The organism is Paenibacillus barcinonensis (assembly GCF_003217495.1).
GTDB lineage: Bacteria > Bacillota > Bacilli > Paenibacillales > Paenibacillaceae > Paenibacillus > Paenibacillus barcinonensis.
Genome location: NZ_QJSW01000018.1, coordinates 1 through 57,671, shown reverse-complemented (window position 1 = coordinate 57,671; position 57,671 = coordinate 1). Strand labels below are relative to the sequence as shown.

General features: G+C 48.4%; 48 protein-coding genes and 1 pseudogene (1 of these 49 running past the window's edge). 10 read left to right on the top strand and 39 right to left on the bottom strand.

All coding sequences use genetic code 11. The features are described from left to right. From DFQ00_RS21730 to DFQ00_RS21665, 14 genes are all read right to left on the bottom strand, one after another. Window positions 1-618, bottom strand: partial view of a Stp1/IreP family PP2C-type Ser/Thr phosphatase gene (locus DFQ00_RS21730; RefSeq protein WP_110898583.1) — the 5' portion only. 159 nt of this gene lie to the left of the window's left edge; the window shows 618 of its 777 coding nt (coding positions 1-618); its start codon is at window positions 616-618; the stop codon falls past the left edge of the window. A 7-nt stretch (window positions 619-625) separates the two neighbouring features. Next, window positions 626-1,666, bottom strand: coding sequence for a dual-specificity RNA methyltransferase RlmN (gene rlmN, locus DFQ00_RS21725; RefSeq protein WP_110898582.1), 1,041 nt, complete (start codon window positions 1,664-1,666; stop codon window positions 626-628). A 278-nt stretch (window positions 1,667-1,944) separates the two neighbouring features. Then, window positions 1,945-3,306, bottom strand: a complete 1,362-nt coding sequence (gene rsmB / locus DFQ00_RS21720; RefSeq protein ID WP_110898620.1) for a 16S rRNA (cytosine(967)-C(5))-methyltransferase RsmB — start codon at window positions 3,304-3,306, stop codon at window positions 1,945-1,947. Window positions 3,307-3,437: 131 nt separating this feature from the next. Then, window positions 3,438-4,397 (bottom strand): methionyl-tRNA formyltransferase, encoded by a 960-nt coding sequence (gene fmt, locus DFQ00_RS21715; RefSeq protein ID WP_110898581.1) that lies wholly within the window; start codon window positions 4,395-4,397, stop codon window positions 3,438-3,440. 12 nt (window positions 4,398-4,409) lie between these two features. Continuing rightward, window positions 4,410-4,898 (bottom strand): peptide deformylase, encoded by a 489-nt coding sequence (def, locus tag DFQ00_RS21710; protein ID WP_110898580.1) that lies wholly within the window; start codon window positions 4,896-4,898, stop codon window positions 4,410-4,412. 155 nt (window positions 4,899-5,053) lie between these two features. Next, on the bottom strand, window positions 5,054-7,603 hold the full coding sequence (priA, locus tag DFQ00_RS21705) for a primosomal protein N' (RefSeq protein ID WP_110898579.1): 2,550 nt from the start codon (window positions 7,601-7,603) through the stop codon (window positions 5,054-5,056). A gap of 3 nt (window positions 7,604-7,606) precedes the next feature. Beyond that, the gene (gene coaBC / locus DFQ00_RS21700) at window positions 7,607-8,878 is read right to left on the bottom strand and encodes a bifunctional phosphopantothenoylcysteine decarboxylase/phosphopantothenate--cysteine ligase CoaBC (RefSeq protein ID WP_110898578.1); all 1,272 of its coding nucleotides are present in this window, start codon (window positions 8,876-8,878) and stop codon (window positions 7,607-7,609) included. Between the two features lie 156 nt (window positions 8,879-9,034). Continuing rightward, window positions 9,035-9,247 (bottom strand): DNA-directed RNA polymerase subunit omega, encoded by a 213-nt coding sequence (gene rpoZ / locus DFQ00_RS21695; RefSeq protein WP_110898577.1) that lies wholly within the window; start codon window positions 9,245-9,247, stop codon window positions 9,035-9,037. A gap of 160 nt (window positions 9,248-9,407) precedes the next feature. Further along, on the bottom strand, window positions 9,408-9,980 hold the full coding sequence (gmk, locus tag DFQ00_RS21690) for a guanylate kinase (RefSeq protein WP_110898576.1): 573 nt from the start codon (window positions 9,978-9,980) through the stop codon (window positions 9,408-9,410). Window positions 9,981-9,993: 13 nt separating this feature from the next. Continuing rightward, window positions 9,994-10,254, bottom strand: coding sequence for an extracellular matrix/biofilm regulator RemA (remA, locus tag DFQ00_RS21685; RefSeq protein WP_006209218.1), 261 nt, complete (start codon window positions 10,252-10,254; stop codon window positions 9,994-9,996). 51 nt (window positions 10,255-10,305) lie between these two features. After that, the gene (locus DFQ00_RS21680) at window positions 10,306-11,205 is read right to left on the bottom strand and encodes a YicC/YloC family endoribonuclease (protein ID WP_110898575.1); all 900 of its coding nucleotides are present in this window, start codon (window positions 11,203-11,205) and stop codon (window positions 10,306-10,308) included. 19 nt (window positions 11,206-11,224) lie between these two features. Further along, window positions 11,225-13,114 carry a bifunctional homocysteine S-methyltransferase/methylenetetrahydrofolate reductase gene (locus DFQ00_RS21675; protein ID WP_110898574.1) on the bottom strand — a complete coding sequence of 630 codons (1,890 nt, stop codon included), beginning with the start codon at window positions 13,112-13,114 and terminating at the stop codon, window positions 11,225-11,227. Between the two features lie 225 nt (window positions 13,115-13,339). Then, window positions 13,340-14,173, bottom strand: coding sequence for a diaminopimelate epimerase (gene dapF, locus DFQ00_RS21670; protein WP_110898619.1), 834 nt, complete (start codon window positions 14,171-14,173; stop codon window positions 13,340-13,342). Window positions 14,174-14,381: 208 nt separating this feature from the next. Continuing rightward, window positions 14,382-17,240 (bottom strand): cation-translocating P-type ATPase, encoded by a 2,859-nt coding sequence (locus tag DFQ00_RS21665; RefSeq protein WP_110898573.1) that lies wholly within the window; start codon window positions 17,238-17,240, stop codon window positions 14,382-14,384. Between the two features lie 353 nt (window positions 17,241-17,593). Between DFQ00_RS21665 and DFQ00_RS21660 the strand changes: the two genes are divergently transcribed. Then, window positions 17,594-19,378 carry an Rqc2 family fibronectin-binding protein gene (locus tag DFQ00_RS21660; RefSeq protein ID WP_110898572.1) on the top strand — a complete coding sequence of 595 codons (1,785 nt, stop codon included), beginning with the start codon at window positions 17,594-17,596 and terminating at the stop codon, window positions 19,376-19,378. Window positions 19,379-19,640: 262 nt separating this feature from the next. Here DFQ00_RS21660 and DFQ00_RS21655 read toward each other — a convergent pair whose 3' ends face one another. From DFQ00_RS21655 to DFQ00_RS21620, 8 genes are all read right to left on the bottom strand, one after another. Further along, window positions 19,641-20,510 (bottom strand): PHP domain-containing protein, encoded by an 870-nt coding sequence (locus DFQ00_RS21655; RefSeq protein WP_110898571.1) that lies wholly within the window; start codon window positions 20,508-20,510, stop codon window positions 19,641-19,643. Between the two features lie 99 nt (window positions 20,511-20,609). Beyond that, on the bottom strand, window positions 20,610-21,521 hold the full coding sequence (locus DFQ00_RS21650) for a selenium metabolism-associated LysR family transcriptional regulator (protein ID WP_110898570.1): 912 nt from the start codon (window positions 21,519-21,521) through the stop codon (window positions 20,610-20,612). 142 nt (window positions 21,522-21,663) lie between these two features. Continuing rightward, window positions 21,664-22,101 (bottom strand): hypothetical protein, encoded by a 438-nt coding sequence (locus tag DFQ00_RS21645; protein WP_110898569.1) that lies wholly within the window; start codon window positions 22,099-22,101, stop codon window positions 21,664-21,666. A gap of 164 nt (window positions 22,102-22,265) precedes the next feature. Continuing rightward, on the bottom strand, window positions 22,266-22,529 hold the full coding sequence (locus DFQ00_RS21640) for a YlbG family protein (protein ID WP_056696929.1): 264 nt from the start codon (window positions 22,527-22,529) through the stop codon (window positions 22,266-22,268). Window positions 22,530-22,614: 85 nt separating this feature from the next. Next, window positions 22,615-23,052, bottom strand: coding sequence for a YlbF/YmcA family competence regulator (locus tag DFQ00_RS21635; protein ID WP_110898568.1), 438 nt, complete (start codon window positions 23,050-23,052; stop codon window positions 22,615-22,617). 158 nt (window positions 23,053-23,210) lie between these two features. After that, the gene (locus DFQ00_RS21630; protein ID WP_110898567.1) at window positions 23,211-25,091 is read right to left on the bottom strand and encodes a hypothetical protein; all 1,881 of its coding nucleotides are present in this window, start codon (window positions 25,089-25,091) and stop codon (window positions 23,211-23,213) included. A 26-nt stretch (window positions 25,092-25,117) separates the two neighbouring features. Continuing rightward, window positions 25,118-26,836 (bottom strand): DNA repair helicase XPB, encoded by a 1,719-nt coding sequence (locus tag DFQ00_RS21625; RefSeq protein ID WP_110898566.1) that lies wholly within the window; start codon window positions 26,834-26,836, stop codon window positions 25,118-25,120. Window positions 26,837-26,945: 109 nt separating this feature from the next. Continuing rightward, window positions 26,946-28,118: a M20 metallopeptidase family protein gene (locus tag DFQ00_RS21620; RefSeq protein ID WP_110898565.1), complete on the bottom strand. Its 1,173-nt coding sequence runs from the start codon at window positions 28,116-28,118 to the stop codon at window positions 26,946-26,948. 209 nt (window positions 28,119-28,327) lie between these two features. Between DFQ00_RS21620 and DFQ00_RS21615 the strand changes: the two genes are divergently transcribed. Both DFQ00_RS21615 and ftsW read left to right on the top strand, forming a co-directional pair. Next, entirely contained in the window at window positions 28,328-28,675 is a 348-nt protein-coding gene (locus DFQ00_RS21615; protein ID WP_090923657.1) for a YugN family protein, read from the top strand. A gap of 12 nt (window positions 28,676-28,687) precedes the next feature. Beyond that, window positions 28,688-29,974: a putative lipid II flippase FtsW gene (gene ftsW, locus DFQ00_RS21610; RefSeq protein WP_110898564.1), complete on the top strand. Its 1,287-nt coding sequence runs from the start codon at window positions 28,688-28,690 to the stop codon at window positions 29,972-29,974. Between the two features lie 63 nt (window positions 29,975-30,037). Here the strand turns inward: ftsW and DFQ00_RS21605 are convergent, their stop codons facing one another. Next, complete coding sequence (locus DFQ00_RS21605; RefSeq protein WP_110898563.1) at window positions 30,038-30,400, bottom strand: Asp23/Gls24 family envelope stress response protein; 363 nt, start codon at window positions 30,398-30,400, stop codon at window positions 30,038-30,040. Between the two features lie 185 nt (window positions 30,401-30,585). Here DFQ00_RS21605 and cax point away from each other — a divergent pair, with 185 nt between their 5' ends. Then, entirely contained in the window at window positions 30,586-31,656 is a 1,071-nt protein-coding gene (gene cax / locus DFQ00_RS21600) for a calcium/proton exchanger (protein ID WP_110898562.1), read from the top strand. Between the two features lie 144 nt (window positions 31,657-31,800). Here the strand turns inward: cax and DFQ00_RS21595 are convergent, their stop codons facing one another. From DFQ00_RS21595 to DFQ00_RS21575, 5 genes are all read right to left on the bottom strand, one after another. Continuing rightward, the gene (locus DFQ00_RS21595) at window positions 31,801-32,094 is read right to left on the bottom strand and encodes an Fpa/YlaN family protein (protein ID WP_110898561.1); all 294 of its coding nucleotides are present in this window, start codon (window positions 32,092-32,094) and stop codon (window positions 31,801-31,803) included. A 228-nt stretch (window positions 32,095-32,322) separates the two neighbouring features. Continuing rightward, on the bottom strand, window positions 32,323-32,568 hold the full coding sequence (locus DFQ00_RS21590) for an HPr family phosphocarrier protein (protein ID WP_110898560.1): 246 nt from the start codon (window positions 32,566-32,568) through the stop codon (window positions 32,323-32,325). A gap of 96 nt (window positions 32,569-32,664) precedes the next feature. Next, window positions 32,665-33,780, bottom strand: coding sequence for an aminopeptidase (locus tag DFQ00_RS21585; RefSeq protein WP_110898559.1), 1,116 nt, complete (start codon window positions 33,778-33,780; stop codon window positions 32,665-32,667). 108 nt (window positions 33,781-33,888) lie between these two features. Continuing rightward, window positions 33,889-34,746, bottom strand: coding sequence for a hypothetical protein (locus DFQ00_RS21580; protein ID WP_110898558.1), 858 nt, complete (start codon window positions 34,744-34,746; stop codon window positions 33,889-33,891). Between the two features lie 161 nt (window positions 34,747-34,907). Further along, entirely contained in the window at window positions 34,908-36,899 is a 1,992-nt protein-coding gene (locus tag DFQ00_RS21575) for a sensor domain-containing diguanylate cyclase (RefSeq protein WP_110898557.1), read from the bottom strand. 463 nt (window positions 36,900-37,362) lie between these two features. On the opposite strand from DFQ00_RS21575, the gene rpsD reads away from it, so the two are divergent. The 3 genes from rpsD (at window position 37,363) to DFQ00_RS21560 (ending at window position 43,611) form a co-directional block, all read left to right on the top strand. Further along, on the top strand, window positions 37,363-37,962 hold the full coding sequence (gene rpsD / locus DFQ00_RS21570) for a 30S ribosomal protein S4 (protein ID WP_110898556.1): 600 nt from the start codon (window positions 37,363-37,365) through the stop codon (window positions 37,960-37,962). A 190-nt stretch (window positions 37,963-38,152) separates the two neighbouring features. Continuing rightward, window positions 38,153-40,258: a methyl-accepting chemotaxis protein gene (locus DFQ00_RS21565; RefSeq protein ID WP_167433795.1), complete on the top strand. Its 2,106-nt coding sequence runs from the start codon at window positions 38,153-38,155 to the stop codon at window positions 40,256-40,258. Between the two features lie 251 nt (window positions 40,259-40,509). Beyond that, window positions 40,510-43,611 (top strand): transglycosylase domain-containing protein, encoded by a 3,102-nt coding sequence (locus DFQ00_RS21560; protein WP_110898554.1) that lies wholly within the window; start codon window positions 40,510-40,512, stop codon window positions 43,609-43,611. Window positions 43,612-43,863: 252 nt separating this feature from the next. Here the strand turns inward: DFQ00_RS21560 and acsA are convergent, their stop codons facing one another. Further along, a complete protein-coding gene (gene acsA, locus DFQ00_RS21555) occupies window positions 43,864-45,588 on the bottom strand; it encodes an acetate--CoA ligase (RefSeq protein ID WP_110898553.1) in 1,725 nt (574 codons plus the stop codon). A gap of 271 nt (window positions 45,589-45,859) precedes the next feature. On the opposite strand from acsA, the gene DFQ00_RS21550 reads away from it, so the two are divergent. Continuing rightward, complete coding sequence (locus DFQ00_RS21550; protein WP_110898552.1) at window positions 45,860-46,492, top strand: GNAT family N-acetyltransferase; 633 nt, start codon at window positions 45,860-45,862, stop codon at window positions 46,490-46,492. A gap of 134 nt (window positions 46,493-46,626) precedes the next feature. Here the strand turns inward: DFQ00_RS21550 and DFQ00_RS21545 are convergent, their stop codons facing one another. The 4 genes from DFQ00_RS21545 to DFQ00_RS21530 all read right to left on the bottom strand — a co-directional run bounded on the left by DFQ00_RS21545 (window position 46,627) and on the right by DFQ00_RS21530 (window position 49,472). Then, the gene (locus tag DFQ00_RS21545) at window positions 46,627-47,322 is read right to left on the bottom strand and encodes a 5'-methylthioadenosine/adenosylhomocysteine nucleosidase (protein ID WP_110898551.1); all 696 of its coding nucleotides are present in this window, start codon (window positions 47,320-47,322) and stop codon (window positions 46,627-46,629) included. A 166-nt stretch (window positions 47,323-47,488) separates the two neighbouring features. Beyond that, window positions 47,489-48,496, bottom strand: a complete 1,008-nt coding sequence (gene ccpA, locus DFQ00_RS21540; RefSeq protein ID WP_110898550.1) for a catabolite control protein A — start codon at window positions 48,494-48,496, stop codon at window positions 47,489-47,491. 92 nt (window positions 48,497-48,588) lie between these two features. After that, window positions 48,589-48,936: a bacillithiol system redox-active protein YtxJ gene (gene ytxJ, locus DFQ00_RS21535; RefSeq protein WP_110898549.1), complete on the bottom strand. Its 348-nt coding sequence runs from the start codon at window positions 48,934-48,936 to the stop codon at window positions 48,589-48,591. A gap of 122 nt (window positions 48,937-49,058) precedes the next feature. Beyond that, window positions 49,059-49,472 (bottom strand): hypothetical protein, encoded by a 414-nt coding sequence (locus DFQ00_RS21530; RefSeq protein WP_110898548.1) that lies wholly within the window; start codon window positions 49,470-49,472, stop codon window positions 49,059-49,061. A 299-nt stretch (window positions 49,473-49,771) separates the two neighbouring features. On the opposite strand from DFQ00_RS21530, the gene DFQ00_RS21525 reads away from it, so the two are divergent. Further along, window positions 49,772-50,311 carry a type 1 glutamine amidotransferase domain-containing protein gene (locus tag DFQ00_RS21525; RefSeq protein ID WP_110898547.1) on the top strand — a complete coding sequence of 180 codons (540 nt, stop codon included), beginning with the start codon at window positions 49,772-49,774 and terminating at the stop codon, window positions 50,309-50,311. A gap of 199 nt (window positions 50,312-50,510) precedes the next feature. On the opposite strand, the gene ptsP is transcribed toward DFQ00_RS21525, so the two are convergent. The 4 genes from ptsP to aroA form a co-directional block, all read right to left on the bottom strand. Continuing rightward, a complete protein-coding gene (ptsP, locus tag DFQ00_RS21520) occupies window positions 50,511-52,271 on the bottom strand; it encodes a phosphoenolpyruvate--protein phosphotransferase (protein WP_110898546.1) in 1,761 nt (586 codons plus the stop codon). Beyond that, entirely contained in the window at window positions 52,268-54,148 is a 1,881-nt protein-coding gene (locus DFQ00_RS21515; RefSeq protein WP_110898545.1) for a glucose PTS transporter subunit IIA, read from the bottom strand. The genes ptsP and DFQ00_RS21515 overlap by 4 nt, the downstream gene beginning before the upstream one ends. Before the next feature lie 229 nt (window positions 54,149-54,377). Continuing rightward, window positions 54,378-54,812 (bottom strand): CoA-binding protein, encoded by a 435-nt coding sequence (locus tag DFQ00_RS21510; RefSeq protein ID WP_110898544.1) that lies wholly within the window; start codon window positions 54,810-54,812, stop codon window positions 54,378-54,380. A gap of 36 nt (window positions 54,813-54,848) precedes the next feature. Further along, window positions 54,849-56,144 carry a 3-phosphoshikimate 1-carboxyvinyltransferase gene (gene aroA, locus DFQ00_RS21505; protein ID WP_110898543.1) on the bottom strand — a complete coding sequence of 432 codons (1,296 nt, stop codon included), beginning with the start codon at window positions 56,142-56,144 and terminating at the stop codon, window positions 54,849-54,851. A 157-nt stretch (window positions 56,145-56,301) separates the two neighbouring features. On the opposite strand from aroA, the gene DFQ00_RS21500 reads away from it, so the two are divergent. Further along, window positions 56,302-56,607, top strand: a complete 306-nt coding sequence (locus DFQ00_RS21500; RefSeq protein WP_110898542.1) for a rhodanese-like domain-containing protein — start codon at window positions 56,302-56,304, stop codon at window positions 56,605-56,607. Window positions 56,608-56,666: 59 nt separating this feature from the next. On the opposite strand, the gene DFQ00_RS21495 is transcribed toward DFQ00_RS21500, so the two are convergent. Next, window positions 56,667-57,176, bottom strand: coding sequence for a shikimate kinase (locus DFQ00_RS21495; protein ID WP_244213954.1), 510 nt, complete (start codon window positions 57,174-57,176; stop codon window positions 56,667-56,669). A gap of 264 nt (window positions 57,177-57,440) precedes the next feature. Beyond that, window positions 57,441-57,671: pseudogene (locus tag DFQ00_RS21490) on the bottom strand (NADP-dependent phosphogluconate dehydrogenase); the annotation flags it as partial.

Below are 57,671 nucleotides of genomic sequence, written 5' to 3'. Positions count from 1 at the left end.
AATCTGCTCATTGCTGACCAGGTTACTGAGTCCATCGCTGCAGAGAAGCAACACTTCGCCTTCTTCCAAGCGAACAGTATCCATATCTACCTTCACCTCGGCATCTGTGCCAAGGGCTCGAGTAAGCACATTGCGCCGCGGATGATGAGTCACATCTTCTTTGCTGATCTGACCGTTTTTGTACAATTCATTTACCAATGTGTGATCTTCGGTCAGCTGTAATACTTCCTTGCCTGCAATTTTATAAGCGCGGCTGTCCCCGATATGTCCTATCACACCTTCTGCATCATTTAATAGGGCAGCGACCACTGTCGTTCCCATATTATGATACTTATCGTCCGTAGACGCTGTGCGGAATATGACTTCATTCGCATGAAGAATCGCATCGCTAAGTGCAGCTGACAGGGAAGCATGGGACAGACCTGGCTCCAGTGTCGCCAAATCCTCTACCAGCGTCTCCACTGCTAGACGACTCGCCGTATCTCCAGCAAGATGTCCACCCATGCCGTCCGCAACGATTCCCAGAATATATCCTGTATCGAGATTACGAATCCAGGCTGAATCTTCATTCACCGAACGTACTCGTCCGATATGGCTCACATGAACTGTTTTGATCAAAACGCTCTCACCTCAACTCCATATGCTTTGCACGAAGCTGGCCGCAAGCGGCAGCAATATCATGTCCCTGTTCACGGCGAATCGTTACATTAACTCCCTGTTCGGAGAGAATTCTCTGGAAATTAAATATGTCACTTCTGGATGTTCTAACATATTTGCGCTCCGGTACATGGTTAACCGGGATCAGATTGACATGGCACAACATGTTTTTAAGCACACTTGCCAGCTCTGCCGCATGCTCCGGCTGATCGTTCACGCCGCCAATCAGAGCATACTCAAACGTAATTCTTCGGCCCGTCTTGGCCAGATAATAACGAAGAGACTCCATCACATCTTCAAACGGGAAACGTCGGTTAACCGGCATCAGCTTCGAACGAAGAGCATCATTCGGCGCATGGATCGAAATGGCAAGATTGATCTGTGTGTCTTCATCTGCAAACTTGTAGATGTTCGGTACAATTCCGCTCGTAGACACAGTAATGTGACGCTGACCGATATTCAGACCCTTTTCGTGGATCATAATCCGCAGGAACGTCATCGTTGCTTCGTAGTTTTCAAACGGCTCTCCGGAACCCATAATGACGATACTGCTGACACGTTCATTACGTTCATCAAGTATCTTCTGGGCCTGTACAACCTGAGCTACAATCTCACCTGCTGTAAGGTTACGCTTGAGTCCACCTAACGTGGATGCACAGAATGTGCAGCCGATCCGGCAGCCGACCTGTGTCGTTACACAGATGCTGTTGCCATAATTATGCTTCATAATAACCGTCTCGATCGCATGATCATCATGCAGACCAAAGAGGAACTTCACAGTGCCATCCTTGGACTCAAACTTGGTAATTTCCTTGAGGGTTACAAATTCAAACTGATCTGCCAGCTTCTCGCGCAAAGCCTTGGACAGATTTGTCATTTCACTGAAATCATTCACACGTTTCACATAGATCCAGTCAAAAATCTGGCCGCCGCGAAACGCAGGCTCCCCGTTCTCAACAGCCCATTGCTGTAACTGCTCCAGGGAAAAATCGTATATAAAAGGTTTCATTTTGTTGTCAACACCTATTCCTTTTTTCTTTTCATTTGCTTTCGATCATTTTACTGCATTCGTCCTATTCTATCACAAACACCACGTTACATCCATGTATACCCGTGAGACACGTTCTTCATGCATTATAACACCTCGATGCCGCTATCGCATCTTGACATCATTTTACCTGCTTGATTTCACCAATAGATCCCCCATTGATTTCACCAGGCTATCCTCTCACAAAGAAATCCGCCGTGGTTTCCCTCGGCGGCCTTCCTTCCGTGCTTATTAAACTGTTAGTTAACCGTTCTTGTCAACCTTGCAATGTAAAAACCGTCACTGTGAGCATCCTGCGGCAGAATCTGAACACCACCGTTCACAGCCTTCCAGCTTCGGGCTTCGGACTGCGACCAGTTAGACGTTTCCATCGCCTGATATTCAGGATGACGACTCAAAAAGCCCGCCACCATGTCTTCATTCTCGGCTGCTTCTATGGTACATGTGCTGTACACCAGAATGCCGCCCGGTTTGAGCAGCGGCGCTACCCGATCAAGCAGCTCGCTTTGCAGGCTGGAGATATCCTCGATATCCGATGCCGACTTGCTCCATTTTACGTCAGGCTTGCGGCGAATCACGCCTAAACCCGAGCAAGGTGCATCCAGCAAAATCCGGTCAAATGAAGCCTCGGCGTATCGCTTGTTTAAATCAAGTGCATCTCCGGTTACCGCATCAATGCACCCAAGTCCAAGACGTTCCGCCTGCTCCAGAATAAGCTCACGCTTATGGGCATGAACATCGTTAGCTATAATTTGACCGCGATCCTGCATCTTCTCCGCCATATGCGCTGTTTTTCCGCCCGGAGCTGCACAGCAGTCCAATACGCGCTGTCCCTCTTCAGGGGCCACAGCCTCGGCAACCAGCATAGAGCTTTCATCCTGTACAGAGAACAGCCCGTCCCGATACCAGGACGTTAGCGCCATATTACCGCCACTTCGTACAAGAATGCCATCTGGACTGAGACGTGAAGCTTCAACAACCGCACCGCTGCTTGCCATCTCCTCCATCATTTTTGCACGTGTAGTCATCGTTGCATTCACACGCACGCTCACTGCTGGTGGTTCATTATTTGCCCGGCAGATGGCTTCCGTTGTCGCTTCACCATACTGACGAATCCAACGCTCTACCATCCACAGCGGATGAGAATGCTCCAGCGAAATCCGTTCAGCAACAGGAAGATGTGAAGGGATCTGCAGTTGTTCCCGATTTCGAATCATATTCCGCAGCACGCCGTTCACCATACCGGAGATTCCCTGATGACCCAGCTTCTTCGCCAGATTAACAGCCTCACTCACAACGGCATGTTCCGGAATTCGATCCAGGTAGATGATCTGATAGACACTGATTCGAAGCAGACTTCGTACCCAAGGCTGCAATTTGGCTACACCTTTGGCAACAAAACGCTCCAGATAATAATCAAGTGTATTCCGTCTTGCAATCGTTCCGTACACCAATTCGGTAGCAAGTCCTGCATCTGCAGAACTAAGCTCAGCCTCCTTGAGACGGCGATTTAATTCCAGATTGCTGTACGCCCCATCCTGCTCAACTGCACTCAGCACTTTAACCGCAAGCGCACGTGCAGAGACTTTTGGCTTCTGCATGCGCGCGCTGTTGTTCACGTTCCTGGAGTCACTATTCTTGACACCTTTATCCGAGAAGCGGCCTGCTCTGGTGTTATTACGTGACTTATCGTTATTTGCTGATTTAGGGTTGTTTCCTGATTTATTGCTACTCATCGCAGCACCGTTCCTGGCTTCAAGGTTCCACCTCGAGCAAAGTCAGCGGCCTGCATCACTTTTTTACCGGCAGGTTGTACTTCTGTCAACCACAAGGTACCATTGCCTGTCTGTACTTCAATACCCGATTTATTCAACTGTAGCACCGTTCCCGGCTCGACTTGTCCAATGCCAGGCACAGCTGAAGCTTCTGTTTGAACTTGTGCAGGATTAGCCGCAGCCCAAACTTTAAATACCTGATCCTCCCACATCGTGAATGCGCCTGAAAAAGGCACAAGACCGCGAATCTGATTATACAATTCTCGTGAAGTGCGACTCCAGTCGATCTTCTCGTCTTCACGGGTGAGATTACGAGCATATGAAGCCTGGTTATCGTCCTGCGGCACGGCTGTCGTTTCACCAGCAATCAGGCGCGGCATTTCTGCCTGAAGCAGCTTGGAGCCTGCTTCACTGAGCTTGGCAAACATCGTACCAGATGTATCTTCATCTGTAATAGGCACCTCCACCCGAGAGATCATATCTCCGGTATCCAGTCCTTCTGCCATATACATCAGTGTGACACCTGTCACCGCTTCTCCGTTAATAATAGAGCGTTGTATCGGTGCTCCTCCACGGTACTTTGGCAAGAGAGAGCCATGAACGTTCACGCAGCCACGAATCGGCATATCCAATACAGCTTTGGGCAGAATCTGTCCAAATGCAGCCGTCACAATCAAATCCGGCTTCCATTCCGCAAGACGAGCTACAGCTTCCGGGTCACGCAGCTTGACTGGCTGAAACACCGGTAGACCGTGGCGCTCAGCTGCAGCCTTCACCGGTGTTGGTGTCAGCACTTTTTTACGACCCTGCGGTTTGTCAGGCTGGGTTACCACACCGACAATATGGTAACCTTCTGCCATCAACATATCCAGGGAGGGCACAGCAAATTCAGGGGTTCCCATGAAAACGATGTTCAAATCAATCACTCCTTAATTACGACGCGGTCCAGTCTGATCGGCTGCAATTTCATATACTTTCTCGGCGATATCGGTGAAAAGCACACCATTCAAATGGTCAATTTCGTGCTGGAAGGCACGGGACAACAGGCCGCTGCCTGTAATGATCAGCTCCTTACCTTCGCGATCAAGCCCTTTAACCGTTACAGTCTCATAGCGACGGACATCACCATTAATACCAGGGATACTCAGGCAGCCTTCCGGTCCGAACTGCTCCCCTTCACTGGAAATAATCTCGGGATTGATCATTTTGATCAGCCCTTGCTCATCCCCCGCATCAATGACAATCAACCGTTTCAGAATACCCACCTGAGGAGCAGCCAGACCTACGCCTTCTGCATCATACATCGTGTCTGCCATATCATCCAGCAGCTTCTGCACATTGGGTGTAACCTTGGTAACCTCCTTGGCTCTCTTGTGAAGCACCTCATCTGGTTCTTTAACGATAATACGAATCGACATGTAGTAAGCACCTTCCTAATTCTTATCTTGTTTTCACAGCAAACATTTCATTTGGTTTTCACGGCAAGCATTTTCTTATCATATGCTGATTTTAATCTATGTTTATACCGCTTGTTCGCATCCACATTTTTTGTATATAAAAAGCTGTGAGATGTCTACATTAACATCTGCGGGTCTACATCAAGACTAATGAGCAACTTTTGGGCCTGAACATCATCATCCATATACCGGGCCGTTGCCAGAGCCAGACCGATTGCGTCCACATCCCCACGCCATTTTATCATACATTGGAATCGGTATCTATTCTTGATCCGCGGGATTGGCGAAGCTACAGGCCCAAGCACATCAAAGGCATCGTTGCTGAAACGATCCAGGCTACCCAGCCAGCCAGCCGCATTTGCCTTCTCTTTTAGCAATCGGGTATAGTTCTCGGCCAATCGAATCAATACCGGGAGCTGCTCGTGGGAGAACGTCACCAGAATCAGACGACAATACGGTGGATATTGTAACGTTCTGCGATGCAGAAGCTCCTCTCGTACAAAGGACACGTAATCATGCTGGCTTGCATGGCCAATTGAATAATGCTCAGGCGTATAGGACTGCACGAACACTTCTCCTGGCAATTGATGACGTCCCGCCCGACCAGCCACTTGAGTCAATAGCTGGAACGTCTTCTCCGCAGCACGAAAATCAGGCAAATTCAGGGCTGAATCCGCGGTGATTACCCCCACCAGAGTCACATCAGGGAAATCGAGTCCTTTGGCAACCATCTGGGTCCCAAGCAGGACATCGGCCTTTTTCTCCCGAAATTGCTTTAACAGCTTTTCATGCGAACCCTTTTCGGTCGTGGTGTCCACATCCATTCGAATGACACGAATCCCTGGGAAAAGCTTGGCCAGCTCTTCCTCCACCCGCTGTGTTCCTGTGCCAAAGTACCTGATATGCTCGCTTCCGCAATCCGGGCAGGTTTCAGGTGCAGCCTCCGCATAACCGCAATAGTGGCAGCGCAGATTGTTGGAGCGCTGATGATACGTCAAGGAGATATCGCATTCAGGACAACCGGCCACATATCCGCAGCTGCGGCACATTACAAATGTGGAATAACCGCGGCGATTCAGCAGCAGCACCGTCTGTTCTCCGCGCTCCACGCGCTCCTCGATTCCTTTGTGCAGCGCCCTGCTGAACATGGAACGATTGCCATCCTTCAGCTCTTCGCGCATATCAATGATACGCACTGTGGGCAGATTGTTGCCAAGCGCTCTCGTAGGCATTTCCAGCAAAAGCGGTGCAAAATCATCATTGCTCTGCGAGCGCGCAGCATAATAACTTTCAAGCGAAGGTGTGGCGGAGCCGAGAACAACCACGGCCTGATGCTGCTGTGCTCTTTTGACCGCGACATCCCGCGCATGATACTTAGGCGTCTCCTCCTGCTTATACGAGGTTTCATGCTCCTCATCCATAATAATCAGTCCCAGCCGGCTGAAGGGAGCAAATACAGCAGAACGCGCACCAATCGCAACCTTGACCTGACCTTCACGGATTTTGCGCCATTCATCATAACGTTCACCGCCAGAAAGGCGGCTGTGCATAACCGCTACCTGATCACCAAAACGTCCCTTAAAACGTTCTACCATCTGTGGCGTAAGGGCAATCTCCGGCACCAGCACAATCGCCTGTCGGTCCTGATTGATGCATTGCTGGATCGTCTGCAAATACACTTCTGTTTTACCGCTGCCCGTGACACCATGCAATAGAAAAACACCGTGACGATGCTCCTGCAAACGACCATTTATACTGGCAAACACGCCTTGCTGCTCCTCAGTCAATGCCAGAGGCTCGGTTGGTTTAAATCGTCTGCCTTGATACGGATCGCGGAAAACTTCCACATCCTCTGTAACGACCAGTCCTTTGTCCTCAAGCCCCTTGACGGTCGCCGCCGACACCTGCAAGGTAGCCAGCACTTCTTTCAGCGGCATAGGTAACAGGTCCTTCATCTCCAGCAAAAATGAAAGAATTTCCTTCTGCCGCTGCGCCTTGGCTGGGAACGAATCAAGCGCCTCTTCCGCCGTAGCAATATCTACAGCCAGCTGAACGGATTTCATCGTTTTTTTATTCAACTTGTCCTTGATCGCCTGACTTTCCAGCAGCACACCGCTCAGCAGCAGCTTTTTGATCAACGCTGCATGGTTCGGATATTTCCGGCTTAATTGCTGCAGTGGAACCTGTCCCCTGTTTTGCACAAAACGAATAATATCCTGCTGAACCTTCTCGGCCGCGGACTCCTCTCCCCACACAAACAACACTTCTTCCTTGGAGGCTTCATCCAAGGCACGTCCATCCAGCGCATCCCCCAGCGAAATGTAACGCTCGGCTTTTCCCTTGAGCGCCGTAGGCACCATCACCTGCAGGGACAGAATACGGTTGCTCGCATAACGGTCGCTCATCCATTCTCCCAGCTCCACCAGATCCTTCGAGAGCGGCGGCACAATATCCAGCAGCTCCTGAATAGGCTTCAGCCTGAACGATTCCTCCCCTGTGCGTGGAACGAGATCCACAACAAAGCCCTGCACCGTGCGATGTCCAAAAGGTACACCCACCCTGCTCCCTACCTCAATCCATTCCTTCATGGAGTCGGGCACCAGATAATCAAAAGGCCGGTCGGTCTGCTTCACAGGCACATCGACAATGACCTTGGCAATCTCCATCGGTTAATTCCTCCCGGCAATGCGCTCTGCCGCAATGCGAAGCAGGCGATGCGCCACATCTTGCTTGGACATCAATTCAAGCTCCTCTACCAATCCATCCCGGTCATAAATATGAACCGCGTTGGTGTCTGTCCCGAATCCAGCTCCCGAGCGGGTGACATCATTGGCTACGATCAGATCACAATTTTTCCGTTCCAGCTTCTCTCGTGCATGCATTTCCAGCGACTGCGTCTCTGCGGCAAAACCGATCAAATACTGATGAGTTTTCCGTTTGCCCAGCGTCTCCAGAATATCTATATTTTTCACAAGCTCCAGTGACAGCGTGTCACCTTTCTTCTTGATTTTTTCTGTGTAAACTTCCTTAGGTCGATAATCAGCGACAGCTGCCGCCTTAATAACGATATCTGCATCGTTCCACTCACTCGAGACTGCCTCATACATTTCCTGTGCGGACTGCACAGGGATAACCTCCACCTGCTCTGGCGGTTGTGCCTGCGTATTGCCCATCACCAGCTTGACCTCAGCGCCCAGATCACGCGCGGCAGCGGCGATGGCAAAACCCATTTTCCCCGATGAGTCATTCGTAATGTAACGAACAGGATCAATGCGCTCAACCGTACCGCCAGCGGTAACCACAACCTTTTTTCCTTTTAAAAGCAACTCCTGGCCTTGTGTCTGTGTCTGAACATTGGTCCAGCCCTGCCCGGCACGCTGCATCGAAGCAGCATTACGCTGCGTAAAGAAGCGCTCCACCACATCCACAATTGTCTCCGGCTCCTCCAGACGTCCTTTGCCGACATAACCACAGGCTAGCAGCCCTTCTCCTGGTTCAATCATTAACGTGCCTCGTTCAACAAGCACATTCATATTTTGCTTGACCGCCGGATGATCATACATATGCACATTCATCGCCGGTGCAACCATCACGGGTGCAGTGGTAGCAAGCAACGTGGTAGTCAGCATATCATCAGCCATTCCATGTGCCATTTTGGCAATCACATTTGCAGTCGCAGGAGCGACCAGTACGAGATCGGCCAGATCAGCCAGATGAATATGAGACACAACTGCCGGCTCCCGTTCATCAAATGTATCTGTGTACACCGGGTTGCGGGTTAACGTCTGTAGCGTTAATTCGGTTATAAACTGTGTTGCAGAAGAGGTCATAATGACGTGCACATCCGCTCCCTTCTGCACCAGCTTGCTGCATAAGGTTGCAGCCTTGTAAGCCGCTATGCCGCCTGTTACACCGAGCACAATCCTTTTACCGTTCAACATGTGTATATCCCCCGATCATGTTAAGACGTCTATATCAATGAAATAACAGTTCATAAATAAAAAATGAGAAGGCTTATTCGTAAAAAAATAACAACCTCGCGGTTGTCAAAATAAATCGGCCTTCGCCGTATGCAGTTGAAGAGCAGCCACTAGGGCTTACTCTTCCTCCTCATCCTGTCCTTTGAGTACAACCAGATGATCTCCGTAGATTTCTTCCAGTGCAACGCCAACCTGTTTATGAGATTTTGCGTTTCTCAGCTCGGATTTTTCGCCTTCGCGAAGCTGTCTAGCACGACGAGAAGCCGCGACAACCAGGGAATACTTGCTGTCAACTTTATTCATCATTTCATCAATTGAAGGATACAGCATATTAACAAAACACCTCTTTGCTTTAGTATAATCACAAGTTGCCGCCGGACAGAGCCTTTATGTTGCGCGCCCTTCACATTAAGACATCCGGGCGTAGCCCATCCTTAACATGATATGACAACTGCCCCATGAATATCGCTCTATGCGGCGGCAAATGGAATTATTTATTGATCTTACAATGTTCGGCAATAATGATGCTTTCTATTCGCTTGCAGGCAAGTTCGATTTCATCATTCACCACAGCATAATCATACTGTTCCAGCAGATTGATCTCATCCACCGCAACGGACATGCGATGATCAATCGTCGCCTGACTTTCCGTGCCACGGCCCTGAATGCGATCCTTCAGCTCGTCCAGAGAAGGCGGAAGCAGGAACACAAAAATCCCTTCCGGGAATTTCTCCTTCACTTTAAGCGCACCCTGAACCTCAATCTCCAGAATGATATCGCGGCCTTCGTTAATTGTTTTCTCCACAAAATCACGCGGAGTACCGTAATAATTACCTACATATTCTGCATGCTCAAGCAACTGATCCTCGGCAATCATCTTCAGAAACTCATCATGCGAATGGAAAAAATAGTTCACTCCATGCTCTTCACCCAAACGTGGCTGACGCGTAGTGGCTGATACCGAATACGTCAGATTCGGCACACGTTTACGCAGCTCGCTGCATACTGTACCCTTCCCGACCCCCGAGGGGCCGGACAACACTATTAGTAATCCCTTAGACATATTACACTCCATTTTATTCGTCGTTATCATCATCTTTTGAAGAAAGACGATGGGCGACCGTTTCAGGCTGAACTGCAGACAGAATAACATGATCGCTATCCGTAATAATAACGGCACGCGTACGTCTTCCGTAAGTTGCATCAATCAGCATGTGACGATCTCTTGCCTCTTGTATAATTCTCTTGATCGGCGCCGATTCCGGACTCACGATGGATATAATCCGGTTCGCCGATACGATGTTACCGAATCCAATGTTAATGAGTTTGATTGCCATAATCAGGTTCTTCCCCCTATACATGCGACTCTTCTGTCGAAATTTGGCCGTTCATTCGATGTTCGCTGCTTGCTCACGAATCTTCTCCAGCTCCGCCTTCATCTCGACAACACGGTTCACCAGAGCCAAGTGGTTGGCTTTTGATCCAATCGTATTGACTTCCCGATTCATCTCCTGAATCAGAAAGTCCAGCTTGCGGCCTACCGGGTCCTCGCTTTTCAGCAATTCCCTGCTCTGTCCAAAATGACTGAGTAAACGTGTAAGCTCCTCTTCAATGTTGGAACGATCCGCAAACACTGCGATTTCCATACCCAATTTATGCTCATCAAAAGGGAAAGAGCCCTCTTCCTGCATCTCCGTAAGCCGCTGCCTTAACTTGTTGCGGTAATCACTTACCACTGTTGGTGCAAGAGCAAGCATCTCGGTGTGCAGTGACTCCAGACGGGTAATCCGTCGTTCCAGATCAGTGGCCAGATGAAGACCTTCGCGAGCGCGCATCTGCTCAAGGCTGGAGAGAGCCTCATTCAAACCAGCATGCAGAACCTGCTCCCATTCATGCTTCTGTTCCTCTGGCACAAAGCTCGTCCCATCCGACTGAACCATGACATCCGGCAGTCCCAGCATATCCACAATGCTCGGCTTGCCCTGCAGTCCAAATTGACGCTCTAGCTGCTCTGCAGCCTGCAGATAGGCCCTAACCGCCTGCTCATTCAGAACAGCGGGAAGAGCCTGGTCTTCCTCTTTTTCTTTCATTACATAAACATCAATCCGCCCTCGCTTCAAGCGGCTCTGTACGATCTTCCTCAAACCATCCTCATAGTACGTCCATTCTCTAGGAAGACGCATCATGACTTCACAATAACGATGATTGACTGATTTGATCTCCAATTGTACCTTGTAGCCGCCAAAATGAAAGGCGGATTGACCGTATCCGGTCATACTGAATGACATCGGCATCACATCCGTTTTACTATTGTAATTGATTATTAGGGTTGAAACAAGTAGGACATTGATGCTCCGACTTCTCCCAGACATATTGAGTCAGCTCAGCGGTCATGCCATAGAACATAAACGGAGTCATCAAATAGATACCCTTGAAATGCTCTGTAGCAACATCCAGCAATTCTTTTGCAATCGTTACTCCCATCGCACGGCCCTCTTCCCCTTCAAGTCCTGCCATGCGGGAACGCACCTCATCCGACAGCTGAATTCCCGGAACCTCATTGTGCAGATACTCCGCGTTACGTCCGCTTGCAAGGGGCATAACGCCGACAAAAATAGGAATGTCAAGGTGCTTGGTTGCCTCGTGCATCTTTACGATCAGTTCCGGATCATATACAGGCTGTGTCATAATATAGTCTGCCCCGGAGGCAATTTTCTTCTCAAGGCGCTGAACCGCCTTGTCCAGATGTTTTACATTCGGATTAAACGCGGCTCCAATCACGAAACCAGCCTTCTGTTTCAACGGTTTACCCGAGAAGGCTACACCGTCATTAAGCTGTTTGATCATTCGTATAATTTCAAATGAGGTCAGATCGTACACCGAACTGGAGCCAGGCAAATCACCGAATCTTGCAGGATCACCAGTTACGGCAAGCACATGGTTAATGCCCAGCGCATCAAATCCCATCATATGGGACTGGGTCCCGATCAGATTGCGGTCACGACAGGCGATATGCACCAGTGCACGCAGACCTGTACGATCCTGCACCAGATGTCCCAGAGCCATATTGCTCATGCGGGTCACAGCAAGAGAGTTGTCCGCCAGCGTCAGTGCATCCGCTCCAGCTGCCTTCAGCGTCTCAGCACCCTTCATAAACTTGGCAATATCCAGATCACGCGGCGGATCAAGCTCTACAATGACCGTGTGACGTTGCTTGACCAGATCAACAATCGTTGGCTGACCTCCGCGTCCTGCACGTTCATCCACATTCTCATGAAGCACGATACGCGGCTGGCTCTCTGCTGAATCAGGCTCCGCAATCGGCAGCGGCACATACTCCGCAAGCGCTTGTTTAATGGCGGTAATATGATCAGGCGTTGTACCGCAGCATCCACCGATAATACGGGCACCAAGCTCTGCAAACTGCACAGCAGTTTGACCAAAATATTCAGGCGTTGCACCATAACGGAACTGGCCATCCACATAATCTGCCGCACCCGCATTTGGATATACGGACATCGGAACACCAATGCGTCCAGATACAGTTTCCATCGCACGCATAATACCATTTGGACCAGAACGACAGTTGAAGCCGATGACGTCAGCTCCCTGCTCACGCATGATGCGGAAGGCTTCTGGCATCGTGTAACCATCCAGCGTATGTCCCACATCTTCTACTGCGAATTGACCGATCACTGGAAGATCGCTCAGCTTACGCGCTTGCAGAAGAGCAATGTCCATCTCTTCAATATCATAGAAGGTTTCGAGAAGTATGCCGTCTACACCTTCATCCAGCAAAGCAAAAATTTGCTGCTGATAGAACCGTTTCAATTCACTGGTAGACACGTTTGTTCGTTTGCCACCGCGAATAGAGCCTACAGCGCCGAGAACGTATCCGTCTGTCCCTGCAACCGCTTTGGCGATGCGCACACCTGCCCGGTTTACTTCCTCTACCTTGGACTCCAGTCCAAACTTGGACAACTTGTCAAAATTGGCCGAGTATGTGTTCGTCTCAAAAATATCGGTGCCCGCATCAAGATAGCGGCGATGCACTTCTGCCACAACTTCCGGTGAAATCAGGTTCAACTCTTCGTAAGAAATCCCCACTGGGAATCCCATTTGATATAGAAACGTTCCCATGGCCCCATCACCAACAAGAACACGCTGTTTCATTGCTGTGCGTAAATCCGCCTTCATCCCATTTCCCCCCGCATGGCTGTGATCATTTCATACTAATGTAACATAAAAAACGCTAAAAAACGAAGAAAAACACAGGTTTTTGCTGTTTGTCCAGTTGTAGTGGACATTCCTGCCGCCGAACGCGTGAAAACGCTCTTGAGGGCTGGACAGAACTGTGCACACAATGATTAAAAAAAGAGGCCCTCAGGCCTCTTTGATCTCATCTTACGTAATTGCAATTGCCTATGAAGTAACTCCCTTGAATACCACTTCGGCTGGTCCAGTCATATAGACGTGGTTATCCGCCTCGTTCCACTCAATATGAAGGTCTCCACCCTTCAAGCTGATTACCGCGGTACGATCTGTGTGACCGTTCAGCACAGATGATACGAGTGTTGCACAAGCGCCCGTTCCACAAGCCAGCGTCGGACCGGCTCCACGCTCCCATACACGCATGTCTACATATCCGCGATCACGTACAGTTGCGAACTCCACATTGATTTTCTTCGGGAACATCGGATGCACTTCCAGCAGCGGCCCCCAGGTTGTCAGATCAAAGTTTACTGCATCATCTACATAGATGACGGCGTGAGGGTTGCCCATGGATACCGCCGTAAATTTGAATGCATGTCCATTCGCTTCAATGTAATGATCCATTACAGGGTTCGCATCAACGGTTGTCGGCACCTGGAGACCGTCCAGGATTGGCTCGCCCATGTCTACACGCACCGTTTCCACCTTGCCATCCCGGACATTAAGGTTTACTGGCTGCACGCCTGCACCAATCGTTTCAATCGTAATCTGCTCACGGTCAACATGACCGTGGTCGTATACGTACTTGGACACACAACGAATGGCGTTGCCGCACTGCTCTGCCTCCGAGCCGTCCGAGTTCATAATACGCATCTGAAAATCCGCCTTCTCTGAAGGCAATATATATACCAGGCCATCTGCTCCGATGCCGAAGAAGCGATTGCACCACTTTACCGCAAGCTCAGCCGCATCTGAAGGAAGCTCCTTTTCACCAAATACAATAATAAAATCATTGCCTAGTCCGTGCATTTTCGTAAATTCCATATCCTTGCCCACTCCTTTTGGCCTTCTGCTGCCAAAGCTTAGTTATAAATTATTCTCTCTTATTAAAGCTGTTACTAGTCAAACCTGGAAGCGATCTTTCATCAAGATTCATGCATGCAAAAAAGCTATCCCGCAAAAATGTCAAAGCTCTCGCCTTGAATCATTTTGAGGATAGCATACCGAAACAGCTCTGGAATTACTATTGATTTTATGCTGAAAACTTTGTACTTTTCGGTACGAAGCGCCCGGAACCCCCCATACGGCGGCGATTGCGACGACCTCCCCACACGCTGCCTGCCCCCATCAGGAAGGTAGGAATGCCTGCGGCTACAATACAGATTGCCCATTCACGCAGACCGAGAGGAACTGTTTTGAAAATCGGTTGCAGCGGCTCAACGTACATGACCACCAACATGAGCACAACCGAGGAAATAACAGCAAACACAAGATATTTGTTCTGTAGCGGATTTCGATGGAAGATGGAACGCGAGCTCCGGCAGTCAAATACATGGATCAGTTGCGCAAGCACCAAAGTCGCAAAAGCAACAGACTGCGCCTTGATTAACTGCCCCGGATGATCCGGTGCGGCCTGAAGAGTGAGCCAGAATGCACCTAGTGTACACAATCCAATCAGCACACCACGGCTAACAATTTTCCACCCTAATCTGCGAGCAAAAATATTTTCCTTCGCCCCGCGTGGCTTATGCTCCATCAGATCTTTTTCCGGCTGATCGACCCCGAGCGCCATCGCAGGCAGACCATCCGTTACAAGGTTTACCCACAGAATCTGAATCGGCACGAGCGGAAGTGGCAGTCCCATCATCATCGCAAAAAACATCGTCAGAATTTCGCCTACATTCGAGGCCAGCAAATAACGGATAAACTTACGAATGTTCTCATAGATGTTGCGACCCTCTTCAATAGCTGCCACTATTGTGGAGAAGTTATCATCACTCAGAATAAGGGAGGAGGCTTCCTTGGTTACATCCGTACCGGTAATGCCCATGGCGATGCCGATGTCAGCTGCCTTGATCGCAGGAGCGTCATTGACACCATCTCCTGTCATGGCGACAACGTGTCCTCTACGCTGTAGTGATTTGACGATACGCAGCTTGTGCTCGGGGGACACCCGGGAGAACACATAAATATCGTTCACTTGTTTATCCAGCTGCTCATCCGTCATGCCCGCAAGTTGCTGCCCGCTTAGTGAGGCTCCGCCGCGAGGCAGAATGCCAAGCTGATGAGCGATCGCTTCTGCCGTTGTTCCATGGTCTCCCGTAATCATGACTGTACGAATGCCTGCCCTGCGGCATGTAGCAATGGCATCACGGACCTCTCGGCGAGGAGGATCAATCATGCCTGCAAGCCCGACAAATACCAGCTGGCTTTCTGCTGCATGCTCGTCAGCGACATGTTCTTTAGATTTGACCTCACGGTAAGCCATCCCAAGCACCCGTAGGGCATTGCCAGCCATGCTTTCGTTGGCAGCCATCACTTTCTGGCGCAGTGTGCCCGTGAAAGGAACCACTTTACCTTCCCATAAAATATAACTGCAATGCTCAATGAGTACGTCCGGCGCTCCCTTGGTATAGATCATACGCCCACCCTGATGTTTGACCATTACGGACATCCGTTTCCGCTCGGAATCAAACGGGAATTCCTGCTCTCGCGTATACAATTCCTTCAGCCCTGACGGAGTAAGGCCCATTTTGGAAGCCATAGCCACAAGAGCCCCCTCCGTCGGATCGCCTTTCAGCTCCCAAAGCACTTGGCTGATATAATCCTGATCTTCCTCCTGCTGGCCTTTCTTACGGCCCTTTTTGTTATCTTTTTTGGAAGCTTTATTTTTCTTCTTGTTACCAGGCTCATTCAGCACCGTTTCTACAATGCTCGCATTGTTACAAAGTGCGCTGATCTGAAGCATTCTCCGCAGGGATTGGTCGCTCTTCAGCTCAATCATTCGATCATTCTCCAGCATATAACCTTCCGGTGCATAACCGTCCCCGGTGACCTTAATGCTGCGTCCTTCAAGCCACACATTCGTTACGGTCATTTTGTTCTGTGTCAAGGTACCTGTCTTATCCGAACAGATCACAGAGGCGCAGCCCAGCGTCTCTACCGATGGCAGCTTGCGTACAATGGCTTTGCGTTTAATCATTCGCTGTACACCCAGCGCCAAGGCAATGGTCACGATTGCAGGCAAGCCTTCCGGGATTGCCGCCACAGCAAGGCTGACACCTGCCAGGAACATGCCTACAGCGGGTTGTCCATGAAGAATCCCTGCGACCACAACCATCACCGTTAATCCCAGCGCAACAAAGATCAGAATTTTGCCCAGTTGTTCCAGTCTGTGCTGAAGCGGAGTCTCCTGCTCCTCCGTGCTCTGGATCAAGTCAGCGATTTTACCCATCTCTGTATCCATACCTGTACGAATAACGATGCCTCTGGCCGTACCCCGAGTAACCATTGTGCCCATAAATCCCATATTTCGCTGATCTCCCAGCGGAACGTCGTCACTCGCAATGGGCCTGCAATGTTTGCTGACAGGCACGGATTCTCCCGTAAGTGCAGACTCCTCTACATCAAGACTATTCGTTTCCAGCCAGCGTACATCGGCGGGAATGCGATCTCCGCTTTCCACCACAATGATGTCCCCAGGAACGAGCTGTTTTGCCGGAAGATGCACTTCCTGACCCGAACGCAGCACTTTGGCCAGAGGTGCTGACAGCTGTTTGAGTGCACGTAGCGAACGCTCTGCTCGGAATTCCTGTACGAAGCCTAAGATGGCGTTCAGCACAATAATAGCAACAATCGTCACCGCATCCAGGTACTCTCCAAGCAAACCCGATACCAGCGTTGCTCCCATGAGCACCAGCACCATGAAGTCCTTGAACTGATTCAGCAGCAGCGTAATCGGAGATATTCGCTTTGCCTCACTCAGCTCGTTCGAGCCAGCTGTTTTTCGCTTCTCTGTTACCGCTTCTTCCGTTAATCCCTCCTGCGGATCGACTCCAAGAGTGTCACGAAGCTCTTCGTCACTCAGTTGATGCCACTTGGTATGTTCCACTACAGAATTCCCTCCCAGTCTCATTTCATCTGCAATGCAAGCTCTCACATGTTTCACCGGCAGGATGCTAGGGCAGGCTGTACACTGTGCCGGACAAACTACCTGCTCTATATGTATTCGGACAGGTCTGTGAATAGCACCCGGAAGGTGAATCCTTTCCCTGATGGGCAGAATAAGCTAAAATATAAGTCTGCGAAGCTTACGGGCAACTCCTGTTAGCGGTAAGAAAGAGGGCAGCCACATTTTGTTATGACCCATCCAGTTACATAGACCTGGCCGCCTGTAATTCGTTGTAGATGAGGCATTCTGCATGAAGCTCATGCAGAGGCTTGAATAGAGAGGAAGTGAACAATATGGCACTTGACGGCATCGTAACCCGCGCTATCGTACATGAACTGCAAGGCTGCATCGGAGGACGCATCAGCAAAATCCATCAGCCAAACGGTCATGATATGGTGCTCACCCTGCGCGCTCAGCGTGGCAATAGCAAGCTGCTTGTCTCGGCAAGCCCAACGTATCCGCGTGTACATTTTACAGAGAAAACATTTTTGAACCCGACAGAAGCGCCAATGTTCTGCATGTTAATGCGCAAGCACTGCGAAGGGGCTATTATTGAGAACATTCGTCAGATCGGTATGGAACGGATCATTCACATGGATGTGCGTCAGCGGGACGAGCTTGGTGATGTCTCAGTCAAGCGTATCATCATCGAACTCATGGGACGTCACAGTAATATCATTTTGCTCGATCCTGCGACGGATACAATTCTGGATGGCATTCACCACGTTACCCCGTCCATCAGCAGTTATCGTGTAATCATGCCCGGTTTCTCATACACGACCCCGCCGGAGCAGCACAAAAGCAATCCGCTTGAGGTCACTTCAAATGAGTTTGCACAGTTGATCGCCACGGCAGTAGACCAGAACAAACGAGCATCTGACAATGAGTCCGTGCATGAAGCAGATCTGCATCCTTCACGCTGGCTGGTTAATGCATTTAGTGGTATGAGTCCGCTGATTGCAGGAGAGATCGTAGCTCGCTCAGCTTCAGAAGTAAGCAGTCTTGATGCGGAAACACTCTGGACTGCTTTTGAATCCGTACTGTCCCCTGTAAAAAATCAGCAGTACACCCCTGTGACAGGGCTAAATGCTAAAGGTAAAATGGTCTTCTCGGCCATTCATCTGCAGAGCATTGAGGAACAGGAAAAAACGTACGATACAATGAGTAAATGCATGGAGGATTATTACGGGGACAAGGCTGAAAGGGACACGGTTAAACAAAGAGTCAGCGACCTGCTCCGATTCCTGCAAAATGAGCGCAGCAAAAACATTAAAAAGCTCGACAACCTGAACAAGGATCTGCTTGAAGCAGACGATGCGGACAAGTACAGGCTGTGGGGAGAATTGTTATTCGCTTCCCTGCACCAGGTCAGCAAGGGTGATAAAAGTGTAGAGCTCGTAAACTTTTACGACGAGGAACAGCGCAGCATCACGATTCAGCTTGACCCCTTGCTCACACCATCCGATAATGCGCAGCGTTATTTCAAGCGTTATAACAAATACAAGAACAGTCTGGCTGTCATTCATGAACAGCTTGGCAAAACAAAGGACGAAATCGCCTATCTCGACAACCTGTTGCAGCAGCTGTCCATCGCATCCATGAACGATATTGAAGAAATTCGAGACGAGCTTGTGCAGCAGGGGTACTTGCGTGACCGAAACAAAAAGGGCAAGAAGAAAAAGAAAAATGATCGTCCAACCGTGCATCAATTCACGTCTTCAGAGGGCATTGACATTCTGGTTGGCAAAAACAATCTTCAGAACGAGTATGTAACCAACCGACTCGCTTCAGCCAATGATACATGGCTGCATACCAAAGACATTCCAGGCTCACATGTGGTCATTCGCAGCACGGATTTCGGTGAAGCTACGCTGGAGGAAGCGGCACAACTCGCAGCTTATTTCAGCCAAGCCAAGGAATCAAGCAGCGTACCTGTAGATTACACATACATTCGTCATGTACGTAAACCAAGCGGTGCGAAGCCTGGCTTTGTTATTTATGACCATCAGAAAACGCTATTTGTGACACCGAATGACGAGTTGATTAAAAGCCTGCCCTCTACGATTAAAAACGGGTAGGATAACACTTTTGCATAACATATCTTCGGTAAAATAATTTTTACGAAGGGTGCTTTCATTTCATTGCAACAAGCTACGAGTCACGAGCTACAATATTAAAAAGACCCTTATCGGTAATCCATCTTTAAAAAGTGTTATCAAACAAACACAACCTAAAAAGGCCATAAGCACCCTGAAGAACTCCTTCAACGTGTTTATGGCCTTACTTATTCCCCTGTCCTTGATCGCACTTACTTTTTCACTCCAGATTTACTCCAGATACCTATCCTGATTTCCTCTTAGATGTTACAGCCCTGAGCTGCTCTACAGCTTCCATCGCTACCGTCTTGCTGCCTAAATCCCCGTGAAAAACGACACCTTGCCTTTCACCGTGATAATCCGACCCGCCTGTTACAATCAGATCAAACTCCCTCGCCAGCTGCAAATATCGCTGTTCTTCCTCCGGGCCATGATCTGAATGAAACACCTCGATGCCATCAGGTGTGGCGTCCATGATGATCTGTCTTACCAACTCATCATCCCCGTAAATACCTGGATGTGCTATGACTGCAGCCCCCCCTGCTTCTCTAATCCACACACAAGCATCCTGCGGTGAAACACGAGGTACAGATACAAAACCAGGCTTGCCTTCCGCCAGATATTGATCAAAGGCATCCCGCAGATCTGCGGCATATCCCTTTTTTACAAGCACATCTGCCATATGCGGTCTACCCACACTCTCATCTGGCTCCAGCGGCCGACCCAGCTCGTTCAGCACTTCCTGCCAGGTGATATGCAGACCAAGCTCCTGAAGCTTGGCAATCATCCGATGATTGCGCTCCTCTCGCGCCTCTCTCAAGCCACGCAGCCGCTGTAGAAAACGTGTATCATCTACGTTCACCTCATATCCGAGGACATGAATCTCCTTACCTCCCGCGCGTGTACTGATCTCTACCCCGGCAATAACTTCAATATCTAAGAGTTGTCCCGCACGCCGGGCTTCCGCTACACCAGCCACGGTATCATGGTCTGTCAAAGCTACTGCGGATAAGCCTTTGTGCTTCGCGAGCTTCACGTTATCTGTCGGAGACTGCATTCCGTCCGAAGCCTGGCTATGTGTATGAAGATCACAGCGTCCCTGGTGCTGATTCATCGTCAATCCTTCCTTTCATATCCCATGCTGGACTATTGATTCTCACATTACTCTTTTTCACAATCCACAGATGAAATCCATCCTGCAGAACAGAAATTCCTAAGCCTGCTCTCCTTTCTCATGCTCCTGTTGACGCAAATACCCCAGAAAAGCTACGGCGGACAGCGGAAGCAAAGAGGATTTCAGATGAATGGCATAGAACTGGCGCTTGAACTCAAGCCCGCGAATATCCACCATATGAACAAGCCCCAGAGCCAGCTCATGCTGCACAGAGGAAGGCGACAGCATCGTAATGCCCACGCCTGCTTCCACAGCCGATTTGACCGCTCCTGTGCTTCCCAGCTCCATGACCACATTCATATCACTTGGATCAATTTTTTTCTTCTGCAGCTGCCCCTCCATCACTTGACGTGTACCTGATCCTTCCTCACGCAATACAAAAGGGTAATTCATTACTTCTTCAAGATTCACTTTGCCACGACCTGCCAGATCATGTCCTGCAGGTACAATGAGCTTCAGTTCATCCTGCATTACAGGCTCAACCGTCATATCCGGGTGATGTATCGGTGCTTCAATTAATCCAAAGTTCAACTGGTGCTTCAAGATCTCATCCATAATCTGCGTGGTATTCATCACTTTCATGACAATGGATATATCGGGGTACTGCCTTGCAAAGGGTCCCAGCATACGTGGCAGTACATATTCCCCGATGGTCAAACTTGCCCCGAGCTGCAACCTTCCCTGCAGCTTCTGTGTAAAAGCAGACATCGCTTCATCGGTCTGTCTGACCAGCTCTACACTTCGTTTGGCATGCGGCAGTAATGTACGCCCCGCCTCTGACAATTCTATTTTTTTGGTGGAACGGTGTAACAGCCTGGTTCCAAAATAATCCTCCAGCGATTGAATCTGCATCGTCACCGCCGGCTGTGTCATATGTAATGCCTGTGCAGCCGCAGAAAAACTGCCCTTCTCTGCCACTGTATAAAAAATATGCAGCTGATGAAAATTCATATGTTCGCCCCTCTTCCACTTACACTCTCTATAGTGTAGCCGATTTCATGTCCTGCAACAAAAAAAAGCATGCAGCTTGTCTGCATGCGTAAGTACAAAGAATCTCGCATTAAATCTATGATTGCAATCTCGAAGCGACTCATCACCTGTGCTTGCGGCTATTCTTGACCAATGTCATTCTTCTGGAGTGTCTCAGCCAGGAATAATACGACTTCAAATCTCTAAGTTCAATCGTTTCTGACATACGTCCCAAAAACGTCACTACAATCATTTTGTGCAATGGATTGCCTGTGATATCATATTCTCCTTCAAGCTCGGAAAACTCGGCAACCATAACCAAATCATCATCAATCAGGTAAACGTCCTGTTCATTGCGGTAATATGGTGTTACCCGGTCCTGCTTCAGACACTCCCATAACCAGGCCGCAATATGGTCATCATCACTACGCGCAGCCTCAATACGGTCTGCATACCGCATCTTTGCATGATGGGTAATGACGATGTCAGCCACTTTCTTGTCTCCGAGAGCCACAAAAAACGGCTCGTAGGTGCTCCAACGTTGCATCACCTTATCACGCATGGGAATCACTCTCCACCAGATAGGACTTTCTATCTATTTATTACCAATTATATTACAACATAAGTCCTGTAACCTCAAGGCGTAAGTTTAACTTTTTTCACAAGAGTCTGTTTCTGCCGTGTTTAAGAAAAGAGCGACCCGCCGGGCCCCTCCTACGTTTTGTGTTATATTCCGTAATAACTTGTTTTGTCCATCGTTTTGCTGGCATACTCGGTTTTGATCTCGTTACGATAAGAGCGCTCAATTTTGCGCACATAGGAAAGTCGCTTTACATTTTTCATCGTATCCTCAGCTCGTTCTGCATTAACATACATCACAACATAATGCATACGGCGGGAGATATAATGCACGGTTCCATATTTTTCGAGATTGCGGGCAGCTTTCAAATCACTAACCCAAATAATGAATCCAGTTCTTTCCGCAAACATCATCGTTCCCCGCCCTTCTATAAATGGAGACCGGCCCTCGAAAGGCCCGGTCCTTCACAATATAAATCTGATTATTCGGTAACGATTAACTGCATCCACATTTGCCGCCACTTCCGCAGCCACCTTTGGGATTAGGATCGTTGCTTGGTACTTTTATAGTAGTGGATACGGCGAAGGCAATAGTTTCTGACATCTGAAACAGCATCTCGTCCAATGCCCGCTCCGCTTCTTTGAACCGAGCTACCGCTTCAAAGGACTCCAATTCCTTCTCCAGCGCCGTCACCTGATCTTTTGCTGCATGGTAGTCTGGGTGAAAGTGGCCAAAACGCTGGGTTTCCTCAAACAACTCTTTCTTGGCATTCAGCCTGCGGATGCCCTCCTGAATCTCGGGACTTGTATCCACTTGCTGCTTCCAATATAAATAATCCGATACTTCGGCAGATTGGTTAATCATGTCACCCAGTTCATATGCGCCCGTTAACACTTGGGCCATATCGACCGTGTTTATTTCCGCTACGCTCATGAATCATTCATCCTATCTATATATAAAGTTCTACTTAACGTAGACTCCTTCATCATAGCATATCCATGAAAGGTTAAGAAGAGTTTTTCCTGTAATTGCAAGGCAGCGAGCATGCAAAATTCGGTTTTGGTTTCATTTCATGCCGCAAATCCTCAGCTTTAGACATGATCTGGCAGAATAAGACGCATTGCATCCCAGCCTTCGGGTGTAAATGTTCGCCATTCTGTTGTGCCTATTGATTCCCCGCTGTCCAGAAGACACCATGCCTCAAGTGTCCAGCGCTCGTATCCTTGAACGTGATGAGGAATCAGAACAAACGTATCGTCTCCCTTGCGTACGCCTAATTTCACCTGCCATTCAATGGCTTGAATTGCAATCTGACGTGCAGTAGACGCATGATACTTTCTCCATTCCCTGTGCCACGTCTCAGGTATATCCTCTTTTTTCATGGACCAGGCGGGCGCTTCCTTCACATATGCTCTACGATCTTCTCCAACACCATCTCCGACGTCATCCTGAAGCACTTCCACACCTTCATGCCAAGCACCGCCTACATGAAACGCAACATCATTTCCACCAGCTGTCATGCCTGTCTGGATACGCCCTTGAAGTAAGCCTTGCGCACCAGAATTATCAACCAGAGAAGGCGACTTATGAGGCGAATTCGATGCCACTTTTCCTGCAAGCTCGACAGTGTCCTGCTTCCGTGTCTGTGTTTGTGTTTTTGTTTGTTTTTGCGTTTGTTTCATCGTCTGTATTTCGCAATCTCTTGTCCAATCCTTCAAGGCCGCCATCACATGCTCTGGCAAACTGCCATGACTATATTTCTCCAGAAATTGAACTGCCGACTGTCTCTCCTGTCCTCCTGCTATTGATTCGGCCTTCTCAACCCGCTCTTTGCACAGCCGATAAATCGACATCTGATCACGTATCATTCGTTCACAGTAATGCTCCAGCCCCCAACAGACTGCGGGAGACACGTCAGGGGGGACCATCACCTCAAAATCAGGCTGCACATACACTCTGGCGGATGCTTCCTCGACCTCTACCTGAGTATGATGCCGCACAACATCCGCTTCAACGCTCCGAGCTGATCTATGGATATCCATAAGCTCAGCCGGATTCATCAGCCAGCGAAACGCCAGCGCTCCATCTGCTGTCTCGCCAACCTCGCCAAACCCCCAGCCCGCCAAAGCCATCAGCCAGCTCTTGATTTTTGGATGGTCCTGCTCATTTCGAATTCGATACCATTCATTCAAACCCGGTGTTAACAAGACAAGTTGATAACGAAAATGCTGCATCATCGGCTCTGACGCTCCGTATCGGTCCATGCACACTTGAAAAATCTCCCGATGCATTTCTGACCAGGATAGCCTGATCCACTGCTGCAAACGCTCTTGAGTGATTCTGAATCCCTTGTCCATCTTCTGCAACAAATGAAGGCAAAGCAGCAGATCCAGGAGGATAACGACATGTACGGGATATACATCAGCATGTTCATATGAAAGATTGAGGTCTTCGAAATCAGCAGGAGATAAAATCGTTAATGTGCTTAACTTCTCCACACTTCGTTTATGTATGGTGCCTTTGGATGTCAAGGGCAGCCCCTCTCTTTCGATCCAGGCGATCAGATGAAGCAGCTCTGCCGCTACATGCGGCTTACCCTCCAATATTACACGGGTAACCGGTTCACTCATCGCTTCCACTACACGCTCCAGATGATCAGCACAAACCAGCGTCAAGACGCTGAGATGACTTGGCGGGATATAATAAATGCATTCCCCCCAGCCCTTGTTAGCCGAGCTGATCCAACGTTTACGCCGAAGCATAGCAAAGGCCAGTTTGGCTTCCGCTCCGCTTAATCCCTCCTTGGCCCACACCTCGGGAGGCAGAAGAGAAGAAAAGCTCTGACCCGCATGTTTGTGAAAAAGTGCACGCAACACCCGCTGCTCTGCTGATCCAAGCGCAAACCATGATTCCAGAGCAGCCTCTTGTCTCGACTGTATCTCCTGTTCCATATCAAATTCGAAATCAGACACCTCAAATCCCTCCTCTGCTGTAGCGTTTATTGAATCATATCTGATTCCTGTACAATCGCATATTCGTACCCCTGCTCAACGAGAAACATCTGGCGATGCAACGCAAATTCCTGCTCCTTGCTATTTTCAGAAACAAGCGCATAGAAAAAGGCTTTATTCTCATCTGCCTTGGGACGCAAAATGCGGCCGAGCCGCTGAGCCTCTTCCTGTCTTGACCCAAAGCTTCCTGAAATCTCAAGCGCAACCGCAGCATCCGGCAAATCCACGGCAAAATTGGCAACCTTGGACACAACAATAGTGCGTATATTCCCCTGACGAAAAGCAGAGAACCACTTGATTCGCTCCTGCTGTGACATGGAGCCCGAGATGAGTGGTGCATCAATTTCCCGGGCAATCATCTCAAGCTGGTCGAGGTATTGACCAATAACGATCGTTGGTGCATTGCTATGACGTTCAAGCAAGCGTTTAACAACATTTAATTTGGCAGGATTTTCAGCTGCAAGACGAAATTGATGTTTGCCCTCGGCTTGCACATACGTCGATCTTAATTCAGGCGATAACGGAACCCGAACCTCCTGACACTTCACCTCGGCAATCCAGCCTTGCTGCTCCAGCTCTTTCCATGGCATATCGTATAATTTGGGACCAATCAGCGAGAATACATCCTGTTCACATCCATCTTCACGCACAAGTGTAGCCGTCAGCCCCAAGCGGCGGGTTGCCTGAATGTCAGCTGTAGCGCGGAACACCGGGGCCGGCAGAAGATGCACCTCGTCATAGATGATCAGCCCCCATTTTCGCTCCTGTAACAGGTGCATGTGGCTAAAATCCGCATCCTTGGACTTGCGGTGAGTCAAAATCTGATATGTAGCCACCGTCACCGGCTTCACCTGTTTCTTCTGGCCGGAGTACTCTCCGATCTGCTCGGAAGTGATCGTTGTTTTATTTTGAATTTCCTGCATCCATTGCCGAACCGATGTTGTATTAGACGTCAAAATAAGGCATTCGCATTGCAGCCGTTCCAACACGGCTATGCCAATGACCGTTTTGCCTGCTCCGCAGGGCAGCACAAGCAGCCCGCTGCCGCCCGTGCCTTCGCCACCCGTAAAAGCATTTACCGCTTTTTCCTGATATGGACGAAGCGCAAATCCCTCTTGTTCTCTCTCCTGGGATGTACTTGCCTTGGATGTCCCTGCGTCAGAGCACCAGCCAAATGAAAGCTCACTGCCTTTCCGATAACCTGCATAATCCAGTACCGGATAACCAAGACGGGTCAGCTCCTGTTTCAACAATCCACGATTCTCCCCTGATAGCAGAAGCTCATGGTGATTTACCCGCTCCATACGAAATGCCGCAATCGACCTTATCGCATTTAACTCATCCAGGAGCTGCACATCTTGACTAACCAAGCGCATGCCACCATGATCCGGCTCAGCGAGCAACTTTAATTTGCCATACTGGTCCATGATTCTCTGCACATCCTGCGTAAGAGCAGAAGGCACACTCCAGCGTGACACCTGCTCCAGACTGGCAATGACTTGCTCCGACCTCCAGCCTAGTGCTGCCGCGTTCCATAGAGACAGTGGCGTAATACGGTAGGTGTGGAAGGATGAAGGTGTTTTCACTAACTCGGCATATAAGCAGAGCTGTGCTCTCGCCGCTTCAAATTCAGAATGCCCCGTCTCCAGCAGCACAGTGAAATCCCGCTGTACAATGCAGGCACCTGACGGATTAAAGGTCTTCATTTGTTCTCGTCCTCCTTCACCATCTGCTAATCTATCTTTGTTCCTCCAAAACATAAAAAAAAGCACCCTGTCCATACCTCGGTATGATCAGGATGCCCAACTATAATGTTTAAAATTCGGCTGTGTAGCCCTTCACCATGGACACAAACAGCTGCACACCTGTCTGCATCGCGTCCTCGTCAAAATCAAACATCGGGTGATGATGCGGATACACTGCATTTTTCTCCGGATTACCTGCACCGACAAACATGAAGCACCCTGGAACCTGCTGCAAATAATATGCAAAGTCCTCTGCCGGCATCAGCATGGGAGAATTCTGAACCCGATCCGTACCAAACGTCGCTTCAGCCTCGCGGAAGAACCGCGCGGTCTCTCGCTCATCATTTACAACGGGCGGGTAACCCATAATGTATTTTACTTGGGTCTCTGCGCCGTAGGCAGCCCCTGTCTGCGCTACCATCGTAAGCACCCGTTCCTTCATTGCGTTCCGAGTTTCCTCATCAAAGGTCCGTACCGTGCCGCTTAATTTGCACTGTTCGGCAATTACATTCTGCGCCGAACCCGCTTGCATGGTGCCAATCGTTAGTACAGCAGGGCGCAACGGATCAACCGAGCGGCTGACTACAGTCTGTAGCTGCATAACAAGAGCAGAGCCTACGACTACACTATCCACCGTAGCCTGAGGCATCCCGCCGTGACCGCCTTTACCCTTGATATCAATATAAAAATCATCGGCCGCTGCCATCATTGGCCCTGCTGTGCTTGCAACCACACCTACAGGAATGGGAGTCCATAAATGGATTCCGTAAATTACATCCACCCCTTCCAGTGCTCCATCTGCAATCACTTGCACAGCACCGCCTGGAAGCAACTCCTCTGCCGGCTGGAACAAAAAGCGAAGCTCACCCTGGACCTCCTGCCTGTGACGACTGAAATATAGCGCCGTTCCGAGCAGCATAGAAATATGACCATCATGACCACACGCATGCATAACCCCCGCCTGTTGAGAGGCATATGCTACATTTTTCTCGTCCTGAATAGGTAATGCATCCATATCAGCCCGCAGCATCACTACAGGTCCTGGCCTTTCTCCACGAAGTACGCCAACAATTCCATGACCGCCTACATGTCGTTTAACCTCAATGCCAAAGCTCTCCAGCATATCTGCCACAAAAGAGGATGTCTTCTCCTCATGAAAGGAAACCTCAGGATTGCGATGAAGGTGACGCCGCCATTCCACCATGTGGATCTGCAGATCTTCCCACCAAATATTCGTTGACATGTAACCCCATCCTTTCGATCATCAACGGCACTTTTTACAACCGCTAACCTTCCTCTTCAAACCTATTGCAGTATATTGTAGCAGAATTGCATGAAAACCGATACGAATGGCCTTTGGAAAGCTTGCACGGGAAGGTGAAACATACTATCATGAACTAGAGTAACATACGAGAAATATACTCGGAAGCTTATGAGGAGGATCAAACGCTTATGATTTTTGAGAACACAGGCTTGGATGGCTTGAAAAGCGACTTGGCATACCTGGATGAGAGCGCCGAGAAAGTCGGATTTGTCCGGTGGCAGTGGGAATACTACCGTGCTACATATGACTACAAAATCGAAGATGAACAAACTAACTCAGAATACTTTGTACGCATTAATACGCGCGCGGTAGAAGGCAAGCTGGAAAAACCCGATACGGTTCTGGCCGTTGAAGCCGTTTATCTCGGCAAAGCCACTTTTCCGCATGGACTTGATTACGACTCTTCCGTTCCGCAGCCAGTCGTGAAGCTGGCCACCCAAAAACTACAGCAGCTTAAAGAACTGCTAGAAGCTTAGGCGGGCCATGCCATGAAACAACAAAAGGCCCAGACGAGAACGAAGAGAGGCACGCCGGATTTTCAACTGCTAATCCTCACTTTATTGTTGGTGGGCTTTGGACTGGTGATGGTATTCAGCTCCAGTTCCAGCATTGCAATTGCAAGCGAAAGTTTTAACAACGATGCCCTTTACTTCACGAAAAAACAACTTATGTGGGCGATTATCGGTCTATTTGGCATGTTTTTTGCCATGAACATCCGCTTTAACAAGTACAAAAAGCTCTATGCACCTTTTTTCCTGTTCACCACGGCGTTGCTGCTGCTCGTACTGATTACAGGAAAAGTACTGAACGGTGCAAAAAGCTGGATTCATCTGTTCGGATTCAGTCTGCAGCCTGCAGAATTTGCAAAAATTGCAATTATTCTTTATTTAGCTGCTCTGATTACCAAAAAAGGGGAACGTTTCCGTGATTTCAAGACGGGTTATTTCCCCGTGTTAATTATCGTAGGCTTTATTGCAGGTTTAATCATGCTGCAGCCTGACTTCGGTACCTGCTTCATCCTGGTATCCACCTGCGGTCTTGTCATTTATGCCGGCGGTGCCAGTATGAAGCACATTCTCGGCTCTATTCTGCTGGTAGTGCTTGGTGGAGGTCTCGCCTTCGGTGCAAATGCTCTCTTCTCCTCCATGTCTCCTGGCCCTGTCGCACTGGATCCCGCTACAACAGTGACAGCAGAGCAGAACTACAAAATTGGTCGGATTCAGGCTTTCCTTAATCCTTTATCCGATATTAATGGGGGAAGTCTCAACCTCTACCGCTCTCTGGTGGCTATTGGTGACGGTGGCATTACAGGCTCGGGTCTTGGTCAAGGCATCATGAAGCTGCATTATTTGCCCAATGCTTATAATGACTTTATTTTCTCTGTGATCGGAGAGGAGCTCGGCTTTATTGGCAGCGCCCTGTTCCTGCTAGTATATTTATACTTTATCTGGCGGGGAATCGTTGTCTCACTGAGGTGCCCTGATCCGTTTGGCACACTGGTAGGCATAGGAATTATGGGACTGATTGCGATCCAGGCCTTCATCAATATCGGAGGGGTCACTCAGACAATCCCTGTAACGGGTGTTACACTTCCGTTTATCAGTTATGGGGGAACTTCTCTGTTCGTCATGATGGTTGCGATGGGAATTGTGCTGAGCATCTCACGCACGAATAACCTTGAAGCGATCAAAGAAGAAAAAACCAAATCGGTTACTGTTCAAACACGTACTTCTCCCGCAGTTCGTTCCCGCGACTCCATTCGCCGGGTTCGCTAAGAGTAGCATCAAAAAAAGACTTTGCATCCGTAGATGCAAAGTCTTTTTTTGATGGATCATCCTTTACAGGTCGTCGCCTCTGAAAGATACACCTTCGACCTTTACGTTGACTTCAACGACACGTAATCCGGTCATCGTCTCTACCGCTTCTCTCACATTCTGTTGAAGCATACGTGACACTTCATGAATCGGGGTTTCGTACAGGACGATGATGCGCAGATCAATGGCTGCTTCCAGCTGGCCGACCTCCACGCTCACGCCCTTCTGCACGTTTTTACCGCTGAGACGCTTCGCCCAGCCCTCTGACAAACCTCCAGACATTGCAGCGATTCCAGGCGTTTCCATTGCAGCCATTCCAGCTATTTTCGAAACCACGTCATCGGCAATCCGGATGTTTCCGCTCTCCATTTGAAGTTGTTCTGCCATGCCACATCCTCCTTCACTTCGTTACTCGTATTTTAAATCGTTTCCACCCCAAAAAGCAAATTTAACTAAAAAAAGTGCGTTTACAACTTGCCACCATTTGGTTATATTGAAATATGAAATTAATCGTATAGGTACATCATGTCAATTTACAAACAAAATCAGGTACATAACCGAGGTGTTTTTTTGTGAGAAACCGGATTTCCTCCTATTTGCTGATTGCATTTTTTGTACTCAGCGCCATCGCCCACTACATGAAATGGGATTCGATTCTGCAGTTCGTTTTATCAGCCATTTCGGTTATTTTTGTCGCCGGCTTTTTAGGCAAGGCTACGGAAAATGTTGCCCATTATGCAGGACAGCGACTAGGTGGATTTTTGAATGCCACGTTCGGCAACGCAGCAGAGCTAATCATCGCCATTTTTCTCGTCAAAGAGGGCCTGTTCGACATGGTCAAGGCCAGTCTGACCGGATCTATCATCGGAAACCTGCTGCTTGTGCTTGGTCTCAGCATTTTTGCAGGGGGGCTGAAGTATAAAATTCAGAACTACAACGTATCCCTTGCGGGACTGAACGGCTCTTTGATGATTGTTGCTATCATCGCCCTGTTTGTTCCGGCAGTCTTCCTGAACACCCACTCCATCACACAGCGGGATACGAATACACTCAGTCTCATCGTTGCCGGATTGCTTATTGCCGCATATATCGCCTGGCTACTGTTCTCCATGGTTACGCATAAAACCTACCTTGCGGATGTAACCGACGATAATGATGAGGAATTGCCTCATGAGCATGCTCCGGAGTGGTCGAAAAAAAAGTCCATCCTGTATCTCATTATTGCAACGGTCATGGTTGCTTTTGTCAGTGAATGGCTGGTCGGCACACTTGAAGTATTCACCTCCAAGTTTGGCCTGAGCGAGCTGTTCGTCGGTGCATTCCTCGTTGCAATTATCGGGAATGCAGCTGAACATAGTGCCGCCATCATGCTTGCGATGAAAAATAAAATCGGGGCAGCTGTGGAAATTGCGGTAGGCAGCAGCTTGCAGATCGCCCTGTTTGTCGCCCCTGTGCTCATCTTTGTCAGCTACTTTACCGGTCGTACGATGGACATCGTGTTCACCACCATTGAGCTGGTAGCGATCGGTGTGTCTGTATTCATAGCGAAGTCGATCACACAGGATGGTTCCACCAACTGGTACGAAGGCTTGCTGTTGCTTGTCGTTTATATCATTCTCGGTGTATCCTTCTTCCTTGTATAACCGAACAGTTCAAAAAAAGGCGTCCGTGGGAAATTCGTTTCCCATAGACGTCTTTTTTTGAGATTCCCGTGCCATGCTCCTACAAACAAAAAAAGCATGCAACGAACATGTGCATGCCTTCTATACTGACCCGCGCGACGCAGGCTATTGCTCATTCTTTTTGTTCAGTGCTTCATATAAAATCGCCAGATTCCGTTCAAGCGCGCTAACCATCTGCTTCCCTGTACCTTCTGGAAGGAGCCCTGCACGAACAGCAAAATCCACTTCCTTGGAGAACCCATACATCTGTGTATCCAGTACTTCCTCGTAGAGAGGGCAGTAGCGGGTAGCCAGATTCTCCATCTGTACTTCAATAAGCTTCTGTATTTTATCTGCATCTTCTTGAAGAAGACTGATTGCTTTCAGGTGCAGCTGGTCCTGCAGATCAGATGAAGTCATGCATCATTTCCCCCCTATGTCCCAAAAATCGCGTAAAGACGTTCTACATCTAATATTAGACGAAATGAAGAGCTAATACAAGAACCTGACCAAAATAAGCATACAAGCTATACGTTACCCTGTAGCCATCCTTTGCTCTGTCGTTTTTGCCCCTTGCACAACTTTGCACAATGTCTTTTCTCAATGAAAAACACCCCTGCCCTGAGGCAGAGGTGCTCTTAAACGCTGTTATTCAGAAGCAATGTTTACATTCAGACCATGCTTGGCGAACACTTCGGACATTGCTGCCTTCGCTTCAGCAGCATCCGGGCCATGAACGTGCAGCTCATAGCTGTGTGTGCTGATCAGTGTTGTAAACAAGCCCAGAATACTTTTTACGTCGATATACTTGTTCTCTGAATGAAGCACGATTGAAGAAGTAAACTTGCCTGCTGTTTGAGCAATTTCCACTACAGCCGCGTTATTACTCGACATAGGAATCCCTCCGTCTTTTCACTATTAGTATCATCTATTAATTACCACTACATGATACCGTGAATCCGCTTTCCTAGCAACTGCAAAATGCAGTTCCTATTTCAACTGGTCTGGATTCAAACATTCCAGCTCAGGAATAACGAAAATACCATCTTTACGAATCAGCACATCATCAAAATAAATCTCCCCACCACCGTAGTCCGGGCGCTGAATCAATACGAGATCCCAGTGAATGGATGAACGGTTTCCGTTATCTGTTTCTTCATATGCCTGACCAGGCGTAAAGTGCAGGCTACCTGCGATTTTTTCATCAAACAAAATATCTTTCATCGGATGCAAAATATGCGGGTTGAATCCAATAGCGAACTCACCAATATGGCGCGCACCTTCATCGGAATCCAGAATTTCATTCAGACGTTTCGTATCATTGCTCGATGCTTCAACAATTTTACCATCCTTGAACGTAAATTTAATATTCTCAAACGTAACTCCGTTATAGAGCGTAGGTGTATTGTAACTGATCGTGCCATTAACCGAATTGCGAACAGGGGCACTGTACACTTCGCCGTCAGGAATATTTTTCTGACCAGAGCATTTCTCTGCACCAATGTCTTTAATGGAGAAGCTCAGATCCGTTCCTGGTCCTGTAATCCGCACTTTGTCCGTACGTTTCATGAGACCCGCAAGTGAATCCTGTGCTTTGTCCATTTTCGCATAATCAAGGTTACATACGTCAAAGTAGAAGTCTTCAAATGCTTCCGTACTTGTATTGGCAAGTTGTGCCATACTTGCGTTAGGATAACGAAGCACGACCCATTTTGTATGTTTGACACGCTGCTCGCTATGTACCGGATGGGAATACAGGGCATTGTAGAGCTTCATCTTTTCTTCCGGCACATCGGACAGATCGTTTACATTTTCTCCAGCACGAATACCGATGTAACACTGCATTTGCTTCATGCGGTTCAGGTCAATCTCCGCCCACGTTTTCATCATCTCTTCTGTAGCATTTCGGAGCATCGCACGCTGAACCGTTCGATCTGTCAATTGTACGAAAACGTTACCGCCCTTTTTGCCTACTTCCTCAATGATCGCATTCATCAGATCACGCTCTGATCCAATCATCTCAACCAGCACGTTTTCACCAGGCTGTACATCAACAGAATAACCGACCAGGTTTGCTGCAAGCTTCTGAATTCTAGGGTCCTTCATTCGATAAATCCTCCTGTCATCTGCCATTCAATGAATTGAACAACGGTAAATTACGTTACTATTGTAGCATGCACTAAGCATCCCGTCAGCAGGCAGTCACAGGTTTAGTTATTGATATGATTTAAAATTGACATCGGTGACCAGAGCCTCCACATTATTTCGACTATTGTTATCCCTGTACTTCATCTGACTTTCCGAAGAAAGGCGCATGGGCAAGCTCGTTTTACGGTCCACAGTAAGATGGTACACGGTATGCACCTCCGCCTTCTCGAACATCCGCTGCATGGAAGACTCTCCCTGCTGCCAGACCTTCTGCAGCTCCTCCTCCAGCTTCTGCCGATCCGCACCTTTTACCTGGGTCGCCTTATGCATATACTCCGCCCGAATCGTATTCATCTCGTCCTTCAGTTGGCTTGCTGCCCAGGCTTTAGCGTCCTCTGGCGCAAGTTCAATGCGTAATATTTGCGTTTGGCGCCCTGATCCATATTCGGACTGAATTGTTTTTTTCATCGTATCAATTTTCTCCAGTTGAGCAATTGGATTAAAGCGGGATAACGATCCGCGCAAGGGCTCATGCTGTGCTGTCAAAGCAGTCCACTGTCCTTGTTTACGTTCAAAAGAAGCGCTAAATCCACCGGATTGTCCGTTGTTGTTAACGGTATTCATTGAGATATCTGAACCCGCTGCGGTCACTGCGCCAGGCAAACGGGTTTGCAGCGTCAGCCGGTCATGCTCCTCCAGCTTCCCCTCGAATTTGAACTGATTTTCAAACATTGCGCTGTTTTCCCGTCTTAACCCCGCCTCCCCTTCAAACGACAATGTCTCTTTCCCTGCCATGCCTGATAAGGCCAGAGCAAAGATTTCTTCAGGTGTCCGATCACGCTGGAATATCCCGCAGCCCGGAACGACTGCCAGCATAACACACAAGGTTAACAACAACGTACGCATCGACGGACGGTTCAGCATATGGAATCCACCTTTCGGTCATTTTCTCCATAGATTGCCCTCACCTTGTACACTTATACTAAGGCGTGTCTTGAAGCCTACTGAAGTGCATCCTTTACAGCGTTTTCGGACATGCCATACAAAAAAAAGAGAACCGACTCCGCATCCGGAATAGCTCTCTCTTAACGTGTAACTTCCTGCTCTTCAATCACTATTCGATTTCGGCCCCCGTTTTTGGCGCTGTATAGTGCCATATCTGCACGGTAAAACAGGGACTCCACGCTTATCTTCTCGTCCATCCAGTTCCATTCAGCGATACCGCTTGACACCGTTACAGGCGGTCGGGTCTCGGCCTCAACTCGTTTGCGGATCAGCTCAGCATAAGCAAGCGCCTGATGGATTCCGATCTGCGGCATGTAGATCGCAAGCTCTTCTCCGCCCCACCTCGCACATATATCCTCTGGCCGAACGGAACTGGTGACAATGTCACTCACTTGCTTTAATACCTGATCTCCGGTCTGATGACCGAAGGTATCATTGACCTGCTTGAATTGATCAATATCAACAACAACCAATGAACCACAGTAATCATGAGCCTGACGCTCGTGAATGATGTTATCCAGATAGTGCCTTACATAGAGCCCTGTTAACATATCCAGATTAGCGAGACGTCGTACTTCTGCATGCAAGGTTGCATTGGTAATTGCAAGCCCGAGATGGATGGATAACATCTGAAGCAGGCGATAGTTATCATAGGAGAAAAAATGCTCTCGTTCATGAGCCAGCAAAATTACACTCTTCACCTGTCCATCTATCCGCACTGGAGCTGCAATCAACGACATGGCGCCTGTAAGCTCCATAAAGTTAGAGGTCACTTTGTCAAATTGCGTATAATCGGATATAATCAACGGCTCTTCCGTCTGATACATATAACCGGCAATACCGGAATCAACCGGATAGGTTTTATGAGTGATTTCTTTGACATTGGTGGACATAACCTCAAACCGGTTCGTATTGTCATTCAATCGCAAAATGCAGCAAAAATCAGCTTGAAATGTGTGCTTGAGCTCTTGACCGGAAAATTGATAAATCTCCATCAATTGCAAGCTTTTGTTGAGGCGCTGTGTGAGATCATTGATTACACGAAGTTCCTGGATCAGCATATGGGACTGTTCATGCAATTTAGCATTTTCAAAAGCTGTCCCGGCAGTATCTGCCATCATGGCAATAAGCTGCAGATCGGAATCCTCAATTAATTCCTCGTTCATCTCGATGTGAAAGACACCGTAGATGCCTTGTTTGCCTTTTAACGGCAAGCCCACTTCGATGATACGCCTCTCCATTCCCTCCGAGCGGGATACGATAAGCTTGCCCTCCATAAAGGACCGAACGCAAATATCCTCTCCACGCTCCTGCACAAGTAGCGGCTTGATCCTTGGATTAAAATTCCTTTGATCCTGAGACATATACAGCATAATATTTGCTGAAGGATAGAGATAATCCATACTTACAAAAACCTCGTCCAGTATGGCCCCGACATCCATCTTGTCATGCATGCGCTGCACAATCTGAAAAAGAATAGATCTCCGGTGTTCCTCCCGCGTTGTTTGTTCATGTGCATACAGCAAATCCGTCATAAATATGTATTCGAATCTTCGGTAAAAGCAAGTACGATAGTGCAATGCCTCAGATCGAACTACAGCTTCTGAAATTTCGGATACGCTGGATTCAAAAAACAGAGCAGTAAACACGGCAAACAAATCTCTGTTTGTTCTCGAAAATAACGGCTCGGCAATAAGCAGATAATCTCCTTGTACGCTGGTTCCGCTTTGGGACAACGTACTTTTCTTCTCCGCACATTCCAATGCCAGCAAACGTACATTGATGGCTGGATCAAACTCCTGACCGCTGTCTTTCCCCACACATTCGCCTTCTGTATTCCATACACTGTATACAGTAAACGTTCTGTGCAGTGGGTTATCCAGCTGGCTTGTCCAATCCCCATACGCTTGCCCTAACAAACTGCTTAAATATGAAAAGTCAGAAGGGGTTATATCCATTTTTTGCATCCACAACGCGTGATCATCATGAGATGGCGGCACATTAAACGATGTGGAATCGCCCGCACTTCGCAAGTTCAGGCTGGCAGGCAAACTTCTTAGATGTTCCAACATGTCAGGCGCTCCTTTGCACCGTTTTTACATCCGGGTGGATGCATTAATCTGCATTTAGCTATCGCAAATCTGCAAAACAATCGCAAAACCTTGATACACAAGATTGTTTAAAGTTAAGATACCATCTATTTTACTCTGTTTAAAGCTTTTTTGCATCCATATTCCAGAAAATTGTCCCATTATTTTAGGCCCAATGACCTATCGACAAATTTAGACGATTTTCTGACTTTATCTATTGCTTGACTTTGATGCTTACAGAATGTAAAATAAATTGTTGATGAAGACTACTTCGGTGTCTTTAAATTTGGGCGTTACCGGTTGTGTCACCCTCATTCTTTTTGTTGCTTTCAGGACAGCGGCTGAACTTTCCTGATTGTTCTATGCGAGGCCAAGCCCGCATCAACAAATTGGAGCGCAAACAGAGCCCTATATGAACTTTAACTAAAAAGGAGCTACTTTAAACATGGCACGTTACACTGGTCCTAAATTTAAATTGAGCCGTCGCCTCGGCATTTCCCTGAGCGGAACAGGCAAAGAATTGAAACGTCCTTTCCCTCCAGGTCAGCACGGAGCTAACCAACGCAGAAAAATGAGCAACTACGGTATGCAGTTGCAAGAAAAACAAAAATTGCGCCACATGTACGGTTTGGGTGAAAAACAATTCCGCACTTTGTTCTCCAAAGCGCAAAAAATGCAAGGTATTGCCGGTGAGAACTTCATGTTCTTGCTTGAGTGCCGCCTTGACAACCTCGTTTACCGTCTTGGCTTTGCTAACTCCCGCGCTGGAGCGCGTCAATTGGTAGCACACGGTCACGTAACTGTAAACGGCAAAAAAGTCGATATCGCTTCTTACCAAGTAAGCACTGGCGATGTAATCGGCTTGCGTGAAAGAAGCCGCGGTTTGTCTTCCGTTAAGGAAGCTATTGAAAACCGTTCGCATCTTCCAGCATACGTTGAATACAACGAAGCAGCTGTAGAAGGTAAATTCATCCGCTTGCCTGAGCGCGCTGAATTGTCCCAAGACATTGACGAAAAACAAATCGTCGAGTTCTACAACCGTTAATCGTTGCACCACAACACAAAAAAACTGCTTGAGAACTTCTCGGCAGTTTTTTTTGTGTCTTTTTTTGCTGTTTTTTGTTTTTTTATAGCGTATCTTCATTATTAACCTTTACATAACGATATTATCATTAAACATAAATACAGATTTATCGCTAGAAAACGTTCATAAAGACATCATGGAGGGACTTCATATGCAATTTTTCAGAAATACCAAACTAGGAGTAAAACTTGGCTTGCTGCTTGGAGTGGTACTCCTATGCTCTATTGGAGCGTTAATCGCTTTTAATACAAAAGCCGTCTATGACAAAAGCCTGCAGTACGGCGAATCTGTTGCGGCAAAAGCCGCGAATGTAGCCGAAAATGATTTTATGAGCGATATTAATCAGTTGAGGAACTCATTGGACAGCCTTGGTACAACGATTGTGGATGCAGCCAAACACGGATCAATGAACCGCGAAGACATTGTTCGTATTTTGGAGGAACATCTGAAGAAGGATGACAAGGTGTTTGGGATATATACCGGCTTTGAGCCAAATGCCTTTGATGGTAAGGACGCTGAGCATGTCAACAAAAACAAGTATGATGATGCAACCGGACGCTTTATTCCTTATATCGTACGAAACGGTTCTTCGTTACATTACGAGCCGCTGACCACCTACGAAGGAACAGGCGACACAAGCAAATATTATCAGCAGCCCAAGGCTACCAAAGGATTGTACTGGACGGAACCTACAACATACACGGTAGCGGGTAAAGAAGTCTCTCTCGTCTCCATTGTTCTTCCGCTGCTCGACGAAAACAATACATTCCTGGGCATCGTCGGAGCTGATTTTACAATTGATCGTTTCCAGCAAAATATCTCCTCTCTCAACCCTGATCAAGGGTATGCGATGTTGATTACCAGCGGCGGGCACATTGCAGCCCATGGCTCCAAGCCCGAGCTTGTGAAGAAAGACGCTCAAATATCTGCCGATACTCAAGCCGTTATTCAGCGTATTACAGCAGGCGAGTCGGGATTCTACGCTTCCATCGACAATGGCAAGCCGGATCTGTTTATCGCTGAGCCAGCAAAAATGCAAGGACTCGAATCAGACTGGTATCTGGTATCAGCCTTACCCAAAGATGTCATTCTGAAGCCTTTCTACGAAAGCCTGAAGTGGTCTGTGCTCATCGCGATAATTGCAGTGCTCCTGCTTGCCGGTGTCGTGACGTATACGATCCTCTCCATTGTGAAGCAATTAAACCGCGTGAACGTTGTTGCCGGTCAGCTTGCAGACGGAGACTTGACGCAAAAGCTACCTGTAAGATCAAAGGATGAATTCGGGGTCATGGCCACTCATCTGAACGAAATGATGAATACGTTGCGCCATACGATCTCAGTTATATCCGAGCATGCCTTATCGGTAGGCTCAACTTCACAGCAATTGACAGCTGGTGCGGAGGATACAAGCAAAGCCGCCGAGCAGATGGCACTCACCGGGCTGGAGGTATCCAAAAAAGCCGAGAAGCAGGTCGAGGAGCTGATGCAGTCCTCCCGTTCAATGAATGAAATATCCGCAGGCATTGAAAAGATAGCAGATGCCGCTACCGAGGTAAGTCAGGCCTCCAGATCCGTCACCGAGCGAACCTCTTCAGGTAGAGACAAGATGCAGGCAGCGATGGATATGGTTGAACGTGCGAATTCATCTGTTCAGTCCTCCATGACTGCACTGGAGCAGTTTCAGCAGCGTTCGGAGGAAATTGGACGTATTACAGGCATGATCACCGAAGTCAGTCGCCAAACGAACCTGCTCGCACTCAATGCTTCTATAGAAGCTTCACGCGCGGGTGAACACGGACGCGGGTTCGGCGTTGTCGCTGCCGAGATTCGCAAGCTCGCTGAACAGTCCAATCAATCGGCCTCCGATATTGCAGTGTTGATCCAATCGGTACAGCAGGAAGTTCGAGCTATTGTGGACTATATGGAAAAGGGCAGCGATGAAGTGACTCACATCGCAGAGGTGATGAACGAGAGCGGTGAGCTGTTCTTATCCATCTCCACTCAGATTGCTGACGTAAACGAGCAGATTGAGCAGGTCTCCGCGATTGCCAAACAGATGTCAGGCGAGTCACATCAAGTTGACTCATCCCTTGAACAGCTTAAATTGATTGGACATGAAACCGCCGACCATGCAAGTCAGGTGGCCTCTGCTTCGGAGAAGCAGCTTGCATCTATGGAGGAGATCACTGCTGCCTCGGCTGCTCTGGCACATCTCACTCAGGAACTGCTCGAACTCATCCAGCGTTTCAGAACGTAATGACAAATGTAGTGTAAATTTTTCTATTTGGATTATTGGTGACACGCAATTCCTCGAAGGCTGTCCTGCTCTCACGCCGTGACAGCCTTTTTCCTTTGTTTTTCAACTCATGAAATGTCCCCCGATATCACATGCTATATAGCATAATCCATGCCAGATTGGCAAATTTCGACCAATACTTGTATTTCTCAGGCATGCAAACTGGTCTTTTTATGCTATAATAAGTGCTGTTAAAAGGAGGAAGACACTGAATGGGTGATGTTACTAAGAAAAAGCCTGAAGAGCAGCCTGTACGCAAGCGTAGCTTTGCCCGCAGACTGGGCAGTTTTATTCTGTGGATGGCTGTGCTCGGATTGATGGGCGTACTGTTCGTGGGTGGTGCTCTGATGGGTTACGTCAGCTCCATCGTCAAAGACGAACCTGTCCGTTCCAGGGCCTTGATTGAACAAAAAGTCAGCGAAAACTCCATCACAGGCTTCGCTTATTTTTCCGACGGTAGTCCAATTGGTCAACTGCGTACGGAAGAAGATCGGCGTCCGGTCACCTTTGACCAGATTCCACAAAAGGTTATTGATGCCGTTGTTTCGATTGAAGACAATCATTTTTACGAACATAAAGGTGTAGACATGAGCGGAACGCTCCGTGCCGTGAAACAGAAGGTGCTGAAGGAATCAGTGCAAACGGGCGGCAGTACACTTACACAGCAACTAGCAAGACGTGTATTTCTAAATCTGGATCGTACCGAGGATCGTAAAGTGAAGGAAATTTTGTTATCTCTCCGACTGGAACGTTTTCTGACCAAAGACGAGATCATGACAGCTTACCTGAACAAAGTGCCTTTCGGTAATGGTTCAAGCGGTTACAACGTATATGGAATCAAGGCAGCAGCCAAAGGATTATTTAATATCAATGATCTCGAAAAAATAAACACGGCTCAGGCCGCTTATCTGGCTGGTTTGCCACAGCTGCCCTCCTCCTACTCCGCCTTTAACGGTAAAGGTGATTTTGTAGAGGACAATTTTGACCGCGCCATCAATCGTCAGCGTCTCGTTCTTCGCCGGATGCTTGAACTCGGCAAAATCTCACAAACAGAATACAATGAAGCTCTTGCCTTTGATATCAAAAGCTCGCTCGCACCAAAAACCGTTAAAGCTTATAATACTTATCCATACCTTATGATGGAAACGGAACGTCAGGCAGCACAAATTTTGATGCAGCAGCTCAGTGAGGACAAAACAAAAACTGCTGGCAAAAGCACAGACGCAGAAACATCCCGCAAAGAGAACAGCGCACTGCTGGAGGAGGCACAATCCCAGCTACGTACTGGTGGATACCGCGTCTATACAACCATTAACAAAGAGATTTATAAAACGATGCGTACGATTGCGGAAGATAACAGCAACTTCTCTGCGGACGATCCTGTCAAGGGGAAAGAGCAAACCGCAGCCATGCTTATTAATCACAAGACAGGTGCTATTCTGGGCATGATTGAAGGACGAAGCTTTAAAGATGAACAGATGAACTATGCAACACAGATGGTCCGTCAGCCAGGTTCAACGATGAAGCCTATTGCTGCCTACTTGCCAGCATTGGAGGAAGGTCTCATTCAACCCGCTTCCATTATTGATGATTCACCAATCATCCTGAAAGACGGCTCTAGCGGCTACCATATTGCCAAAAATGCTAACAACCGTTACCAAGGTTTGGTAACAGCTCGCAGAGCATTGAATTATTCATTGAACATACCTGCATTGAAGCTGTTTAATGAGGAAGTTGGAATCGAAAAAGCCTGGACTTTTGCCAAAAAGCTCGGAATCACGACAATCCAAAAGCAGGATTATCAAGCACAAACAGGTGTACTCGGTGGTCTTCAGTACGGTGTCACCGTGGAAGAGCTGACAAGTGCCTACGGTGCGATTGCCAATAAAGGTGTATACAATGATTCCTATATGATCAGCAAAATTGTCGATTCCAAGGGAAATATCGTATACCAGCATGATCGTGCGCCTGTACAAGCATTTTCGGAGCAAACAGCCTATCTGATGACAGATATGCTGCGTACCGTCATCACTGAAGGTACAGCCGATAAAGTGCGTGAGAACTACAAGTACAGATCAAGTGTACCGATCGTGGGTAAAACAGGCTCCACTCAAAATTATGCAGACGTCTGGTTTGAAGGTTATACCCCAGATGTTACGCTGGGTGTATGGGTTGGTTATAAACAGCCGATTAATACACTGGAAAACAAGTCACAGCGCAAACGGGCGCAGCAGCTCTGGGCAAAAATCATGAATGAAGTGGTGGAAACACAAAAGGATCTTTTTGTAACCCATTCATTCAAAAAACCGTCAGGCATCGAAACTCGGACGGTGTCCGCATACAGCGGCAAGCTGCCAACATCACTGACCGATAAATTTGTTACTGACATTTTCAATAGCAAATTTATTCCGAAGGAAAGCGATGATGCTGTCGCTAAAGCGAAATATATTACGTACAACGGTGTAAATTACATCCCTCGAGATGAAACACCTAATGATATGCTGAAGGAAAAAACGGTTATCAAACGTAAAAAGCCGATCTCGGATCTCATTAAGGAATTGCAAAATGCGTTTAAACGGATGAGTCGTCACGAGTCGCTGGCATATTACCTGCCTGAGGATGCCGCTGCTGATCTGCCGACAGAGATTGATCCGCGTACCGATAACGGCAAAACCCCGGATGCACCTGGTAACGTTCGCCTCTCGATCTCGGGGGAACGTGCAACGATCACATTTAACGCTACACCTGAAAGTGATGTCGTTGGTTATCGTCTATATCGTTCAGTGAACGGTGCCGGATTCCAGAATCAAGGCCAGGTGGTGCTGACAGGTGACTCCAGATCGTTCTCTGCTTACGCAACATTAAGCGGCAACTTTGCATTCTATGTCACCGCTGTAGACGTTGCAGGCAAGGAATCTGCACCAAGTGCGATTGTAAGCAGTGCAGGTGTTACTCCGCCTGAAACCGAGGCTCCAGAGCCCATTGAGGTCCCAGGCACGATCGTCACACCAGGAGAGACCGTGAACAACAATGCACCAACAGCTGTTCCGGGCACACCGGGGCAAATCAGTGTATCCGCCCTCTCGCAAGGCCTTCGGATTCAATGGTCTTCGAATCCAGAAGCAGACAAGGTACAAAGTTATGCTGTCTACTACAGTGAAACGGGGTCAGGAGCATATAGCAAAATTGGCACAACCTCCGGTACAAGTATGGATTATGGTGTACCGTCATCAACAAGCGGCTGGTTCAAGGTATCCGCTATCAACAGTGTCGGAGAATCAGACACTTCAGCCGCGATACACTATCAGCCTTAATCTGGTGACATGCCGTTGTCGATGTCATTATATCTCACAACAAATCAGCCGCATGTTCAGTGAATTCACTGGGCATGCGGCCGATTCATGTCATAACTAACGTAAGCATCCTTGTCACCGTTTCCTTTATCACACGGCTTCCTTATATATGTCGTCAACGTTATATTTCTACAACGAATAAAAAAGCCAGATTCACGCATTTCGCATGAACCTGGCTTCCGTTTGTTGCACTATATCATTCTGCCCAGATTGTTAATCCTCGATTGTTGACAAGTCACCTGTCGGCAGATCAAGCTCCCATGCTTTTAACACACGGCGCATAATTTTGCCTGAGCGTGTCTTCGGCAGCTTTTCCTTAAATTCAATCTCACGCGGAGCTGCGTGAGCGGACAAGCCTTCTTTTACAAAGCGATAGATCTCTTCCTTCAATTCCGGCGTAGCCTCATACCCTTCACGGAGCGCAACAAAGGCTTTAATAATCTCACCACGTGTCACATCCGGCTTACCAATTACACCCGCCTCAGCAACTGCAGGATGCTCCACCAGCTTGCTCTCCACCTCAAACGGCCCAATCCGCTCGCCTGAAGAGTTGATCACATCATCAATACGTCCCTGGAACCAGAAGTACCCGTCCTCATCCATGTAGGCCGAATCGCCGGATACATACCATCCTGTCAGCCTGAAATACTCCTCATACTTGGCTGGATTGTTCCAGATCTTGGCCATCATGGACGGCCATGGCGCACGAATTGCGAGATTACCCATGCTGTAGGGTGGCAGCACTTGTCCGCGATCATCAATAATGGCTGCTTCGATACCCGGCAGAGGACGTCCCATCGAGCCTGGTTTAATCGGCATGCCCGGGTAGTTACAGATTAATTGCGCCCCCGTCTCCGTCATCCACCATGTATCATGAATGCGCTGACCGTAAGCCTTCCAGCCCCAACGCACCACCTCCGGGTTGAGCGGTTCGCCTACCGACATCACATGACGCAAGCTGCTCAGATCATGCTGTGCAATCGTCTCATCGCCTGCGCCCATCAGCATGCGGAAGGCTGTAGGAGCACTATACCATACACTTACCTTGTTTTTCTCAATAGTGCTGTACCAATCCTGCGGACTGAACCTGCCACCGCGGATAACATTGGTTACTCCGTTCAGCCATGGTGCAAAAATACCGTATGAAGTTCCTGTGACCCAGCCCGGATCGGCGGTGCACCAATATACGTCATTTTCCCGCAGGTCAAGCACAACTTTGCCTGTATAATAATGCTGAATCATCGCATTCTGAACGTGATACACGCCCTTCGGTTTCCCCGTAGAGCCGGACGTATAATGAATCAGCAGTCCATCCTCACGCGTCAGCCACTCGACCTCCATATCATCCGCAGCAGCAGCCATCTCCGCATCAAAATCAAGCAATCCTGCATCAGACTGCGGACCACCGCCGACGACAAAAATATGCTTCAAGTCCGGCAATTCGGAACGTTTAATCCGTCCCAGCAGCTCTGGTGTCGTCACCAGCGCCACAGCGCCACTGTCTTCCAGGCGATCCTTCACCGCCGTTTCCATGAAAGCCTCAAACAAGGGACCAGCTACAGCCCCTACTTTCAGAATACCCAGCAGACTGAAATACAGCTCTGGACTTCGCGGCATAAAAATAAAGACCCGATCTCCTTTGGCTACGCCGTATTTACGCAGCACATTGCCAAAACGGCTGGACTGCTCGCTTAGATCAGCGAAGGTGTAAGCCTCCTCACGGGAAGCATCGCTGTAAAGCAATGCCGTCTTCCCGCCTCTGCCCTCCAGTACATGGCGATCAATCGCCTCATGTGCCATGTTCACTTTCCCGCTGGCGTGCCACGTAAAGTGCCTTTCTACCGTTTCCCAATCGAACCGGCTTCTAGCTTCCGTATAATCGCCCAGATTCGACTCAGACACCACCGTTTGCAGCATCTCATTATGTGCTTGACTCATGCTTGCCAGCCTCCTTCAACTCGACATTCGATTCCCATCAGGGTTACTTCGTATTGCCTTTGTGTTGACTGAACTTCCAGTTAGCGCTTACATTAGTAGATAGAGAAAACTACTTTCACGTACTTGCCTGACCCAACCGATGCACATAAGCGGTGTTGAATTGTGAACAATTTTTGTCAACGCAATTATATCAAATTTGATCAAACATCGTCTATGGCTTTTCAGCTTTTCGATTTTTTGCTATAAGTAGGGGGAGAAAGGAGTATGAACCATGGAGCATATCAAGCAGCATCACATGCGTTCCATCTTCAAGTCCGACCACCGAATTACGGTGGAGGGCCCTGTGCATGCAGACGAGATCAGACGTATGGCTTTCCATACCGATCTGGATGCCTTTCGGCGTCCGACAGAGCAACAGGAGGCTCTTGCCGAGATTGCTGACTTACCTGAAGGACGCATTATTATTGCTCATGAAAATGATGTCATTATCGGCTATGTCACGTTCCATTACGCAGATGAATGCGAACGCTGGTCCGAGGGCAACATGACAGATCTGATTGAGCTTGGAGCCATTGAAGTTGCAGATGAATACCGTTCCCTTGGAGTCGGACGTGAAATGCTGCTTACTGCGATGGAAGATAAGTTCATGGAGAATTATATTATTTTCACAACAGAATATTATTGGCATTGGGACCTGAAGGGCAGCGGGCTGACCGTATGGGACTACCGTAAAATGATGGAGCGGCTGATGCAGAACATTGATATGACCTGGTATGCCACAGATGATCCCGAAATCTGCTCTCACCCCGCGAACTGCCTGATGGTTCGGATCGGTAATCAAGTCCCTATGAGCTCCGAAGAACAGTTTGATCGTGTTCGCTTCCGTCATCGGTTCATGTATTAGGACTAAACCCATACGCCTTCTATACATAAAAAACCGCCTCCCTAGAACATTCTCCATGCTGAATGGAAATGAGTCTGAGAGGCGGTTTATTCGTCTATTGTTTAAAATTCACAGTTAACATGACGTGTGTAACATCACATATGTTCAAGCATATGCTCCACAATGCGGTGGGAACGCTGTGAAGACTGTACAGTGAACTCTGCAAAATTGACATGTGCGGAGCCATCAGCCTTGTCAGACATGCTGCGCAGCACGACGAAAGGTACACGGTTCATATAACATACCTGAGCAACAGCTGCCCCCTCCATCTCGGCACACGCTCCATCCATCTCCGTGTACAGCATGTTCACGGTCTCTTTGCTAGCGATGAATTGATCCCCTGACAGCACCTTGCCGATGCGGTAATCAGCTCCCTGCGCCTTGCAGGCTTCCTCCGCGAGTGCAATCAGCGAAGCCTCGGCTGGAAATGCTGATGTTTCCTGATATGGAATCACTCCGCGCTCGAATCCCAGCGGCGTTACGTCCATGTCATGCTGCACACATACTGAGGAAATCACCATATCCCCGATGTTCAGCTCAGGATGAACCGCTCCGGCTACACCTGTAAAGATGACACGATTCACTTGAAAGCGATCAATCAGAATCTGCGTGGTTACCGCCGCATTCACTTTCCCTACGCCTGACTTGCACACAACGATCTGCTTGCCAAGCCACTCACCAGCAACATACGTAATCCCTGTCTGCTTCACCGTTTCGTGCTGCTTCATGCCTTGAAGCAAAAGCTCCACTTCTTCATCCATAGCGCCCATAATGCCTATCGTTTCACGCATTGTTGTATCCTCCCTGTTTGCAATCCTGTCATCCTGTATGTGAAATTAACTCGTGGTCACGAGTCTTTTTCAGCACAAAAGCCCCGTTTCCGGAGCTTATGCACAACCAAAATCTATGTAGAGAGAATACCTTCTCCCTTATCTTTTGCTCCGTCCAATAAACAGATTAACCTGCGTGGCTTACAGACAGACGGAGAATCGTTTCATGCGGCAAAATCACTCTCGGATTCTCCACATTTTCCTTCTTCATCAGCTTGGTCAGCAAACGCATTGCTACCGCGCCCAGATCATACATCGGCTGAGCAACTGTCGTTAACTGCGGACGTACCATAGAAGCCATGCGAATGTTATCCACACTGATGATCGAGAAGTCATCAGGTACCTTCAGCCCATCATCCTGAATGCTGTGAATCGCACCAATCGCCATTTCATCTGTAGCAGCAAAGATCGCTGTCGGCTTTTTCTTGAGTCCAAGGAAATATTTCATCGCTTCCACACCGGACTCATAACGATAGTTACCAATACGCACCAAATCCTCTTGGTATTCAATGCCAGCGGCTTCCAGTGCTTTCTTGTAGCCTTGGAAACGTGCAAATCCGTTAGCCGGGTCCTGCAGTGTACCACTGATCATTGCAATCTCTCTGTGACCGTGGCGAATGAGCGTGTTGACTGCATCAAAAGCAGCTGCCTCATGGTCAATATCAACAGAAGGGAAGGTCCCCTTCTCATCACTTGTTGCACACAACACAATCGGCACCGCTGCTGATTGGAACGCTTGAATATGTTCATCCGTTACCGTTCCACCCATGAAGAGCAGACCGTCTACTTGTTTTTCCAGCAATGTGTTGATTACACGAATTTCTTTTTCCTTCTTTTTGTCCGCATTACACAAAATAATGTTGTAATGGTACATATTCGCGATATCTTCAATCCCGCGAGCAATCTCGGCAAAGGTCGAGTTCGAAATGTCCGGGATCACAACTCCAACCGTGGTCGTTTTTTTGCTCGCCAGACCGCGGGCTACCGCATTCGGACGATATCCAAGCCGTTCAATTGCTTCGTATACTTTTTTCCGCGTCTGCGGTTTGACATTAGGGTTATTGTTGACTACCCGTGATACCGTTGCCATAGACACTCCAGCTTCACGTGCCACATCATAAATGGTTACCGTCACAGTACTTCGCTCCATTACCAGTAAATTTTCATTCCATTTTCATTAAGATTTATATTACGACAAATTATAGCATTAATCAATTAAAATAGGCTCTAAGCCTCACTTAAAATGTTAGCAAGCGCCCTGCTTGTAATCTGAGAATGAGAAGTATGCCACACCGGCATGCCCTTTTTGACCAGAATGACTTGAGGCGATTCGTGCTTAACATTCAGCTTCTCAGCTGCTTCATTGGATACCGGGCGATCTTCCACCACATAGATGATGCCATATTTCACGCTTTCATTCGGAGAGTTATGCAAATAATCATTCATCTCCTGATAAGCATGCGCGCTGATTGGACAGCGGGTGCTATGCTTGAACAGAAGCAAGGGTTGATCCTCCGTCGCCTGCACTTCGGAGTTTAGCTGTTCAATACTTGTCATTTTAGTCATGTCAGCCATTCGTTATACATCCCCCTTTATCAGCAATACCGCCATGTTGAGCGTTTTCACTCTCCGATATCTTAACAAAAAGTGAGCAAAAAATCCAATTTTCATGAAAACAAACATTTTACACGTCAAAACTAGACGGCATTTGAGAAATGCGCCTGCCACACAAACCCGGACAATTGTCCCAGTCTGCGCTGAATATCTTCCATCCATGCCTTGTCTTCAGCTTGACGAGCGTAACCCATAATATCGAGCAGCAGATTGATTCGCTCTTGCACAGCCTCTTTCATTCGATATTCCATCTCCTGATCGGTTGCATCTGGCCAGGCGAGCAGCTGTTCGTGAAAAAGATCGGCTAACTCATTCTGCTCTCCAAACGAAACGTCCTGCTTCACTGGGCGTTCTCCGAGCTTGCTGATACATTCGGTTAGATCCGGTTTCACCGGCTGCAGCACTTCATAGGCTACACATGCTGTACACGCAAAGACAGGTACATTACGAATTTCTACCTTTTTGGCGTATACTACTGTTCTTAATTCCAATTCCATTACATGTCCACATCTACACGACTTACGCACTATCCTTCACCTCATTCGTCCTTTGCTCTCTGTACTAGTACCATTCGACCTATTTCCGCTTAAATCCTGCTGTAAACTAAAGGTTGCACAAATTACCACTGTCACCAGATGAAGGCTGTCGAATATCAGGCCATATAAGCTTGGACACCGTTCATTAATCCATTGTTGTAAACGTTATGATCTGTATGAAGCAGAGCAGCGAATCTGTTACAATATACAGTACGATGAGATGACAAAAATCGCAGGCAATAAGGAAGGAGCAATAAACCATGAGATTAGCAGGAAAAAAAATCATTGCACTGGTCGATGAAGAATTCGAGGATCTGGAATTGTGGTATCCCGTGTACCGGGTTCGCGAGGAAGGGGCCGAAGTTCATCTGGCTGGTGAGCAAAAAGGAAAGACATACATCGGCAAATACGGTGTGCCCGCTGTCGCTGAGTACAGTTTCGAGGAGCTGAACAGCTCTGATTATGATGGAATTCTGGTGCCAGGTGGCTGGGCCCCTGACAAATTGCGACGTTATTCCAAAGTGCTGGAGCTTGTGAAGGAAATACACGCGGATCGCAAGCCAATCGGACAAATCTGCCATGCAGGCTGGGTGCTGATCTCTGCCAAAATACTGGATGGCGTTACCGTAACCTCTACACCGGGCATTCGGGATGACATGGAAAACGCCGGTGCGATCTGGAAGGATGAAGCTGTCGTTGTCGATGGACATATCATCTCCGCTCGCCGTCCACCTGACCTTCCTCCGTATGGAAAGGCGTTCTGTGATGCACTTGCTGCCCTGCCAGCAGCAAAGGAATAGGTTGAACTGACGGAGGCAAGCTCAAGGTTCTTGAGCGATAAGACATTAAGACATATAAAAACCGCTGTGCATGTAAACCTGCTCAGCGGTTTTTTGTATCTTTTTGGAAAAAGTGGTACAAAAATGAATATATTAACTTTAAGAGATTTTACGTCTGGTAACCTGCCATTTGGGTTATCTGATGGCAAGAAAAATAGATTTACGAAGCGTTTGATCCACTCTGATCGTCAGGGCTACCGCTCACGTCGTTGAATTTCTGCAAGCGCTCTTCGATATCACTGCTTGTTCTCAGAGCAAAACATTTACGCGCTTCCTCTTTGGCATCTGCAGCGGTTGTATTTAGTACTCTGTGCTTCACACGCAACAGTGATTGTGGAGACATGCTCAAATGGCGAATTCCAAGCTCCAGCCATAAAGGAATGGAACGCTCGTCCCCTGCCATCTCACCACACACACTGACATCAATGCCTGCCGTATGCGCTGCATCCACCGTTGCCCTTAGCATACGCAGCACAGCGGGATGATACGGATGATACATATGAGCAATCTGTTCATTCATTCGGTCTACAGCCAGCACATACTGAACGAGATCATTGGTCCCGATACTGAAGAAGTCTGCTTCTTCAGCAAGCAGATCTGCAATCATGACAGCCGCAGGAACCTCAATCATGATGCCTACCTGAATGTGCGAGTCATAGGCCAAGCCCCGTGCATCGAGATCAGCCATCGCTTCCCGAAGGACCTCGTTGGCCTGCTCTAACTCTTCGACTGATGAGATCATCGGATACATAATCTTCACATTTCCTGCTGCACTGGCACGCAGGATCGCCGTCAGCTGTGTTTTGAACAAATCTTTGCGATCCAAGCTGATTCGAATGGCACGGTACCCGAGAAACGGATTATCTTCCTCTGGCAATTCAAAATAATCCAGCTGTTTGTCTCCGCCAATGTCCAGTGTGCGAATGACCACTGGCTGTCCAGCTGTTTTCTCCGCAACCATACGGTACACTTCATACTGCTCCTGCTCTCCAGGGAAGGTCGCACGATCCATATACAGGAATTCGGTGCGGAACAGGCCCACTCCCTTCGCTCCGTGCTTCAATGCAAGATCAAGCTCCTTCACAGAGCTGATATTGGAAGCAAGCTGCAGAACAGCGCCATCTTTGGTTACTGCATCTACCGTAGCAAGCACCTGGAGCTGCTCTTTTTTCTTCAGCTCTTTATTGCGCAGCATCGTATATCGTTCAATCGTCTTGCGGTCAGGTTCAGTAAATACCAGCCCATTATCACCATCCACCACCAGCAAGTCCCCTGTTTCTACGGGCAGATCAAGGCTCGCCTCCAAGCCGGAAACGAGAGGAATACCCAAGGCACGCGCCATAATGGCCGAATGTGAGGTTTTGCCGCCAATCAGGGTAACAATGCCTAATACATAGCTTGGATTAAGATGTGCAAGCTGCGAAGGAGAGAGCTCCTTCGCAACAAGAATGTAAGGCTGCGTATCCGAAGGAAGTGTAATCTCTGGTGCACCCAGCAGATGCTTGAGCAGACGGTTGCCGACATCCTTGATGTCAATCGCCCGCTCCTTCATATATTCATCTTCCAGCAAGTCAAACATGGTGACAAAATGGTCTATCGCTTCTTTTACCGCCACCTCTGCCGCCTTGTACTGACGCTCAATAATCCCCCGGATTTCGTTCATGAACACCGGATCTTCCAGAATCGCCAGATGTGCATCAAAAATGCTGGATTCCTCCGGGCCTACAACTTCCCTGAACTCATTTTTGATATATTCAATCTCATGCTTCGATGTCCGTATACCCTCGTACAGCCGTTCGAATTCCTGGGCGAGATCCACCGAATCCATCTTCTGGTCTGGCAGATCCCATTCCCAGCTGGGCAGGACAAATGCTTTGCCGATGGCGATGCCTGCAGCTCCATTGATGCCTTGTATCTTCATTCTACCCCTCCAACGTTCCTGTCATAGAGCACCACGGACATGACGGATGCCTGACCTTTCTTCACTTGCTTGAATGGAGCAAAACTCCATGATTTTACGCGATCCGGGTTGGTGATCACCATCGGAGTCGTCAGTGACGCCGCCTGTTCACGCAATACCGCCAGATCAAATTTGATGAGCAGCTGTCCAGGCTCTACTGTATCGCCTTCCTGCACAAACGCTTCAAAATGCCCTTTTAGCTGAGAGGTGTCAATCCCGATATGAAGCAATACCTCCAGCCCCTCTCTGGTGGAGATGCCCAGGGCGTGCATCGTCGGATACAAGTGCATAATCGTTCCGAAGACAGGTGATACCAGCTCTCCCCGCTCCGGCACAAAGGCAACACCATCTCCCACCAGCTTGGCTGCAAAAATCTGGTCCGGCACTTCCTCAATCGGCAGCATCTTGCCTTGAACCGGCGCTGCAAACAACACCTGCTGCAGATCCCGTTCCAGCAGCTTCGCAATCTCTTCCCGAATCAATTCGGAATAGGTGCCGAATACGACCTGCACATTTCCGCCGCCCAGCTTGATCAGACCGGCTGATCCCAGATTTTTCATCGCACCTGTGTCGATCAAGCGATCGTCATGCACCGTCAGACGCAGGCGTGTAATACACGCCTCCACCTGCACGATGTTGCTTTTTCCACCCAAGGCTTCCAGAATCAACGGTGCCTGATAAGGAATATTGCCTACCCAATCTTCAAGCATAGACCCTTCTTCCCGCCCCGGTGTCGGTATTTTGAACGTGCGAATCGCCCAGCGGAACAAGAAATAATAAACCAGCCCATATAGTATGCCAATCGGAATGAGTTTCCAAGCATTCTCAGACAGATGGAAATTGAGTATGTAGTCAATGACACCCGCCGAGTACGAGAAGCCGTGACGTATATCCAGCCAGTAGCTGAGCCACATCGCCACCCCGGACATCACTGCATGTACGATAAACAGATACGGTGCCGCAAAAAGAAAAGCAAATTCAATCTGCTCCGACACCCCTGTTAAAAAACAGACGAGTGCAGACGTGAGAAATGTTTTCCTGATCTGCGGCTTCAGGTCTTCCCTGGCCTCCTGAATAATCGCAAGTGCGATTGCGGGAATAGCAAACATCATAATGGGAAAGAGCCCCGCCATAAAAAATCCGGCAGACGGATCACCGGCGAAGAAACGCGGTAAATCCCCTTGCACAATCTGACCACTCGGTGTTTCATAGGTTCCCAGCTGGAACCAGAATACATTATTAAGCAGATGGTGGAGCCCGAAAGCTACGAGCACCCGGTATAATACGCCATAGATGAACAGCCCGAAGCCACCAAGACTGTATTCCCAGGTTGCAATCGAATTCAAACCCTGCTGCAGAATGGGCGCAAGCCACAACATGAAACAAGAGAACAGAGCCGAACAGAGCCCGACAATTAGCAAAACAAACCTGGAACCACCGAAAAATTGTAATATTTCGGGTAGTTTAATACTTTTAAAGCGATTATGCATGCCTCCGGCAAATGCGCCGAGGATAATTCCAATTAATGAAGCAGGCTGCACTGTGCCATCACCGAAGTGTTTGGTGACCTGATCATAAATCACAATGCCAGCCAGCGCTGCAAGTCCCGCTTGACCAGCCTGGTTGGAGAGTCCAAGCGCCACGCCAACAGCGAACAAATACGGCAAAAAATAAAAAATACCGTGTCCGGCCACGGTAGACACTTCACCAACCACGCCCAATCCCCAGGCGTTCCAGGGCAGACTGCCCACACTGAGCAGAATAGCAGCAGCGGGCAGGACCATTGTAGGCAGCATTACCGCTCTTCCGAGCTGCTGCAAGGATCCGAGCCAATTCATGGCGACCTCTCCTTTCTATCCTAGATGGTAAGCTTTACACAGCATTTTGTCAAAGCAAAAAGGGGATTAATTGCCCCGATTTGCTTTGCGTATAAAGTAGATTTTCACCCCTATCTTACTATGTTGAACATGAAAAATCCCGTGATTTCGAAAGATCACGGGAGGCTCATTAAAATCCGAAGTTGAATATGCGATGTCATGAACGCATTCATGATGACAACAAGCGCTTTTAGCCGCGACCAGCGCCGCGCAGAACGATGGAATCTTCTACCTTGATACAACGATTGGTTACAGCCGTCATGCCGTTCTCTGCGGCAATCTGGACAGCCTCATCGCTATGAATACCGAGCTGGAGCCATAACACATTAGCCTTGATTGCAGCAGCTTCCCGAGCGACTTCCGCGCAAAACTCATCACGACGAAAAACATTTACAATGTCCACCGGCTCCGGGATATCTGCGAGCGTAGCATATACCTTCTCGCCAAGAATCTCTCCTTGTGCCTGCGGATTCACAGGAATAATGCGATATCCCCTGCTCTGCATCGCTTCCGCGACCATATACGAGGTACGATCCGATTTGTCCGATAAGCCGACAACAGCGATGTTGCCTGCATTGCGCAAAAGTTGTCCGATTTCTTCGCGAGTAGGGTTGTTAAATTCCATGTTCAAGCACCATCCTTTTCTGCTTAACGTGTTAATTTACTCTTTTACCCATTCAACCGAGGCGCCAAGCGCCTGCAAATGATCAAAATATTGCGGATATGACTTGGCTACATGGTGTGCATCCCGAATACGAAGAGGCTGCTTGGCACGAAGACCTACGACCGTAAGGGCCATAATGACACGATGATCATAATGAGCATTGATCTCTACACCGCCCTCGACACCTTCAGGACGTCCATGGACGATAATCTCGGCCTGACGCTCCTCGACGTTTGCTCCTGCCTTGCGCAGTTCATTCAAATAATCCGTAATTCGGTCACATTCCTTGTAACGCAGGTTCTCTACATTATAAAACCGTGACGTGCCATCCGCAAATACAGCTGCCGCTACCATGGCCAAAACAGCGTCCGTAGCTGCATCTCCGTCGAATTCAATTGCCTTCAATCTGCCATTTCCTTGAACGTGAACGACATCATTCTCATGAGTGAGCGGCACTTCCATCATACGCAGCACATCAACGATGGCACGTTCCCCTTGTTTGCTCTGCTCCATCAGTCTGAGAATTTTCACATCCGACTGTGTAACTGCTGCGGCAGCAAGTACAGCAGCCGAGCCGGGATAGTCCCCTTGAACGGTGTAGGTTGTCGGCTTGTATGCCTGTCCACCAGGAACTCGGAATAACATGTAGTCATCACTGGCATGAATAATGATGCCCGCTTGTTCCAGCACCTCCAGCGTCTGTCCGATAACCACCTTGGATTTCAAGTCGTTCAGCACCTCGATTGTGCTGTCTTCAGCAAGCAAAGGTGTTACAAACAGCAATGCGCTCAAATATTGGGAGCTGACCGAGCCGGACACCCGAATGTGTCCACCCTTGGCCTGACCGCCTTTAATAGTAATCGGCAGACGCCCTTGATGATGTTCAACCTGTACACCCATCTGGCCTAAAGCATCAATCAAATCATCATGTGGACGTTTCCCCAAAGAATCAGGATACGTGTTCACAAATGTAACTTCAGGGCACAGCGCTGTAACACCCATCAGGAAGCGAAGCACCGCACCCGCATTGCCAACGTTCAATTCGCGCACATCGCGAGGGTGGCTGCCAAAGCCTTGAATTACGATTTTGCTGTCATCCTCTTCCAGCACTGCGCCAAGATCGCGAATACATCTGCGCATAGCGTCACTGTCCTCACTATGTGCAGGGAAGTGAATAGTGCTCGTTCCTTCAGCCAGCGCAGCAGCCAGCAGGTAACGGGTAGTGTAGTTTTTGGAGGACAGGGCTCCGATTTCCCCGTTCAGCTCAGGGGTAGGGTTAACGATAACGTCCATGGATGATATGCTCCTTTTATATATTGTTAGTGAGAAAGCTGTAATAACTAGTAAGGCTGTAATAAGGTGAAGGATGGAGACGGTCAAATTGACATCCTCTGTATCCCTTGGGTATCATGAATAGGCGTTAAGTCCATTTAGAAAAGAGGACCTGAATATGACACAAGTCGCTGAAATTCAACCATCCGAGCTTCGCCGCCGTTTACAGGCAGGAGAGAAGCTGCAGATGCTCGACGTCCGCGAGGATGAAGAAGTCGCACAAGGCATGATCGAGGGGGCCAAGCATATTCCTCTGGGACAGATTCCAGATCGCTTGTCCGAGATTGATAAGTCTGGCGAGATCATTATCATTTGCCGCAGCGGTTACCGCAGCGAACGAGCTTGTGAATATTTGCAGCAGCTCGGCTATGATGGCTGTACGAACATGGTTGGCGGCATGCTTCAATGGGAGCAGGAAAACTAACCTCCAAAGCGGGCCGCAAGGCCCGTTTTTGAACTGGCACCACTTCGATGATCACAAGCTTAGACGCGGTAATGCGCTAAAATTAAACGAGTCACTTCAGCTGCAGACAGCGCCGTTGTATCCACTGTGTAATGTGCGAATTGATACGCATCCTTGCGTTCTTCCATAATCGTGCGAATTCGTTCCTCCGCGTTGCCCGCAAGCAACGGACGATTATCACAGCCGCTAACACGTTCTACGATAACTGCCGGATCCGCTGTCAAGGCAACAACCCATCCGTTGGTCGACATCGCCTCGCAATTCGCTGTCCGAAGCACAACGCCTCCGCCAGTCGCGATGACCTGCGCATCATTTTCCAGCACCGAGCATAACATTCGGCTCTCGGCTTCACGGAAATACGCCTCTCCCTTGGCCGTAAATAATTCTGGAATCGTACAGCCTTCCTCCTGTTCCACCGAAGCATCCACATCAATAAGCTGATATTCCAACTCTTGTGAAAGCATCTGGGCAACAGTTGACTTGCCGGTTCCCATCATACCGATGAGAATAATATTTTTAGACTTGCTCAAGGTGTACACTCCTTTAATTCAAGCATTCGTGAGCATTTTTCCCTATCATAACACAGCCCTGCGAACGGGGGAAGGCCATGCCTGTACCGACCAGGCTTCAAGCCGTCCTTACCAAGCGCATTCTCTTCTTAAACAGCGTACCGCTCCAATTAGATCACATGTCGTGCAGATTAGCCTTCTCAACAAACAAAGTAAAAAAGGACTTGGCGGTTTCCGAAATTAATCCGGTCCTCCAAGTCCCTATATCCTTACATGATCTGGAGCTTACTCCATCCAGTTGTGGTGGAAGCTCCCTTCTTTGTCTACACGTTTAAAGGTATGCGCGCCGAAGTAATCACGTTGTGCTTGCAACAGGTTTGCTGGCAAACGCTCTGTACGATAGCTGTCATAATAGGACAGCGCGCTGGAGAAGCCTGGTACCGGAATACCTTGCTTCACTGCAGCTGCCACAACTTCACGCCATGCATCCTGATAGGATTCCACGATGTTTTGGAA

What these genes read in the sequence shown, in the direction of transcription:
- rlmN (WP_110898582.1), bottom strand. Translation starts at nt 1,666, where the DNA reads ATGAAACCTTTTATATACGATTTTTCCCTGGAGCAGTTACAGCAATGG.
- rsmB (WP_110898620.1), bottom strand. Translation starts at nt 3,306, where the DNA reads ATGCAGAAGCCAAAAGTCTCTGCACGTGCGCTTGCGGTTAAAGTGCTG.
- def (WP_110898580.1), bottom strand. Translation starts at nt 4,898, where the DNA reads ATGTCGATTCGTATTATCGTTAAAGAACCAGATGAGGTGCTTCACAAG.
- priA (WP_110898579.1), bottom strand. Translation starts at nt 7,603, where the DNA reads ATGGAGATTGCCAAGGTCATTGTCGATGTGCCTGTGAAGCAGACCGAC.
- coaBC (WP_110898578.1), bottom strand. Translation starts at nt 8,878, where the DNA reads ATGTTGAACGGTAAAAGGATTGTGCTCGGTGTAACAGGCGGCATAGCG.
- rpoZ (WP_110898577.1), bottom strand. Translation starts at nt 9,247, where the DNA reads ATGCTGTATCCTTCAATTGATGAAATGATGAATAAAGTTGACAGCAAG.
- gmk (WP_110898576.1), bottom strand. Translation starts at nt 9,980, where the DNA reads ATGTCTAAGGGATTACTAATAGTGTTGTCCGGCCCCTCGGGGGTCGGG.
- remA (WP_006209218.1), bottom strand. Translation starts at nt 10,254, where the DNA reads ATGGCAATCAAACTCATTAACATTGGATTCGGTAACATCGTATCGGCG.
- DFQ00_RS21680 (WP_110898575.1), bottom strand. Translation starts at nt 11,205, where the DNA reads ATGTCATTCAGTATGACCGGATACGGTCAATCCGCCTTTCATTTTGGC.
- DFQ00_RS21675 (WP_110898574.1), bottom strand. Translation starts at nt 13,114, where the DNA reads ATGAAGGCGGATTTACGCACAGCAATGAAACAGCGTGTTCTTGTTGGT.
- dapF (WP_110898619.1), bottom strand. Translation starts at nt 14,173, where the DNA reads ATGGAATTTACGAAAATGCACGGACTAGGCAATGATTTTATTATTGTA.
- DFQ00_RS21660 (WP_110898572.1), top strand. Translation starts at nt 17,594, where the DNA reads ATGGCACTTGACGGCATCGTAACCCGCGCTATCGTACATGAACTGCAA.
- DFQ00_RS21655 (WP_110898571.1), bottom strand. Translation starts at nt 20,510, where the DNA reads ATGAATCAGCACCAGGGACGCTGTGATCTTCATACACATAGCCAGGCT.
- DFQ00_RS21650 (WP_110898570.1), bottom strand. Translation starts at nt 21,521, where the DNA reads ATGAATTTTCATCAGCTGCATATTTTTTATACAGTGGCAGAGAAGGGC.
- DFQ00_RS21645 (WP_110898569.1), bottom strand. Translation starts at nt 22,101, where the DNA reads ATGCGTGATAAGGTGATGCAACGTTGGAGCACCTACGAGCCGTTTTTT.
- DFQ00_RS21640 (WP_056696929.1), bottom strand. Translation starts at nt 22,529, where the DNA reads ATGTTTGCGGAAAGAACTGGATTCATTATTTGGGTTAGTGATTTGAAA.
- DFQ00_RS21635 (WP_110898568.1), bottom strand. Translation starts at nt 23,052, where the DNA reads ATGAGCGTAGCGGAAATAAACACGGTCGATATGGCCCAAGTGTTAACG.
- DFQ00_RS21625 (WP_110898566.1), bottom strand. Translation starts at nt 26,836, where the DNA reads ATGAAGACCTTTAATCCGTCAGGTGCCTGCATTGTACAGCGGGATTTC.
- DFQ00_RS21620 (WP_110898565.1), bottom strand. Translation starts at nt 28,118, where the DNA reads ATGTCAACGAATATTTGGTGGGAAGATCTGCAGATCCACATGGTGGAA.
- DFQ00_RS21615 (WP_090923657.1), top strand. Translation starts at nt 28,328, where the DNA reads ATGATTTTTGAGAACACAGGCTTGGATGGCTTGAAAAGCGACTTGGCA.
- ftsW (WP_110898564.1), top strand. Translation starts at nt 28,688, where the DNA reads ATGAAACAACAAAAGGCCCAGACGAGAACGAAGAGAGGCACGCCGGAT.
- DFQ00_RS21605 (WP_110898563.1), bottom strand. Translation starts at nt 30,400, where the DNA reads ATGGCAGAACAACTTCAAATGGAGAGCGGAAACATCCGGATTGCCGAT.
- DFQ00_RS21595 (WP_110898561.1), bottom strand. Translation starts at nt 32,094, where the DNA reads ATGACTTCATCTGATCTGCAGGACCAGCTGCACCTGAAAGCAATCAGT.
- DFQ00_RS21590 (WP_110898560.1), bottom strand. Translation starts at nt 32,568, where the DNA reads ATGTCGAGTAATAACGCGGCTGTAGTGGAAATTGCTCAAACAGCAGGC.
- DFQ00_RS21585 (WP_110898559.1), bottom strand. Translation starts at nt 33,780, where the DNA reads ATGAAGGACCCTAGAATTCAGAAGCTTGCAGCAAACCTGGTCGGTTAT.
- DFQ00_RS21580 (WP_110898558.1), bottom strand. Translation starts at nt 34,746, where the DNA reads ATGCTGAACCGTCCGTCGATGCGTACGTTGTTGTTAACCTTGTGTGTT.
- DFQ00_RS21575 (WP_110898557.1), bottom strand. Translation starts at nt 36,899, where the DNA reads ATGTTGGAACATCTAAGAAGTTTGCCTGCCAGCCTGAACTTGCGAAGT.
- rpsD (WP_110898556.1), top strand. Translation starts at nt 37,363, where the DNA reads ATGGCACGTTACACTGGTCCTAAATTTAAATTGAGCCGTCGCCTCGGC.
- DFQ00_RS21565 (WP_167433795.1), top strand. Translation starts at nt 38,153, where the DNA reads ATGCAATTTTTCAGAAATACCAAACTAGGAGTAAAACTTGGCTTGCTG.
- DFQ00_RS21560 (WP_110898554.1), top strand. Translation starts at nt 40,510, where the DNA reads ATGGGTGATGTTACTAAGAAAAAGCCTGAAGAGCAGCCTGTACGCAAG.
- acsA (WP_110898553.1), bottom strand. Translation starts at nt 45,588, where the DNA reads ATGAGTCAAGCACATAATGAGATGCTGCAAACGGTGGTGTCTGAGTCG.
- DFQ00_RS21550 (WP_110898552.1), top strand. Translation starts at nt 45,860, where the DNA reads ATGGAGCATATCAAGCAGCATCACATGCGTTCCATCTTCAAGTCCGAC.
- DFQ00_RS21545 (WP_110898551.1), bottom strand. Translation starts at nt 47,322, where the DNA reads ATGCGTGAAACGATAGGCATTATGGGCGCTATGGATGAAGAAGTGGAG.
- ytxJ (WP_110898549.1), bottom strand. Translation starts at nt 48,936, where the DNA reads ATGGCTGACATGACTAAAATGACAAGTATTGAACAGCTAAACTCCGAA.
- DFQ00_RS21530 (WP_110898548.1), bottom strand. Translation starts at nt 49,472, where the DNA reads ATGGAATTGGAATTAAGAACAGTAGTATACGCCAAAAAGGTAGAAATT.
- DFQ00_RS21525 (WP_110898547.1), top strand. Translation starts at nt 49,772, where the DNA reads ATGAGATTAGCAGGAAAAAAAATCATTGCACTGGTCGATGAAGAATTC.
- ptsP (WP_110898546.1), bottom strand. Translation starts at nt 52,271, where the DNA reads ATGAAGATACAAGGCATCAATGGAGCTGCAGGCATCGCCATCGGCAAA.
- DFQ00_RS21515 (WP_110898545.1), bottom strand. Translation starts at nt 54,148, where the DNA reads ATGAATTGGCTCGGATCCTTGCAGCAGCTCGGAAGAGCGGTAATGCTG.
- DFQ00_RS21510 (WP_110898544.1), bottom strand. Translation starts at nt 54,812, where the DNA reads ATGGAATTTAACAACCCTACTCGCGAAGAAATCGGACAACTTTTGCGC.
- aroA (WP_110898543.1), bottom strand. Translation starts at nt 56,144, where the DNA reads ATGGACGTTATCGTTAACCCTACCCCTGAGCTGAACGGGGAAATCGGA.
- DFQ00_RS21500 (WP_110898542.1), top strand. Translation starts at nt 56,302, where the DNA reads ATGACACAAGTCGCTGAAATTCAACCATCCGAGCTTCGCCGCCGTTTA.